42 protein-coding genes are annotated in these 47,490 nt (G+C 70.3%); 27 read left to right on the forward strand and 15 right to left on the reverse strand.

Annotated elements, in window-relative coordinates:
* The first annotated feature begins 186 nt into the window (after window positions 1–186).
* The 4 genes from LPC04_RS28430 to LPC04_RS28445 all read left to right on the forward strand — a co-directional run bounded on the left by LPC04_RS28430 (window position 187) and on the right by LPC04_RS28445 (window position 4,447).
* Complete coding sequence (locus LPC04_RS28430; protein ID WP_275685717.1) at window positions 187–1,437, forward strand: ABC transporter substrate-binding protein; 1,251 nt, start codon at window positions 187–189, stop codon at window positions 1,435–1,437.
* A 199-nt stretch (window positions 1,438–1,636) separates the two neighbouring features.
* Entirely contained in the window at window positions 1,637–2,515 is an 879-nt protein-coding gene (locus tag LPC04_RS28435; RefSeq protein ID WP_275685718.1) for a carbohydrate ABC transporter permease, read from the forward strand.
* Window positions 2,516–2,532: 17 nt separating this feature from the next.
* On the forward strand, window positions 2,533–3,378 hold the full coding sequence (locus tag LPC04_RS28440; RefSeq protein ID WP_275685756.1) for a carbohydrate ABC transporter permease: 846 nt from the start codon (window positions 2,533–2,535) through the stop codon (window positions 3,376–3,378).
* 4 nt (window positions 3,379–3,382) lie between these two features.
* Window positions 3,383–4,447 carry an ABC transporter ATP-binding protein gene (locus LPC04_RS28445; protein WP_275685719.1) on the forward strand — a complete coding sequence of 355 codons (1,065 nt, stop codon included), beginning with the start codon at window positions 3,383–3,385 and terminating at the stop codon, window positions 4,445–4,447.
* A 52-nt stretch (window positions 4,448–4,499) separates the two neighbouring features.
* Here LPC04_RS28445 and LPC04_RS28450 read toward each other — a convergent pair whose 3' ends face one another.
* Genes LPC04_RS28450 through LPC04_RS28460 form a run of 3 tightly spaced genes read right to left on the reverse strand, consistent with a single transcriptional unit; the run spans window position 4,500 to window position 6,324 of the window.
* Window positions 4,500–4,970 carry an OsmC family protein gene (locus LPC04_RS28450; RefSeq protein WP_275685720.1) on the reverse strand — a complete coding sequence of 157 codons (471 nt, stop codon included), beginning with the start codon at window positions 4,968–4,970 and terminating at the stop codon, window positions 4,500–4,502.
* A gap of 12 nt (window positions 4,971–4,982) precedes the next feature.
* Window positions 4,983–5,681: a CTP synthase C-terminal region-related (seleno)protein gene (locus LPC04_RS28455; protein ID WP_275685721.1), complete on the reverse strand. Its 699-nt coding sequence runs from the start codon at window positions 5,679–5,681 to the stop codon at window positions 4,983–4,985.
* Between the two features lie 10 nt (window positions 5,682–5,691).
* Window positions 5,692–6,324: a LysE family translocator gene (locus tag LPC04_RS28460; protein ID WP_275685722.1), complete on the reverse strand. Its 633-nt coding sequence runs from the start codon at window positions 6,322–6,324 to the stop codon at window positions 5,692–5,694.
* 106 nt (window positions 6,325–6,430) lie between these two features.
* On the opposite strand from LPC04_RS28460, the gene LPC04_RS28465 reads away from it, so the two are divergent.
* The gene (locus LPC04_RS28465; RefSeq protein ID WP_275685723.1) at window positions 6,431–7,318 is read left to right on the forward strand and encodes a LysR family transcriptional regulator; all 888 of its coding nucleotides are present in this window, start codon (window positions 6,431–6,433) and stop codon (window positions 7,316–7,318) included.
* On the opposite strand, the gene LPC04_RS28470 is transcribed toward LPC04_RS28465, so the two are convergent.
* On the reverse strand, window positions 7,315–8,616 hold the full coding sequence (locus LPC04_RS28470; RefSeq protein WP_275685724.1) for a glycoside hydrolase family 18 protein: 1,302 nt from the start codon (window positions 8,614–8,616) through the stop codon (window positions 7,315–7,317). The genes LPC04_RS28465 and LPC04_RS28470 overlap by 4 nt on opposite strands.
* 120 nt (window positions 8,617–8,736) lie before the next feature.
* Between LPC04_RS28470 and LPC04_RS28475 the strand changes: the two genes are divergently transcribed.
* The 5 genes from LPC04_RS28475 (at window position 8,737) to pdeM (ending at window position 16,932) form a co-directional block, all read left to right on the forward strand.
* Window positions 8,737–10,833 (forward strand): tetratricopeptide repeat protein, encoded by a 2,097-nt coding sequence (locus LPC04_RS28475; RefSeq protein ID WP_275685725.1) that lies wholly within the window; start codon window positions 8,737–8,739, stop codon window positions 10,831–10,833.
* Window positions 10,834–10,920: 87 nt separating this feature from the next.
* Complete coding sequence (locus tag LPC04_RS28480) at window positions 10,921–11,958, forward strand: ligase-associated DNA damage response exonuclease (RefSeq protein WP_275685726.1); 1,038 nt, start codon at window positions 10,921–10,923, stop codon at window positions 11,956–11,958.
* Entirely contained in the window at window positions 11,955–13,622 is a 1,668-nt protein-coding gene (locus LPC04_RS28485) for an ATP-dependent DNA ligase (RefSeq protein WP_275685727.1), read from the forward strand. Before LPC04_RS28480 ends, LPC04_RS28485 begins: the two co-directional genes overlap by 4 nt.
* Window positions 13,619–16,261 (forward strand): ligase-associated DNA damage response DEXH box helicase, encoded by a 2,643-nt coding sequence (locus LPC04_RS28490; protein WP_275685728.1) that lies wholly within the window; start codon window positions 13,619–13,621, stop codon window positions 16,259–16,261. The genes LPC04_RS28485 and LPC04_RS28490 overlap by 4 nt, the downstream gene beginning before the upstream one ends.
* Window positions 16,258–16,932: a ligase-associated DNA damage response endonuclease PdeM gene (gene pdeM / locus LPC04_RS28495; RefSeq protein ID WP_275685729.1), complete on the forward strand. Its 675-nt coding sequence runs from the start codon at window positions 16,258–16,260 to the stop codon at window positions 16,930–16,932. Before LPC04_RS28490 ends, pdeM begins: the two co-directional genes overlap by 4 nt.
* Window positions 16,933–16,935: 3 nt before the next feature.
* On the opposite strand, the gene LPC04_RS28500 is transcribed toward pdeM, so the two are convergent.
* Both LPC04_RS28500 and LPC04_RS28505 read right to left on the reverse strand, forming a co-directional pair.
* Window positions 16,936–19,587, reverse strand: a complete 2,652-nt coding sequence (locus LPC04_RS28500; RefSeq protein WP_275685757.1) for an excinuclease ABC subunit UvrA — start codon at window positions 19,585–19,587, stop codon at window positions 16,936–16,938.
* Window positions 19,587–20,462: an SDR family oxidoreductase gene (locus LPC04_RS28505; protein ID WP_275685730.1), complete on the reverse strand. Its 876-nt coding sequence runs from the start codon at window positions 20,460–20,462 to the stop codon at window positions 19,587–19,589. Before LPC04_RS28505 ends, LPC04_RS28500 begins: the two co-directional genes overlap by 1 nt.
* Before the next feature lie 117 nt (window positions 20,463–20,579).
* Between LPC04_RS28505 and LPC04_RS28510 the strand changes: the two genes are divergently transcribed.
* On the forward strand, window positions 20,580–22,367 hold the full coding sequence (locus LPC04_RS28510) for a thiamine pyrophosphate-requiring protein (protein ID WP_275685731.1): 1,788 nt from the start codon (window positions 20,580–20,582) through the stop codon (window positions 22,365–22,367).
* A 6-nt stretch (window positions 22,368–22,373) separates the two neighbouring features.
* Here the strand turns inward: LPC04_RS28510 and LPC04_RS28515 are convergent, their stop codons facing one another.
* A complete protein-coding gene (locus LPC04_RS28515; RefSeq protein ID WP_275685732.1) occupies window positions 22,374–25,130 on the reverse strand; it encodes a hypothetical protein in 2,757 nt (918 codons plus the stop codon).
* A 182-nt stretch (window positions 25,131–25,312) separates the two neighbouring features.
* On the opposite strand from LPC04_RS28515, the gene LPC04_RS28520 reads away from it, so the two are divergent.
* From LPC04_RS28520 to LPC04_RS28535, 4 genes are all read left to right on the forward strand, one after another.
* The gene (locus LPC04_RS28520) at window positions 25,313–25,960 is read left to right on the forward strand and encodes a YdeI/OmpD-associated family protein (RefSeq protein WP_275685733.1); all 648 of its coding nucleotides are present in this window, start codon (window positions 25,313–25,315) and stop codon (window positions 25,958–25,960) included.
* Between the two features lie 75 nt (window positions 25,961–26,035).
* Window positions 26,036–26,434, forward strand: coding sequence for a DUF6249 domain-containing protein (locus tag LPC04_RS28525; RefSeq protein ID WP_275685734.1), 399 nt, complete (start codon window positions 26,036–26,038; stop codon window positions 26,432–26,434).
* A 9-nt stretch (window positions 26,435–26,443) separates the two neighbouring features.
* Window positions 26,444–27,034, forward strand: a complete 591-nt coding sequence (locus LPC04_RS28530; RefSeq protein ID WP_275685735.1) for an RNA polymerase sigma factor — start codon at window positions 26,444–26,446, stop codon at window positions 27,032–27,034.
* A complete protein-coding gene (locus tag LPC04_RS28535; protein ID WP_275685736.1) occupies window positions 27,031–27,432 on the forward strand; it encodes a hypothetical protein in 402 nt (133 codons plus the stop codon). Before LPC04_RS28530 ends, LPC04_RS28535 begins: the two co-directional genes overlap by 4 nt.
* On the opposite strand, the gene LPC04_RS28540 is transcribed toward LPC04_RS28535, so the two are convergent.
* From LPC04_RS28540 to LPC04_RS28550, 3 genes are all read right to left on the reverse strand, one after another.
* On the reverse strand, window positions 27,429–28,388 hold the full coding sequence (locus LPC04_RS28540) for an alpha/beta hydrolase (RefSeq protein WP_275685737.1): 960 nt from the start codon (window positions 28,386–28,388) through the stop codon (window positions 27,429–27,431). The two genes, LPC04_RS28535 and LPC04_RS28540, sit on opposite strands and share 4 nt — an antisense overlap.
* Window positions 28,389–28,508: 120 nt before the next feature.
* Complete coding sequence (locus tag LPC04_RS28545; protein ID WP_275685738.1) at window positions 28,509–29,072, reverse strand: DUF3617 domain-containing protein; 564 nt, start codon at window positions 29,070–29,072, stop codon at window positions 28,509–28,511.
* 85 nt (window positions 29,073–29,157) lie between these two features.
* Window positions 29,158–30,192 (reverse strand): M14 family zinc carboxypeptidase, encoded by a 1,035-nt coding sequence (locus LPC04_RS28550; RefSeq protein WP_275685739.1) that lies wholly within the window; start codon window positions 30,190–30,192, stop codon window positions 29,158–29,160.
* Window positions 30,193–30,278: 86 nt separating this feature from the next.
* On the opposite strand from LPC04_RS28550, the gene LPC04_RS28555 reads away from it, so the two are divergent.
* Window positions 30,279–31,754: an AMP nucleosidase gene (locus LPC04_RS28555; protein ID WP_275685740.1), complete on the forward strand. Its 1,476-nt coding sequence runs from the start codon at window positions 30,279–30,281 to the stop codon at window positions 31,752–31,754.
* A gap of 125 nt (window positions 31,755–31,879) precedes the next feature.
* Complete coding sequence (fusA, locus tag LPC04_RS28560; RefSeq protein ID WP_275685741.1) at window positions 31,880–33,931, forward strand: elongation factor G; 2,052 nt, start codon at window positions 31,880–31,882, stop codon at window positions 33,929–33,931.
* 64 nt (window positions 33,932–33,995) lie between these two features.
* Here fusA and LPC04_RS28565 read toward each other — a convergent pair whose 3' ends face one another.
* The 4 genes from LPC04_RS28565 to LPC04_RS28580 all read right to left on the reverse strand — a co-directional run bounded on the left by LPC04_RS28565 (window position 33,996) and on the right by LPC04_RS28580 (window position 37,676).
* The gene (locus LPC04_RS28565; RefSeq protein WP_275685742.1) at window positions 33,996–34,538 is read right to left on the reverse strand and encodes a hypothetical protein; all 543 of its coding nucleotides are present in this window, start codon (window positions 34,536–34,538) and stop codon (window positions 33,996–33,998) included.
* A 111-nt stretch (window positions 34,539–34,649) separates the two neighbouring features.
* The gene (locus tag LPC04_RS28570; protein ID WP_275685743.1) at window positions 34,650–35,090 is read right to left on the reverse strand and encodes a hypothetical protein; all 441 of its coding nucleotides are present in this window, start codon (window positions 35,088–35,090) and stop codon (window positions 34,650–34,652) included.
* Window positions 35,091–35,277: 187 nt separating this feature from the next.
* Window positions 35,278–36,273, reverse strand: coding sequence for an FHA domain-containing protein (locus LPC04_RS28575; protein WP_275685744.1), 996 nt, complete (start codon window positions 36,271–36,273; stop codon window positions 35,278–35,280).
* Window positions 36,255–37,676 (reverse strand): S1 family peptidase, encoded by a 1,422-nt coding sequence (locus LPC04_RS28580; protein WP_275685745.1) that lies wholly within the window; start codon window positions 37,674–37,676, stop codon window positions 36,255–36,257. The genes LPC04_RS28575 and LPC04_RS28580 overlap by 19 nt, the downstream gene beginning before the upstream one ends.
* 108 nt (window positions 37,677–37,784) lie before the next feature.
* Here LPC04_RS28580 and LPC04_RS28585 point away from each other — a divergent pair, with 108 nt between their 5' ends.
* The 6 genes from LPC04_RS28585 (at window position 37,785) to LPC04_RS28610 (ending at window position 41,300) form a co-directional block, all read left to right on the forward strand.
* A complete protein-coding gene (locus LPC04_RS28585) occupies window positions 37,785–38,378 on the forward strand; it encodes a hypothetical protein (RefSeq protein ID WP_275685746.1) in 594 nt (197 codons plus the stop codon).
* 173 nt (window positions 38,379–38,551) lie between these two features.
* Window positions 38,552–39,550 (forward strand): LacI family DNA-binding transcriptional regulator, encoded by a 999-nt coding sequence (locus tag LPC04_RS28590; RefSeq protein WP_275685758.1) that lies wholly within the window; start codon window positions 38,552–38,554, stop codon window positions 39,548–39,550.
* A 94-nt stretch (window positions 39,551–39,644) separates the two neighbouring features.
* Window positions 39,645–39,770 carry a hypothetical protein gene (locus LPC04_RS28595; protein WP_275685747.1) on the forward strand — a complete coding sequence of 42 codons (126 nt, stop codon included), beginning with the start codon at window positions 39,645–39,647 and terminating at the stop codon, window positions 39,768–39,770.
* 92 nt (window positions 39,771–39,862) lie between these two features.
* The gene (locus LPC04_RS28600; protein ID WP_275685748.1) at window positions 39,863–40,042 is read left to right on the forward strand and encodes a hypothetical protein; all 180 of its coding nucleotides are present in this window, start codon (window positions 39,863–39,865) and stop codon (window positions 40,040–40,042) included.
* A 39-nt stretch (window positions 40,043–40,081) separates the two neighbouring features.
* Window positions 40,082–40,348 (forward strand): hypothetical protein, encoded by a 267-nt coding sequence (locus tag LPC04_RS28605; protein ID WP_275685749.1) that lies wholly within the window; start codon window positions 40,082–40,084, stop codon window positions 40,346–40,348.
* 106 nt (window positions 40,349–40,454) lie between these two features.
* Complete coding sequence (locus tag LPC04_RS28610; RefSeq protein ID WP_275685750.1) at window positions 40,455–41,300, forward strand: HDOD domain-containing protein; 846 nt, start codon at window positions 40,455–40,457, stop codon at window positions 41,298–41,300.
* Here LPC04_RS28610 and LPC04_RS28615 read toward each other — a convergent pair.
* On the reverse strand, window positions 41,297–42,211 hold the full coding sequence (locus LPC04_RS28615) for an esterase/lipase family protein (protein WP_275685751.1): 915 nt from the start codon (window positions 42,209–42,211) through the stop codon (window positions 41,297–41,299). The genes LPC04_RS28610 and LPC04_RS28615 overlap by 4 nt on opposite strands.
* 97 nt (window positions 42,212–42,308) lie before the next feature.
* On the opposite strand from LPC04_RS28615, the gene LPC04_RS28620 reads away from it, so the two are divergent.
* The 4 genes from LPC04_RS28620 to LPC04_RS28635 are packed head-to-tail and all read left to right on the forward strand — an operon-like array spanning window position 42,309 to window position 47,194.
* Complete coding sequence (locus LPC04_RS28620) at window positions 42,309–43,040, forward strand: DUF8198 family protein (RefSeq protein ID WP_275685752.1); 732 nt, start codon at window positions 42,309–42,311, stop codon at window positions 43,038–43,040.
* 59 nt (window positions 43,041–43,099) lie between these two features.
* Entirely contained in the window at window positions 43,100–44,827 is a 1,728-nt protein-coding gene (locus tag LPC04_RS28625) for a long-chain-fatty-acid--CoA ligase (RefSeq protein WP_275685753.1), read from the forward strand.
* Between the two features lie 56 nt (window positions 44,828–44,883).
* Window positions 44,884–45,858, forward strand: a complete 975-nt coding sequence (locus LPC04_RS28630) for an MBL fold metallo-hydrolase (protein ID WP_275685754.1) — start codon at window positions 44,884–44,886, stop codon at window positions 45,856–45,858.
* Between the two features lie 10 nt (window positions 45,859–45,868).
* Window positions 45,869–47,194, forward strand: a complete 1,326-nt coding sequence (locus tag LPC04_RS28635; protein WP_275685755.1) for a hypothetical protein — start codon at window positions 45,869–45,871, stop codon at window positions 47,192–47,194.
* Window positions 47,195–47,490: the final 296 nt, after the last annotated feature.

The following is a 47,490-nucleotide window of genomic DNA, read 5'->3' on the forward strand; positions in this document are numbered from 1 at the left end:
GCGGACTACAACAAGGCCGCGGCGCAGGACACCGCCAACAACTACAACTTCCCGGCCAACAAGACGAGTGCCGTGTCGTACGGCGCGCAGCTGGAAATCTGGTTCTGATCCTTGTGTGATTCCCGCCGCGACCGACCGGGTCGCGGCGCATCTTGCAACCACGAATATCTGTACGGAGACAAACACATGTCCAAGCAATTCAGCCTGTCCGTCGTCGCGCTCGCCGCGATCCTCGGCATGAGCGCCGCCCAGGCGGACGAACTCGAAGTCCTGCACTGGTGGACGTCCGGCGGCGAGGCCAAGGCCGCTGCCGAACTGAAGAAGCAGATGGAAGCCGAAGGCCACACGTGGAAGGACTTCGCGGTCGCCGGCGGCGGCGGCGATTCCGCCATGACGGTGCTGAAGTCGCGCGTGATCTCGGGCAATGCCCCGGCGGCCGCGCAGATCAAGGGCCCGGCGCTGCAGGAGTGGGCCGCCGAAGGCGTGCTGGCCAACATCGACGACGTGGCCAAGGCCGAGAAGTGGGACGCCGTCCTGCCGCCGGTGGTGGCCAACGTCATGAAGTACAAGGGCCACTACATCGCCGCGCCGGTCAACGTGCACCGCGTGAACTGGCTGTGGGCCAACCCGGAAGCCTTCAAGAAGGCCGGCGCCAAGGTTCCGACGACCTGGGACGAGTTCTTCGTCGCCGGTGACAAGCTGAAGGCCGCGGGCATCATCCCGCTGGCCCACGGCGGCCAGAACTGGCAGGACTTCACCGTGTTCGAAGACGTCGTGATGGGCGTCGGCGGCCCCGAGTTCTATCGCAGCGCGCTGGTCAAGCTCGACCCCGCCGCGATCAACAGCCCGACGATGATCAAGGTGCTCGACACCTTCAAGAAGATCCACGGCTACACCGACAAGAACGCGCCCGGCCGCGACTGGAACCTGGCGACCGCGATGGTCATCAAGGGCGAGGCCGGCATGCAGCTGATGGGCGACTGGGCCAAGGGCGAGTTCCTGAACGCGGGCAAGGTCCCGGGCAAGGACTTCGTCTGCTCGCCGGCGCCGGGCACGGCCAAGGACTACACCTTCAACATCGACTCGTTCGCCATGTTCCAGCTGAAGAACAAGGACAACGAGAAGGCGCAGAAGGACCTGGCCAAGGCCATCATGTCGCCGTCGTTCCAGGAGCTGTTCAACCTGAACAAGGGCTCGATCCCGGTTCGCCTCGACGTCAAGCTCGACAAGTTCGACGACTGCGCCAAGGAATCGAACCGCGACTTCGTCGCCTCGTCCAAGGCCAACACGCTGCTGCCGTCGATCGCACACGGCATGGCCGTCCCGCCGGCCGCCGAAGGCGCCATCAAGGACGCCGTCAGCAAGTTCTGGAACGACGACAAGGAAACGTCCAAGGACGCCCAGGCCGAAATCCTGAAGGCGTCCAAGACGAAGTAATCGTCGTCCGACGAGCACTTTTTTCTTCTCCAATGGGCATTCGCCACGCGCGTTTTCCGCGCGCGTGGCGCTTTTTGCTCTTAAGCTCCTCGGGTCGCGGCCCCTGGCGAGCTTGATGCCCCCTCGGGCCCGGCCCTTGCCTGCGACGGCGTCGTCGCACAAGCCCGCCCCGACCGCGTTACGAAAGCCTCGCCGCTTCATGTCCCGACCCAAAGTCCCCAGCGCCTCCTGGCTGCCGAAGCTGGTCGTCGCGCCCAGCTTCCTGCTGTCGTTCTTCTTCATCTACGGCCTGATCGCGTGGAACGGCTACCTGTCGCTGTCCGCGTCGCACATGCTGCCGAACTACGAGTTCGTCGGCTTCTCCAACTACGCCGACCTGTTCGACAACGACCGCTTCCACGTCGCGCTGAAGAACATGGGCATCTTCGGCGTGCTGTTCATCGGCGGCTCGATGGTGCTGGGCCTGCTGCTGGCCATCCTGCTGGATCAGAAGATCCGCGGCGAAGGCGTACTGCGCACCATCTACCTGTACCCGATGGCGATCTCGTTCATCGTCACCGGCACCGCCTGGAAGTGGATCCTGAACCCCGGCCTGGGCATCGAGCACCTGGTGCAGAGCTGGGGCTTCAAGAACTTCCAGTTCGACTGGCTCGTCGATGACCAGCACGCGATCTACTGCATCGTCATCGCGGGCATCTGGCAGGCCTCGGGCTTCGTGATGGCGCTGTTCCTCGCCGGCCTGCGCGGCATCGACGACTCCATCATCAAGGCGGCGCAGATCGACGGCGCGAGCCTGCCGCGCATCTACTGGCGCATCGTCGTGCCGTCGCTGCGGCCCGTGTTCTTCAGCACGCTGATGGTGGTGAGCCATCTCGCGATCAAGAGCTTCGACCTCGTGATCGCGCTGACCGCGGGCGGCCCCGGCTACTCCACCGACCTGCCGGCCACCTTCATGTACGCGATGTCGTTCTCGCGCGGCCAGGTCGCGCTCGGCGCGGCCAGCGCCGAGATCATGCTCGCCACGGTGGCCGCCATCGTCGTGCCCTACCTGTACTCCGAACTGAGGACCAAGAAGTGAACCGGCCGCCGAGCTCTCTGACCTGGCATCGCATCGTCCTGTGGACGGCGCTGGTGCTGTTCGCGGTCTGGTTCCTGACACCGCTGTACGTGATGATCGTCACGTCGCTGAAGGACATGGACCAGATCCGCGGCGGCAACCTGATGGAGCCGCCGACCCACCTGAACTTCGCCTCCTGGGGCAAGGCCTGGAACCAGGCCTGCACCGGCACCGACTGCGGCGGCCTGAAGCCGTTCTTCATGAACAGCGTGTCGATGGTGGTGCCCGCGGTGGCGATCTCCACGACGCTGGGCATCGTCAACGGCTACGTGCTGTCGAAATGGCGCTTCCGCGGCAGCGAGGTGATGTTCGCGATGCTGCTGTTCGGCGTGTTCATGCCGATGCAGGTGGTGCTGCTGCCGATGAGCCAGATCCTCGGCTACTTCGGCATCGCCAGCTCCATCATCGGCCTGATCGTGATGCACGTGCTGGCGGGCATCCCGTCGACGACGCTGTTCTTCCGCAACTACTACGTGGGCCTACCCGACGAGCTGATCAAGGCGGCGATGCTGGACGGCGCGGGCTTCTGGCGCATCCTGTGGCGCGTGGTACTGCCGCTGTCGACGCCGATCCTCGTGGTGACGCTGATCTGGCAGTTCACCAACATCTGGAACGACTTCCTGTACGGGGTGGTCTTCTCGGGCGCGGATTCCAAGCCGATCACCGTCGGCCTGAACAATCTGGCCAACACGACCAGTTCGGTCAAGGAATACAACGTGGACATGGCCGCGGCGTTGATCGCCGCGCTGCCGACGCTGTTCGTCTACGTGGTTGCTGGCAAGTATTTCGTGCGCGGCCTGACGGCCGGCGCGGTGAAGGGATGATGAGATGGGTGCGCTGACGATCGCCAACGTACGCAAGACTTTCGGACAGGTCGAGATCCTCAAGGGGATCGACATCGATATCGAGGCAGGCGAATTCCTGATCCTGGTGGGACCGTCGGGCTGCGGCAAGTCCACGCTGCTCAACATCATCGCGGGCCTGGAGCTGCCCACCGACGGCTCGGTGAGCATCGGCGACCGCGACGTCACCTACGAGGCGCCGAAGGACCGCGACATCGCGATGGTGTTCCAGAGCTACGCGCTCTACCCGAACATGAACGTGGCGCAGAACATCGCCTTCGGCCTCGAGATGCGCAAGGTGCCCAAGGACAAGCGCGACGAGGCCGTGCAGCGCGTGGCCAAGATGCTGCAGATCGTGCCGCTGCTCGATCGCAAGCCGGGCCAGCTCTCGGGCGGCCAGCGCCAGCGCGTGGCAATGGGCCGCGCGCTCGCGCGCGATCCGAAGCTGTTCCTGTTCGACGAGCCGCTGTCCAATCTCGACGCCAAGCTGCGCGTCGAGATGCGCGCCGAGATCAAGCTGCTGCACCAGCGCACCAAGACGACCACCGTCTACGTCACGCACGACCAGGTCGAGGCGATGACGCTGGGCGACCGAATCGCCGTCATGAGCGGCGGCCGCGTGGAGCAGTTCGGCACGCCGGAAGACATCTACGCGCGCCCGGCCACGAAGTTCGTCGCCGAGTTCATCGGCTCGCCGGCGATGAACATGATCCCGGCGGTGCGCACCGGCACGGGCGTCTCGGCCAACGGCGTCGACCTGCCGCTGACCGCGCCGCAACGCGACGCGCTGCAGAAGAGCGCGGCCGGCAAGCTCACCTACGGCCTGCGTCCGGAGTCGGTGCAGTTCTCCGCTGACGGCGTGGCGGGCACGCTGCGCTTCACCGAGCCCACCGGCCCGGAAACCTACGCCACCGTGGAGACCGCGGTGGGCAACCTGACGCTTCGCGTGCCAGGCTACATGGCCGCCAAGGTCGGCGATGCGGTGCACGTCAAGTGGGCCGCGGAGGCCACGCACCTGTTCGACGGCGAGAGCGGCAAGCGCATCGGCTGATCGTCGGCAGCGGCAATCATCGAAGGGGCGCGACGCGGGTCACGCCCCTTTCTCATTCCAGCACGGGCTCGCAGCGGACCTCGCAGCGCACCGAGTTCGCGAGGAAGCATTCCTCGTGCGCCTGGTGGTGCAGCGCGGCCAGCGTCGCGGCGTCGGGCACGCGCGCGCCCGTCACGCGCACGCGCGGGCGCAGCGTGACGAGGTCGACCACCAGCTTGCCGGCGGCGTTGCGGCCCATGCGGCCGTCGGCGGCGTCCTCGTAGCTGTCGATGCAAAAGCCGGCGCGCGACGCGATGTCGAGGAACCACAGCATGTGGCAGCTCGAGAGCGAGGCGACGAAGGCCTCCTCGGGATCGACGGCGCGGGCGTCCGACATCGGCATCGGCACCACGTGCGGCGACGACGACGCGGGCACGACGGCGCCGCCATCGAAGCTCCAGGTGTGCGCGCGGCTGTAGCGCTTGCCGAGGAAGTCCGAATCGCCGACGCTCCAGCGGATCAGGGCGGTGTGCAGAGGCGCCATGATCGTTTTCCTTCAGGCGCGTCGGGCCGCGGTGACGAGCGCCTCGGCGAGCGGGACACGCTGACCCTCCAGCGCCGCGCGTTCGGGCTGCCACAGCGTGGCGACGAAGAAGGGATGGCCGTCGAGCTCGATCGCGCGCAGGTCGCCGTTCTCGTCTTCGGCCGTGCCACGCAACGGGCCGGCGGTGAGTGCCGCGCGGAACTCGGGGTTGAGGCCGTAGCGGCAGCGGTAGATCGTCGGCGCCGTCGCGGCCGCGTAGGCCCGCGCGATGAGGCTGCCGGGCGCGAGCGCCACGCTGCCGCGCGCCTCGACGAGCGAGCATTCGAGCGCCGCGATCACCGGCCGGCCGACGCCAGGGTCGCTCTCGGCGTGCATCGCGTCGGGCCAGTCCAGCACGTGGCGCGCGTATTCGAGGATCGCGTGCTGGAAGCCGCCGCAGGTGCCCAGCAACGGCCGCCCCGACGTGCGCGCGTAGCCGATCGCGCGCAGCGCGCCGTCCAGGCTGCGGTACGGGCTGCCCGGGGCGACCCAGAAGGCGTCGAAGCCCGCCAGGCGCGCGACGTCGTCGATGCGGTCGCTGGCGAGCCAGTCGAAGACGAGGTCGACGTCGAGCGCCGAGGCGGCGTTGGCCAGCGCCAGCGGGATCGCGAGATGCGCGGCGATGGCATCGTCGCGGTCGCCGACGATGCCGATGTTCACGAGTGTCGTCATCGCCGCTCCTTCAACGCGACGCCAGCGCGAGCTTCGCGCCGAGCGCGACGAACACCGCGCCCATCGTGCGGTTCAACCAGCGGCCGACCGCGGCGTCCACGTTCAGCCGCCGGCTTGCGAACGCGGTGAACAGCGCCAGCGCGTGGCACCACAGCATGCCGTTGATGTCGAAGATCGCGCCGAGCACGATGAACGCGAGCGGCTTCGACGGCGCGTCCGGCGCGATGAACTGCGGCACGAACGCAAGGAAGAACAGCGCCACCTTCGGGTTGAGCACGTTGGTGAGGAAGCCCTGGCGGAAGATGTCGCGATAGCGCAGCACGCGCGGCGCGACGTCGACCGCCTGCGCGGCCTCGCCCCTGGCGCGCAGCATGCCGATGCCGATCCACACGAGGTAGGCGGCGCCGATCACCTTGACGACCGCGAACGCCGTGGCCGACGTCGCCAGCAGCGCCGACAGCCCGAGCGCCGCCGCGAAGACGTGCACGAACACGCCGCTGCCCACGCCCCAGCACGCGACGAAGCCGGCGCGCCAGCCCTGCGTCGCGCTGCGGGCCATGATGAACAGCGAGTCGGGCCCGGGCGTGATGTTGAGCAGCAGCCCGGAGACGATGAACAGCCACAGGTGTTGGGTTCCGGCCATGCGGCCCTCCGCGTCGAAAGAGAACCGCATCATCGCGCCGTCGCCGGATGCAGTAAACGCCACCCGGAGAACTTCTTTGTTGCGTCCAGCGGATTAATATCCGGCGATGGACAAGCTCCGCGCCATGAAGACCTTCGTGCAGATCGCCGACGACGGCAGCCTGACCGCCGCGGCCGGCGCGCTGGGCATGTCGCTGCCGGCGGTCGTGCGCAGCCTCGCCGCGCTGGAAGCGGAGCTCGGGGCGCGCCTGTTTCAGCGCACCACGCGCCGGCTCGCGTTGACGCACGAGGGCCTGCAATACCTGGCGCGCAGCCGCGACATCCTCGCCGCCGTCGCCGAGGCCGACGCGAGCCTTGCAGACGAGACGCAGGCCCCGCGCGGCCGGCTCACGGTCACCGCGCCGGTGCTGCTCGGGCAGCGCGTCGTGGCCGACTTCGTCACGCGCTTCGTCGGCGCCAACCCGCGCATCCGCTGCAGCGTCCAGCTGCTCGATCGCTACGTCGACCTGGTGGACGAAGGGGTCGACGTGGGCATCCGCATCGGCGCGCTGGAGGATTCGTCGCTGGTCGCGCTGCGGCTCGGCGAGGTGCGGCAGGTGGTCGTCGCGAGCCCGCAGTTCCTGCGCCGCACGGGCACGCCGAAGCATCCGGCCGAGCTGCGCACGCGTCCGTGCGTTCGGCTCGCCGGCCCGGCGCGCCCGGGCTGGCCGTTCCACGACAGCGGACGCAGGTTGCATGTCGCGGTGGACGGCCCGCTCGACTTCAACCACGCCGGCGCGGCGCTGCTCGCCTGCGAACAGGGCGCCGGCTTCGGCCAGTTCTTCTCCTACCAGGTGCAGGACGCGCTGCGCGACAAGCGGCTGCGCATCGTGCTGGCCGACTTCGAATCGCCGCCGCAGCCCGTCAGCATCGTCTACCCGCACGCGCGGCTGCTGCCGGCGCGCACGCGGGCATTCATCGAGGCCGCGAAACGCGAACTGGCGCCGCTCTTCTAACGGAGCAGCGGCAAGTTGCCGACGCCGAAGTTCATCGCGTTGAGGATGTCGCCGTTGTCCTGCGACAGCTCCCACGCGAACACGCCGGCCAGCCCGGCCTCGCGCGCGAAGCGGCCCTTGGCGATGACGGCGCGCGGGTCGTCGTAGCCCATGAACAGCGCGTTGCGGGCGTTGTAGAGGTTCCAGGCCTGCGTCGTCGGGTCATACACCACCTGGTATCCGTGCAGTCCGTTGCCCGCGCGGTCGATGTAGCGTGACGCGAGCTCGCGCCAGTCGCTCGCACCTTCCGGCGCCGGGTACGTTCCGGTGTGCGGCTCGCCGCTGAAGCCGTGCCCCGGCGCGGGCTTGCCCACGCCCGTGAAGCCGCGGCCGTACATCGCGACGCCCGCCACGAGCTTGCCCGCGGGCACGCCGGCGCCGGTCATCGTCCTCACCGCGGCGTCGAGGCCGTCCTCCGCGCCGTCGGCGCTGGCGCGCGGCGAGGTGTGGTTGCCGGTCGCCTTCGTCCAGCTGCCGTAGTTGTCGTAGGTCATCATGAAGATGTAGTCCATCGACTTCGCGGCGTCGCGGTAGTTCACCTTGTCGACGATCACGTGCTGGGTGTTGATCGCGGCGGTCAGGATGTACTTGTGGCCGTTCTGCGCGGTGAGGGTGTCGAGCGCGCCGCGCAGCGCCGCCATCAGGTCGGCGTACCCCTGGCCGTCGGCCGGCGAGCCGAGCTGCACGCCGTTGGCGGCGCCGTTGTTGGTGGGATGCTCCCAGTCGATGTCGATGCCGTCGAACGCCGGATGCGTGCGCAGGAAGTCCGCCGCCGACGTCGCGAACGCGGCACGCGGCGCGGCGTCGTCTGCGATGAGGAACAGCGGATCGGAACCGCCCCAGCCGCCCACCGACGCCACCACCTTCACGTGCGGCGCGCGCGCCTTCAGGCGCGCGAACGCCGCATTGAAACTGTCGTCGATCGCCGACGTGGCGAGCTGATAGTCGCCCTTGCCCTCGCACTTCGGCGCATCCTCGGGCAACTGCCCCGGCCCGCAGACGTGCAGGAAGGCGTAGATGACGTGCGTGACGCTGTCGCCGTGCAGCGCGTCGACGAGCGCCGTCGGCTGCCAGTTGGGCGTGTAGACACCGACGATCTTGCCGCCGCTGCGTTCCCATTCGAGCGGCTTGCCGCCGAACAGCGGGTACGGCGCCGTGGTCGACCCCGCTGCGCCTGCCGGCCACGCCAGCATCGGTGCCAGGGCGATCGCGATGGCGAGCAGGCGGCGGCCGAATCCGGGAGCGATGGCAGGCGTCATGGGAGAGCGATGTCGTTCGGGCGCAGCTCGACCCACTCGAACCACTTTAGTACCACTATATATCCAATTCGAGCGGATCGGGAAGGTCGCATCGCGAGACCCGTGCACTACATTGCCACCATGACCGATCCCCAGAACGATCTGCAGCGCGCGTTCCAGCTGCATCAGGGCGGGCAACTGGCTGCCGCCATCGCCCTGTATCGACAGGTGCTGCCCGGGCAACCGTCGAATGCGCACCTGTCGTATCTGCTGGGCACCGCGCTGCTGCAGACGGGCGAGGCGGCCGAAGGCTCGGACTTTCTTCGACGCTCGCTGGAACTCGATCCCGGCAACGTCGGTGCGATCAACAATCTCGGCATCGCGTTCAAGGAGCAGTGCCGGCTGGACGAGGCCCTCGCCTGCTTCGACAAGGCCATCGCGATGCAGCCCGACGGCGTCGATGCCCACAACAACCGCGGCGTCGTCCTGAAGGACCTGCGGCGGCTCGGCGAAGCCGTCGCGAGCTACGACAAGGTGATCGCGCTGCGTCCGGGCCATGCCGAGGCGCACAACAACCGCGGCAACGCGTTGCACGAACTCCGGCGATTCGACGAGGCGCTCGCCAGCTGCGACCGCGCCATCGCGCTGAAGCCGGACTATGCGGACGCGCACACGAACCGGGCGCGCGCCCTCGAAGCGCTTGGCCGCGCACAAGAGGCCATCGCGAGCCTGGACCAGGCGATCCTTGCGCAGCCGAAGCGCGCCGACCGGCATGCGGAGCGCGCCCTCGCGCTGCGGCGCCTCGGCCGGCTGGACGAGGCGATCGCGAGCTTCGACCGCGCGCTCGCGCTCGATGCCAACGATGTCGAGACCTGCGTCAACAAGGGCGCCACGCTGGGCGAACTGAACCGCTTCGACGAGGCGCTGGCGAGCCTCGACCGGGCGCTCACGCTCCAGCCCCGGCATCCGGCGGCGCACAGCAACCGCGGCCTGGTCTTGAAGGACATGGGGCGGCTGGACGAGGCATTGGCCAGCTTCGACCAGGCCATCGGCCTCTTCCCCGACTACGTCGATGCCCACAACAACAAGGGCACCGCCTTGTTCGACGCCGGCCGGCTGGACGAGGCCCAGGCGTGCTTCGACAAGAGCATCGAGCTCAATCCCGGCGTCGCGCTGTCGCATTCGAACCGGGCCGCCGTGCTGCTGCGTCGCAATCGGCTCGATGACGCGCTGGCCACCTACGACCAGGCCATCGCGCTCGATCCGGCCCAGACGCGGACGGCGTTCTACAAGGCCGGCACGCTGATCCTGCGCGGCGACTACCTCGAGGGCTGGGAGCTCTACGAGCGGCGCGTGGAACAGGCCCACCTGAAATCCCACTTCCCGACGTTTCCCCGATCGTCCTGGCGCGGGCAGCACAGCATCGCGGGCCAGCGCATCTTCATCCACTCCGAGCAGGGATTCGGCGACGTCGTCCAGTTCTGCCGCTACCTGCCGCTGGTCAGCCTGCTGGGCGCCGAAATCGTCTTCGAGGTTCCCGGACCGCTGGTCTCGCTGCTCTCGACGCTGCGCTGCGACATGACCCTGGTCGCGCAAGGCGCGCCGCGGCCGGACTTCGATGCCTATTGCCCGGTGATGAGCCTGCCCTTCGTGTTCAAGACGACGACGGAGACCGTTCCCGCGCGGACGCCCTACCTGTCCTGCGACCCGGCCCGAGTGGCCCTCTGGCAGCAACGGCTCGGTCCCCGGTCGCGCTTGCGGGTCGGCCTCGCGTGGTCCGGCTCGTCGACCCACAAGAACGACCGCAATCGAAGCATGCGGCTGGACACGCTGGGGCCGCTGATGGACCTGCCAATCGACTGGCATTCGCTGCAAAAGGAATATCGGCCACGCGACGTGGCGTCGCTGGCCCGGCTGCCGCAGCTCCGGCAGCATCAGGACGAGATCGAAGACTTCGCCGACACGGCCGCGCTCGCGCACTGCATGGACGTCGTCATCTCGGTCGACACCAGCGTCGCGCACGTCGCCGGCGCGCTCGGCAAGCCCGTCTGGATCCTGCTGGCGCATGCGCCCGACTATCGCTGGCTGCTGGGTCGAGCCGATTCGCCCTGGTATCCGACGGCCCGCCTGTTCCGCCAACCCGGGGCGGACGACTGGGCCGCGGTGGTCGAGCAGGTTCGCGGACGATTGCTCGAGATGATGGATCCGGCTGCATCGTCAATCCGCGCAGGCCGGTGAACGCCGCAACGTCGGCGTGAGTCGAATCGCCTCTCGCGGGAACATCGATTGCTCGACCGTCGCCCTGCCACCTGCCTCGGACATCGCTTGGACCCGCATCCGAAAGACCTCGTCGTCGCGCGCCCCGAAGGCCTCTATTGCCCGCCGGGCGACTTCTTCATCGACCCGTGGCAGCCGGTCGCGCAGGCGCTGATCACGCACGCGCACGGCGACCACCTGCGCATGGGCCATGGCCGCTACCTGACGGCCGAGGCGGGCCGGCACGTGGTGACGCACCGCGTCGGACCGGTCGACCTGCAGACGCTCGCGTACGGCGAGGCGATCACGCATCGCGGCGTGAAGATCTCGTTCCATCCCGCGGGGCACGTGCTCGGCTCGGCGCAGATCCGCCTGGAGCACGAGGGCCGGGTCTGGGTCGTCTCGGGCGACTACAAGACCGGCCCGGACGCGACCTGCGCGCCCTTCGAGCCGGTGCGCTGCGACGTCTTCATCACCGAGTCGACGTTCGGCCTGCCGGTGTTCCGCTGGGCGCCGCAGCAGGACGTGTTCGACTCGATCAACGCCTGGTGGCGCGACAACGCCGAGGCCGGCCGCGCGTCCGTCGTATACGCGTATTCGTTCGGCAAGGCGCAGCGCGTGCTGACGGGGCTCGATCCGTCCATCGGAACGATCGTCGTGCACGGCGCCGTCGCGGCGATGGACGAGGCCTACCGGCAGTCGGGCGTGGCGCTGCCGCCGACCAGGAGCGTGCTGGAGGCGACGCCTGCCGAACTGCGGCGCTGCCTCGTCGTGGCGCCGCCGTCGGCGCAGGCCAGCGCCTGGCTGAAGCGCTTCGGCGACTACAGCGACGCCTTCGCCTCCGGCTGGATGCTGCTGCGCGGCGCGCGCCGGCGGCGCAACGTCGACCGCGGCTTCATCCTGTCCGACCACGCCGACTGGCCAGGCCTGCTGGAGGCGATCGCGGCGAGCGGCGCGCCGCGCGTGATCGTCACGCACGGCTACGTCGAGCCGCTGGTGCGCTTTCTCGCCGAACAAGGCCTGGAGTCCGGTGCGTTCAAGACGCAATACGGCGACGACGAGGACGTCAAGGAGGCCGAGGAACCCGTGCCGGCCGAGGCGCCATGAAGGAGTTCGCGGCCCTGTTCTCGGCGCTCGATTCGACGACGTCGACGAAGAAGAAGACCGACGCGCTGCTGTTGTACTTCCAGCGCGCGCAGCCGGCGGATGCCGCATGGGCGCTCTACTTCCTCGCCGGCGGCAAGCCGCGCCAGACCGTGCCCACCGGCCTGCTGCGCAGCGCCGCGCGCGAGGCGGCCGGCATTCCGGAATGGCTGTTCGACGAGAGCTACGACGTCGTCGGCGACCTGGCCGAGACCATTGCCCACGTGCTGCCGCCGGCGCCGCGGACGATCGAGCTGCCGCTGCACGTGTGGATCGAGGAGCGGCTGCTCGCGCTGCGCGGCCAGGCGCCCGAGGCGATCTCCGCGGCGCTCAAGAACTACTGGAACGAGCTCGATACCCCGGGCCGTTTCCTGCTGACCAAGCTGATCGGCGGCAGCTTCCGCGTCGGCGTCGCCAGGAGCCTCGTGCTGCGCGCGCTGGCGGAGGCCACGGGCATCGACGCGAAGCTGCTCGCGCAACGGCTCATGGGCTACACCGACAAGAGCCACGCGCCCGATGCCGCGCGCTATGCGTTGCTGGTCGATCCGTCGCAGGCGTCGTCGCCGGCCGAGTCGGGCCAGCCGTATCCGTTCTTCCTCGCGCATCCGTTCCAGGCCGCGATCGAGACACTGGGCGACCTGGCCGACTGGCAGGTCGAATGGAAGTGGGACGGCATCCGCGCGCAGTTCATCCGCCGCGGCGCGGCTTCGTGGCTGTGGTCGCGCGGCGAGGACCTGCTCAACGGCCGCTTCCCCGAGATCGACGCGATGCATGCGCAGCTGCCCGACCACACGGTGCTGGACGGCGAGATCGTCGTCTGGCGCGACGGCCGCGTGCAGCCCTTCGCCGACCTGCAGAAGCGCATCGGCCGCAAGACCGTGACGAAGAAGATCCTCGCGGACCTGCCGGTCGCGTTCCTGGCCTACGACCTGCTCGAGGCCGACGGCGTCGACATCCGCGACTGGCCGCAGTGGCAGCGCCGCGAGCGACTCGAGCAGATCGTCGCCGGTGCCTCGCTCGGCGCGAACGATCCGCTGCAGATCTCGCCGCTCGTCGACGCGCCGGACTGGCCGACGCTCGCGGCGCTGCGCGGCGAATCGCGCGCCCGCGGCGTCGAGGGCTTCATGCTCAAGCAACGCGAGGGCCGCTACGGCGCGGGCCGCACCAAGGACGTGGGCACGTGGTGGAAATGGAAGATCGATCCGTACAGCGTCGACGCGGTGCTGATCTACGCGCAGAGCGGCCACGGGCGGCGCGCCAATCTCTACACGGATCTCACGTTCGGTGTCTGGGACGGCGTGGCCGGCGACGAGGCCAATCCGCGGCGGCTCGTGCCGTTCGCGAAGGCGTATTCGGGCCTGACCGACGACGAGATGCGCCAGGTCGACCAGCGCATCCGCCAGACGACCACCGAGAAGTTCGGCCCGGTGCGCAGCGTGACGCCGACGCTGGTCGTCGAGCTCGGCTTCGAGGGCATCCAGGCCTCGCCGCGCCACAAGTCCGGGATCGCGGTGCGCTTTCCGCGCATGCTGCGGCTGCGTTGGGACAAGCCCGTCGACGAGGCCGACACGCTGCGGACGCTGCGCGACTTCATCGCCGAGTCCGCCGCGCTGAAGAATCCGGCATGACCCGCCCGGTGTCGCGCGCCGCCGTCGAACGCTGGCTCGCGACGCGCGGGTGGAAGCCATTCGCGTTCCAGCGCGAGGTCTGGCACGCGATGGCCGAGGGCCGCAGCGGGCTGCTGCATGCGAACACCGGCACCGGCAAGACGCTCGCGGCGTGGCTGGGAGCGCTGCAGGCCTTGAGAGTCGAGGCGCCGCCGGCGCGAGTGCGCGCGAAGCCGGTCGCGCCGCCGCTGTCGGTGCTGTGGATCACGCCGATGCGCGCGCTCGCCGCCGACACCACGCGCGCGCTGCGCGATCCGATGACGGACCTCGCGCCGACGTGGACGATCGGTCTGCGCAGCGGCGATACCACCTCGGCCGAACGCAGCGCACAGGACCGGCGCCTGCCGACCGTGCTCGTCACGACGCCCGAGAGCCTGACGCTGCAGCTCGCGCGCGCCGATGCGCTGGACACGCTCGCGCACGTGCAGCTGGTCGTCGTCGACGAGTGGCACGAGCTGCTGGGCAACAAGCGCGGCGTGCAGGTGCAGCTCGCGTTGGCGCGGCTGCGGCAGCGGCGTCCGGATCTGATCTGCTGGGCCTTGTCGGCGACGCTGGGCAACCTCGAAGAAGCGCTGGCCACGCTCGTGGGCGTGCGCGCGCCCGCGCGTGACGCGAGCGCGCCCGAGCCCGCGCTGGTGCGCGGCGAGGTCGCCAAGACCATCGTCATCGACACGCTGCTGCCCGAGCGCGCCGAGCGTTTCTCGTGGGGCGGCCACATGGGCCTGCGCATGCTGCCGCAGGTCGTGCAGGCGATCGAGGAAGGCGGCACGACGCTGGTGTTCACCAACACGCGATCGCAGGCCGAGCGCTGGTACCAGGCGCTGCTGGAGGCGCGCCCCGACTGGGCCGGCGTGATCGCGCTGCATCACGGCTCGCTCGCGAAGGAGGTGCGCGACTGGGTCGAGCAAGGCCTGAAGGCGGGCACGCTGCGCGCGGTGGTCTGCACGTCCAGCCTGGATCTGGGCGTCGACTTCCTGCCGGTCGACCGCGTGCTGCAGATCGGCTCGGCCAAGGGCATCGCGCGGCTTCTGCAGCGCGCCGGCCGTTCGGGCCATGCGCCGGGACGGCCGTCGCGCGTCACGCTGGTGCCGACGCACAGCCTCGAGCTGGTGGAGGCCGCGGCGGCGCGCCACGCGGCGCAGGCCGGCCAGGTGGAACGGCGCCACTCGCCGCACGAGCCGCTGGACGTGCTGGTGCAGCACCTCGTGACCATCGCGCTCGGCGGCGGCTTCGTGCCGGACGCGCTGTACGAGGAGGTGCGCACCACGACCGCGTACCGCGACCTCGACGCGTCGAACTGGCAGTGGTGCCTGGACTTCGTGCGCCAGGGCGGACCGACGCTGGCGTCCTACCCGGACTTCCAGCGCGTCGCGCCCGACGAGCTGGGCGTCTGGCGCGTGCCCGACGCGCGGCTCGCGCGCCGGCATCGCGTCAACATCGGCACCATCGTCAGCGACGCCAGCATCAACGTGCAGTACCAGACCGGCGGCCCGCTGGGCAGCGTGGAGGAGAGCTTCGTCGCGCGCATGAAGCCGGGCGACTGCTTCCTGTTCGGCGGCCGGATGCTGGAGCTGATCCGCATCCACCAGATGACCGCCTACGTGAAGAAGGCGCCGCCCGGGCGCGGCGCCGTGCCGCGCTGGAACGGCGGGCGCATGCCCTTGTCCAACACGCTGGCCGACGCGGTGCTGCGCGAGCTCGACGCGGCCGACCACGACGTCTTCGACAGCCCCGAGATGCAGTGCGTGCGCCCGTTGCTGGACATCCAGCGCCGCTGGTCCGCGCTGCCCACGCCCACCGCGCTGGTCGCCGAGACCTGGAAGGATCGCGAGGGCTGGCACCTGTTCCTCTATCCGTTCGCGGGCCGCCAGGTCCACCTTGGCCTCGCGAGCCTGCTGGCCTGGCGCGCGGCGCAGCCGGAGCAGGCGACGTTCTCGATCGCGATCAACGACTACGGCCTCGAGCTGCTCAGCGCGCGCGAGATCGCGTGGGCCGAGCGCCTGCCCGCGTTGCTGGTCGTGCCCGACGAGCCGAATGCGCTGCTGTCGGAAGTGCTGGCGAGCCTCAACGCGACCGAACTCTCGCGGCGGCGCTTCCGCGAGATCGCGCGCATCGCCGGGCTGATCTTCCAGTCGCATCCGGGCGAGCGCCAGTCCAACCGGCAGCTGCAGGCGTCGGCCGGGCTCTACTTCGACGTGTTCCAGAAATACGACCCCGGCAACCGCTTGCTCGCGCAGGCCGAGAGCGAGTTGCTGAGCCAGGAGCTGGACGTCGCGCAACTCGCCGCCGCGCTGCGGCGCATGAGCGGGCAGCGGCTGGTCGCGATCACGCTTGCGCGGCCGTCGCCGCTCGCGTTCCCGCTGATGGTCGAGCGCTTCCGCGAGAAGCTGAGCAACGAGTCGCTGTCCGATCGCATCGCGCGCATGGTCGCCGACCTCGAGGGCCGCGCCGGTGGCGACGCGGTCGGCACGGCGCACGAGGACGCCAAGACGGTGTTCGCGCGGCCCGCGATGGCGGAGACGGCGACCGAGGCGATCCAGCTCGATCGCGTCGATCCGCCAAGGCGCGCGCCGCGATCGCGCCGCAGGCCGCGTGCATGAACGGCGCACAACTGCTCCGGCTCGACGGCGACGAACTCTGGCTGCTGCCGGAGCGGGCCGCGTGGCATGCGGACTCGCGCACGCTGTTCATCGCGGACCTGCACCTCGGCAAGTCCGCGACGTTCCGTGCCCGCGGGCTGCCGGTGCCTTCGGGCACGACGCTGGAGAACCTGCAGCGGCTGGCGACGCTGGTGCGGGAGCACGCCGCGCAACGCGTCGTCTTCCTCGGCGACCTGCTGCATTCGAAGCACGCGCAACGCGCCGCCGCCATCGCGCCGCTGCATGCCTGGCGCGCGGCGCACGCGGGGCTGCGCTGCGTGCTCGTGCGCGGCAACCACGAATCGCATGCCGGCGATCCGCCGCCGTCGCTCGGCTTCGAGATCGTCGACGAGCCCTGGCCCGTGGATGGAACTGCTGCCCTCGTCGGCTGCCATCACCCGCAGCGCGTCGACGTTGGCACCGTGCTCGCGGGCCACTGGCATCCCGCGATCACGTTGTTCGGACCGGCCCGCGATCGCCAGCGCCTCGCGTGCTTCTGCCTGATCGACGGCCTGCTCGTGCTGCCCGCCTTCGGCGCATTCACGGGCAGCAGTCCGCACGCGCCGCCGGCCGGATCGACCTGCTATCCCGTCGGCGGCGATCGCGTCTGGCCGGGCCTTCGCGTCGACTAGCGACTACGTGCCGCGGCCCAAGGTCGCGCGCAGGTAGCCGGCCGTGCGGCTCGTGCGATCGCGCGCCACCTGCTCCGGCGTGCCGCAGGCGACGATGCGGCCGCCCTCCTCGCCGGCGCCCGGCCCCATGTCGATCACCCAGTCGCTGGCCGCGACGAGGCGCATCTCGTGCTCGACGACCACCACGGTGTTGCCCGCGTCGACCAGGCCCTGCAACTGCGCCATCAGGCGGTCGACGTCCGACGGATGCAGGCCGGTGCTGGGCTCGTCGAGCACGTAGAGCGTGTCGCCGCGCTGCGGCCGCTGCAGCTCGGTGGCCAGCTTGATGCGCTGCGCCTCGCCGCCCGACAACTCCGTGGCCGGCTGGCCCAGGCGCAGGTAGCCCAGGCCGATGTCACGCAAGATGCCGAGCGGCTTGCGCACCGCGGGCTCGTCGGCGAAGAAGGCCCAGGCGTCGTCGACCGTCATCGCGAGCACGTCGGCAATGTGCCTGCCGTGCCACGCGATCTTGAGCGTGTCCTCGTTGTAGCGCGCGCCGTGGCAGGTCGGGCACGGCGCGTAGACGCTGGGCATGAACAGCAGCTCGACGCTGACGAAGCCCTCGCCCTCGCAGGTCTCGCAGCGGCCCTTGGCGACGTTGAACGAGAAGCGGCCCGCGTCGTAGCGTCGCTTGCGCGCGGCGGGCGTCGCGGCGTAGAGCTTGCGCACCGCGTCGAACAGGCCCGTGTAGGTCGCGAGGTTGGAGCGCGGCGTGCGGCCGATCGGTTTCTGGTCGACGCGCACCAGCCGGCGGATCGCCTCGGCGCCCGCATGCAGGCGCCCGCGCGTCGGCAGCACGACTTCGGGTGCAGTCTCGTCGGCGTCGTCTTCCGGATGATCCGGCTCGTGGCCCAGGTGCGCGCACACGAGTTCGACCAGCGCCTGGCTGACGAGGCTGGACTTGCCCGAGCCCGAGACGCCGGTCACCGCCGTGAACAGGCCCAGCGGAAAGCGCGCGTCCAGGTCGTGCAGGTTGTTGCGCGTGAGTCCGCGCAGTTCGAGCCAGCGCGAAGGCTCGCGCGGGGGCCGCGCGCGCGGCGCGGGCTCGGCGAAGAGGTATTGCGCCGTGCGCGAGGCCTGCACATCGCGCAGTCCTTCCGGCGGCCCGCTGTACAAGACCTCGCCGCCCTTCTCGCCGGCGTCGGGGCCGACGTCGACCAGCCAGTCCGCGCGCCGCATCACCTCGAGATCGTGCTCGACGATGAACAGCGAGTTGCCCTGCGCCTTCAGCTGCGCGAGCGCGTCGAGCAGGGCCTCGCCGTCGGCCGGATGCAGGCCGGCGGTGGGCTCGTCCAGCACGTAGACGACGCCGAACAGGTTGGAGCGGATCTGCGTGGCCAGGCGCAGGCGCTGCAGCTCGCCGGGCGACAGCGTCGGCGTGCTGCGCTCCATCGCCAGGTAGCCCAGGCCGAGGTCCTGCAGCGTCGCGATGCGCGCGCACAGGTCCTGCGCGATGCGTTGGGCGGCGATGCGCTTCTCCTCCGACAGGTTGGGTGTTCGGCGCACGTCCGGCGCCCCCGCGTGCGAGGAGCCGCCGGCGGCGATACGCCGTGCCGTATCCGCCCTGGCCTCCGCGCGCGTGGGCGCGGGCGCGTCCCGCGCGACGCCGCCGAAGCGACCCGCGGCCGCCGGCGCCAGCAGCGCTGCGACGCGGTCCAGCGACATCTGGCCCAGCGTGCCGATGTCGACGCCCGCGAAGGTCACCGACAGCGCCTCGCGCTTGAGCCGCTTGCCGTCGCACATCGGGCACAGGCCGCCGATCATGTAGCGCGACACGCGCTTCTTCATCAGCGCGCTCTGCGTCGTCGCGAACGTGTGCAGCACGTACTTGCGCGCGCCCATGAACGTGCCCTGGTAGCTCGGCTCCATCTTCGATTTCAGCGCCGCCTTCGTCTCCGCGGGCGTGAAGCCGGCGTAGACGGGCACGGTCGGCTGCTCCTCGGTGAACAGGATCCAGTCCCTGTCCTTCTTCGGCAGGTCGCGCCACGGACGGTCGACGTCGACGCCCAGCGTGACGAGGATGTCGCGCAGGTTCTGCCCGTGCCAGGCCGGCGGCCAGGACGCGATCGCGCGTTCGCGGATCGACAACGACGGATCGGGCACCATCGTCTGCTCGGTGACCTCGAAGACGCGGCCCAGGCCGTGGCAGTTCGGGCAGGCGCCCTGGGCGGTGTTGGGCGAGAAGTCCTCCGCGTACAGCATCGGCTGCTTCGCCGGATACGTGCCGGCGCGCGAGTACAGCATGCGCACGAGGCTGGACAACTGCGACACGCTGCCCACCGACGAGCGCGCGCCCGGCGTGCCGCGCGCCTGCTGCAACGCGACGGCCGGCGGCAGGCCGGTGATCTCGTCGACGTCGGGCACGCCCACCTGGTCGATCAGCCGCCGAGCGTACGGCGCCACCGATTCGAAGTAGCGCCGCTGCGCTTCCGCGTAGATCGTGCCGAACGCCAGCGAGGACTTGCCCGAGCCCGAGACGCCGGTGAACACGACCAGCGCGTCGCGCGGGATGTCGACGTCGACGTCCTTTAGGTTGTGCTCGCGCGCGCCGCGCACGCGCACGAAGCCGTCGCGCGCGGCGACGGTCGTGGCCTCGGGGCGATCGCGCGGCGCCATCAAGGCCCCGTCTCCCCGCCGGTGCTGCCCCAGACGTTGCCGGTGGTGAAGCTCGCCTCGTGCGAGGCCAGCAGCACGTATTGCGCGGCGATCTCCGCCGGCTGGCCGGGGCGGCCCAGCGGCGTGTCCTTGCCGAAGGTCGCGAGCTTGTCAGGCGGCTGGCCGCCGCTGGGCTGCAGCGGCGTCCAGTACGGCCCGGGCGCGACCGCGTTGACGCGGATGCCCTGGGCGCCGAGCTGCTTGGCGAGCGAGCGCGTCATCGACAGGATGGCCGCCTTGGTCGCCGCGTAGTCGAGCAGGCATTCCGACGGGTCGAAGGCCTGCACCGACGACGTGTTGATGATGGCCGCGCCGCGCTTCAGGTGCGGCAGCGCCGCCTTGGTCACGTGGAACAGCGCGTAGACGTTGGTCCTGAAGACGTCGTCGAAGTGCTCGTCGGGAATGTCGGCGATCGACGGGAACGACGCCTGGCGCGCCGCGTTGTTGACGAGGAGGTCGAGTCCGCCGAGGCCCTTCGCCGCGTCGTCGACGAGCCGGCGGCAGAACGCCGCGTCGCGCAGGTCGCCCGGCAGCGCGACGGCCTGGCGCCCGGCCTTCTCGATCAGCGCGACGACGGCCCGGGCGTCCTCCTCCTCCTGCGGCAGGTAGTTGATCGCGACGTCGGCGCCCTCGCGCGCGAACGCGATCGCCACCGCGCGGCCGATGCCCGAATCGCCGCCGGTGATCAGCGCCTTGCGGCCCGCGAGCCGGCCCGCGCCGACGTAGCTCGTCTCGCCGTGGTCGGGCGGCGGCTGCATGCGGCAGGCGAGGCCGGGCCAGGGTTGCTGCTGCTTCGCGAAGGGCGGCTTGGGGTAGGTCGGTTCCTGTTGCGGCATGGCGTCCTCGCGCGGCGGTGCGGACGCTCCAACGGCAAGGCGCGTACCGGCACGACACTGTCGGCGCGTCGATTGCCGTTTCGCCAACCTGTCCAATCCAACCGCGTGGAGCGCCGCATGGCCAAGACCGTCAGCGACCAACTGATCGCCCGTCTCGTCGAATGGGGCGTGCAGCGCGTCTACGGCTACCCCGGCGACGGCATCAACGGCGTGATGGGCGCGCTGCGGCGCGCGCAGGACCAGGTGGCGTTCGTGCAGACGCAGCACGAGGAGCTCGCCGCGTTCATGGCGGCCGCGCACCCGAAGTTCACCGGCGAGGTCGGCGTGTGCATCGCGACGTCCGGCCCCGGCGCGATCCACCTGCTCAATGGCCTCTACGACGCGAAGGCCGACCACCAGCCAGTGCTGGCGATCGTCGGCCAGCAGGCGCGCAGCGCGCTGGGCGGCGACTTCCAGCAGGAGGTCGACCTGGTCAGCCTGTTCAAGGACGTGGCGCACGAGTACGTGCAGATGGCCACGGTGCCCGAGCAGATCCTGCACCTGGTCGACCGCGCGATGCGCATCGCGCGCGACCGCCGCGCCGTCACCTGCCTGATCCTGCCGAACGACTTGCAGGAGCTCGCGGCCGTCGAGCCGCCGCGCGAGCACGCGATGATGCACACGGGCATCGGCTACACCAGCCCCGAGCACGCGCCGCGCGACCTCGACCTGGTCGCCGCCGCCGCGGTGCTCAACGAAGGCAGGAAGATCGCGATCCTCGCCGGCGCGGGCGCGCTGCACGCCACCGATGAACTGATCGCGATCGCCGATCGCCTCGGCGCCGGCATCGCCAAGGCGCTGCTGGGCAAGATGGCCGTGCCCGACGACCTGCCCAACGTGACAGGCTCGATCGGCCTCCTGGGCACCGCGCCGAGCTGGAAGATGATGGAGGACTGCGACACGCTGCTGATGGTCGGCTCGTCCTTCCCGTACTCCGAGTTCCTGCCCAAGCCGGGCCAGGCGCGCGGCGTGCAGGTCGACATCGAGCCGCGCCAGCTCGGGCTGCGCTATCCGATGGAGATCAACCTCGTCGGCGACGCGAAGCTGACGCTGCAGGCGCTGCTGCCGCTGCTCAAGACCAACCCCGACCGGTCATGGCGCGACACGATCGAGTCGAACGTGCGCGACTGGTGGCGCGTGCTCGAGTCGCGCGCGATGACCGACGCGAAGCCGATCAACCCGCAGCGCGTGTTCTGGGAGCTGTCGCCGCGGCTGCCCGACGACGCGATCCTGACGGCCGACTCCGGCACCGTGGCCTCCTGGTATGCGCGCGACATCAAGGCGCGGCGCGGCATGATGGGCACGCTGTCGGGCGGCCTCGCGACCATGGGGCCCGCGGTTCCGTACGCGTTGACGGCCAAGATGGCGTATCCCGACCGACCGGTGATCGCGCTGGTGGGCGACGGCGCGATGCAGATGCTGGGCATCAACGGCCTGATCACGATCGCGCGCGAATGGCGCAAGTGGAAGGATCCGCGGCTGGTCGTGATGGTGCTCAACAACGGCGACCTCAACATGGTGACGTGGGAACAGCGCAGCACCGAGGGCGATCCGAAGTTCGAGGGCTCGCAGGACGTGCCGTCGTTCCCGTATGCGCAATACGGCCGCATGCTGGGGCTCGGCGGCGTACGCGTCGAGCAGCCCGCCGACATCGCCGGCGCGTGGGACGAGGCGCTGGCGTCGGACCGGCCGATGGTGCTGGAGATGGTCACCGACCCGACCGTGCCGCCCGCGCCGCCGCACATCACGGCCAAGCAGGTGCGCCACTACGCGGCGGCGCTGCTGCAGGGCGACGCGCAGGCGCTGCAGGTGGTCAGGTCCAGCGCGCGCGAGTGGTGGGATGGGCTGGTCAGGACGAAGACGTGATCCCGCCTACTGGATGCTCGAGCTCGAGCCGTTCGTCCAGTGGATCTTGCCGTGCAGTGCCGCGGTGCCACCCTCGCAACGCTGCTCGAAGCGCAGGTCCAGCGAGGCGATCGCACCGGCGCTGTAGGTGATGGCGTCGACCGCGAACCAGCCGATCGACGTGTTGCAGGCGCGGCCCTCGCCCGTCCAGCTGAGCCCGCCGGTGACCGGGTTGTTGAACGGAAAGCGTTCCACGTTCGGGTAGTAGCCCGGCTGCAGCTGCGTGATGCTGTTCATGCCGACGAAGTTGCCCGACCAGTCGCCGACGTTGCCGACGCCGACGTTGACCTGCGCCCCGCTGCCGAAGACCGAGAAGGCCCAGCTCGGCGGCGTATACAGCGTGGTCTGGCCCTCGCCGATGTAGTCCGTCGCATCGCTCTGCAGGTACACGTAGTTGCCCGACGCCGGGGTGCTGCCGTCCGGCGGCGTCCACAGGCCGCCGGGCACCGGGTTCTGCGGCCCGGGCGGGCGGGTGGTGTCGCCGGCGACCCAGTGGATCTGGCCGTGCAGTGCCGCGCCGCCGCCCTCGCAGTGCTGTTCGAAGCGCAGGTCGACCGACGCCAGCGTGCCGCCCGAAAAGCTGATGCTGTCGATCGCGAACCAGCCGGTGAGCGTATTGCAGCCGCGCCCGTCGCCGGAGAAGGACAGTCCGCCGGTGACCGGGTTGTTGAACGGATAGCGCTCCAGGTTCGGGTAGTAGCCGGGCTGCAGCTGCGCGATGCTGTTCATGCCCAGGAAATCGCCCGTCCAGTTGTCGTTGCCCGTGACGGAGAAGCCCAGGTGGGTGCCGGACAGCGTCGGCGCGAGCACCGCGTTGGCCTGCGTGTAGGCATAGGTGGCGCCGGCCCCGATGTAGTCGCCCGCGTCGCTCTGCAGGTACACGTAGTTGCCGGTTGCCGGCGTCGCGCCCGCGGGCGCGCGCCACAGCGAAGCGGGCGGCGGATTCTGCGGCCCCGCGGGCGCGGTGGTGTCGCCCGCGACCCAGTGGATCTGGCCATGCAGCGCCGCGGTTCCGCCTTCGCAGTGCTGCTCGAAACGCAGGTCGACGGCCGTCACGGCGCCGGCCGTCACGGTGATGTCGTCGATCGCGAACCAGCCCGCCAGCGTGTTGCAGCCGCGGCCGTCGCCGTCCCAGGACAGTCCGCCGGTGACCGGGTTGTTGAACGGGTAGCGCTGGAGGCCGGCGTAGTAACCGGGCTGCAGTTGCGAGATGCTGTTCATGCCCTGGAAGTCGCCCGTCCAGTTGTCGTTGCCCGTGACGCCGACGCTCAGGTGCGTGCCGTTCAGCGTCATCGTCAGCACCGCGTTGGCCTGCGTGTACGTGCCGGTGGCGCCGGCGCCGATGTAGTCGCCGGCATCGCTTTGCAGGTAGACGTAGTTGCCTGTCGCGGGCGTCGCGCCGGCGGGGGCGCGCCACAGCGACGCCGGCGCCGGATCGACCGGGCCCGCCGCCTTCGAGCTGTCGCTGGCCAGCCAATGGATCTGTCCGCGCAGCGCCGGCGCGCCGCCCTCGCAATGCTGCTCGAAGCGCAGGTCGATCGCCGTGAGCGTCGAGCCCGAGTAGGTGGCCTTGTCGATGGTGATGCTGCCGGTGTCGACGTTGCAGCCGCGGCCGTCGCCCGACCAGTCGATGCCGCCGATCGCGGCGTTGCGGAACGCGAAGCGCGTCAGGTTCGCGTAGGTGCCGGGCTGCAGCACCGCGAGCGCGCTCGGCTCGGCGAAGTCGCCGGTCCAGTTGTCGTTGCCGTTGACGCCCACGTGCAGGGTGCCGCCGGACGCCGTCACCGTGAGCTGCGCGTTGGCGCTGCTGTACGTGTTGGACTGGCCGGCGCCGATGTAGTCGCCGCTGTCGCTTTGCAGGGTGACGAACGAGGCGCTGCCCGTGCTGTTCAGCGCGGTCGTGGCCGTCGCCGTGGCCACGTTGTTGCTCGCGAGCGGATCGCCGTTGGGCGTGGCGTAGAGCGTGTTGGCGATCGCGCCGAGGGCGTTGGCGTTGATGGTCGTGGACACGTTGAACTGCAGCGTGCCGCCCACCGGTAGCGTCGGCACCGTCATGACGGCGCCCGGCGTCGACGGGCACGTCGCGCCGCCCTGGGCCGCGCAGGTGACGGCACCGAGGGTCTGGTGGGGGTCGGCCGTGTTCTGCAGCTGGACGTTGCTGGCGGCGTCGGGGCCGGCGTTGGTCACGGTCATCGTGTACGTCGCCGAGCCGCCGCTGGTCAGCGTGGTCGTGGGCCCCTGTCCGGTCACCTGGACGTCGGCGGAGAACGCCTGCACGCTCATGGTCACCTGGTCGGCGGACGACAGGGGCATGCCATCCGCGGTGACCGACGCCGAGGCGGTGAGCGTCCCGCGCGTGCCGGCGCCGATCGTCGCGGTCACGACGTAATGCAGGCTGCCGGAGCCCGGCAGGCTCGCGACGCTCATGCTGGCGGGGTTCGCCGGGCAGGTGGCGCCGTTCGACGCCGAACAGGTGACGTTGGTCTGCGTGAGTCCGCTGCCGAGCGTGAGCGCGGCGATCACGTTCGACACCGCCGTGGCGGTCTCGTTGTGCACCACCACGTCGAACTGCACCGAGCTGCCGGTGGCCACCGGCGTGGTCGGCGCCGTGGCGGTGATCGACACCTTGCCCGAGGGGTCGGACGAACTCCCGCCGCCCCCGCCGCCGCCGCAGGCCACCATCGCCGACAGCATCAGCACTGCCAGCACGTTCGTGAACTTCATGTCCTCGCTCCCTTGTTGCCGCACGTGCCCGGGCCGCCTCACGGAGACGGGCGGCCCTGTAGCCTGCGGCGAGGGGCATTATCACGTCGTTCGTGTCGGCTCCGACACAGGCTTGCCCGGACCGGCGTGCCCCGGAGAAACCGGGGTTGCCACGCCGCCGTTCCGCTCGATAGAGTGCGCGCATGGCATCCAAGTCACTCCCCGCGAATCCGCCCGGGCGCGACCCGCGCGTCGACGACTACATCGCCAAGGCCGCGCCGTTCGCGCAAGCGCCGCTGGCGCACATCCGCGAGGCGATGCACGCCGCCTTGCCGGACGTGACGGAGGCGATCAAGTGGAGCCACCCGTTCTTCCTGCTCGAGGGCCGGCCGTTCGCCAACATGGCGGCGTTCAAGGCGCATTGCTCGCTCGGCTTCTGGCGCGGAGGCCGCCCGATCGCGGAGGAGGCGGCCGGCGAGCGGGGCAAGGCGATGGGCCAGTTCGGGCGCATCGAGTCGCTGGCCGACCTGCCCAAGGCGGCGGCGTTGCGCAAGCTGATCGTCGAGGCGCGCGCCGCGTGGGCCGCCGCCATCGAGGACAAGGCGAGCGCGCCGCCCGCGCCCAGGGCCAGGCGCGAGGCGCCGGCGCTGCCGGACGATCTCGCCGCGGCCCTGGGCCCGAAGTCGGCCGCACGCAGGACCTTCGACGCCTTCACGCCCAGCCAGCAGCACGAGTATGTGGACTGGATCGTCGAGGCCAAGCGCGAGGCGACGCGGGCGTCGCGCGTCGCGCAGGCGGCCGAATGGATCGCCGAGGGCAAGACGCGGAACTGGAAGTACCAGAACTGCTGAAGAATATTTTCGCGCCGGTGCATCCGATCGGCGGTCGCCGCGCATCCAAGGGATATCGCTCAACGGAAGAACGCCATGGATCCCTGGAACCGCCTGCTCAGCCCCGAATTGCTGATTCCCGTCTGCGGCATGTTGATGCCGCTGGCCATCGTCGTGATCGCGCTGAACTTCGCCTACAAGTATCAGGAGCGCAAGCACCGGACGATCGTCGACCTGCTCGAGAAAGGCCTGCCGGTGCCGCGCGAGCTGCTGCGCTCGTCTCGGCGCACCGGCTCGGCGCTGATGCGCGCGCTGACGCTGGTGGGCGTGGGCGTCGGCACGAGCGCGTTCCTCGGCGCGATGTTCCAGTTCGACCACGGCCTGTGGGCCGCGGGGCTGATCCCGCTGGCGATCGGCGTCGCCCAGCTGATCGCGCTGAAGATCGAACCGCAACCGCCCGAGCCGCCCGAGCTGTCGTCCATCGACCTCCAATGACGCATTGACGTGGCGCCACGCCCCATGGTGTTCGACGAGTCCACGCACGTCGAGGCGGAGATCGCCGGCTGGCTCGCACTCGCGCGCCGGGGCGACCGCCACGCGTTCGCGCGTCTCGTGCGCGCGCACCAGTCGCGCGTGCGCCTGCAGCTGCGCCGGCTGACGCACGGCGACGCCGCGCTGGCCGACGATCTCGCTCAGGAGACCTTCGTCCAGGCCTGGCTGCACATCAACGAGTTCCGCGGCGACGCCCGCCTGGCCACCTGGCTGCACCGCATCGCGCTGACGCGCTTCCTGCAGCACGCGCGCCGGCCGCAGCCGCCCGTCGAATGGAACGACGCCGAGGCGAGCGGCGCGCACGAACCGCGCCACGATCCGCGCACGGTCGAAGGCCTGGGGCGCGACGTCGAGTGCGCGCTGCAATCGCTCAGCGAGATCCAGCGGCTGGCCGTCGTGCACTGCTTTCATCTCGACCTGTCGCACGCCGAGGCCGCGCAGGTGCTCGGCCTGCCGCTGGGCACGCTGAAGTCCCACCTCGATCGCGCCAAGGCCCGGCTGCGCGAGTTGCTGGCCGCCTGGAATCCGGAGTCCGCCACATGAACGAATCCGAACGCCCCGACGCTGCGCTGGACGCCCTGCTGCGCGCCAGTGCGCCCGAGTCCCTGCCCGACGACGGCTTCGTGGCCCGCACCATGGCCGCGGTCGACCAGGCCGCGCGCGCGCTGCCCGCGCAGCGCCGCGCGGCACCCGTCGCGCCCATCGCCGTCGCGCGTGCGCTGGCCACCGAACACCGCCGCCACGAGGCGCAGGCGCGGCTGTGGCGCTGGGCGGTGGCCGGCGTGATCGCGGGCTTCGTGCTGCTGGTGATCGCGGTGCTGCTGTCGCCGGGCGACGGCGTCACGATCTCGGCGCCGCCGCCGCAGCAGTGGTATCCGCTGTCCCTGCTGCTGGCGATCGGCGCGGTGTGGGTCGCCTTGCGCGAGCTGCGATCGAGCTAGCGCGCGGCGGTCGTCGCCGGCCGGGGGGCAACGGCGCGCATGAAGGCGGTGGTGTCGTCCAGCACCGGCGCGAACGCGGTCAACGGCCACGCGAGCGAGCCCACCAGCAGCGCGTGGTTCACGTGCTCGTAGCTGCGGAAGGTGACGGCGGTGCCGCGCGCCTGCATCCGGTCCGTCAGCGCGATGCTGTTCTGCTCGGGATGGACCAGCGTGTCATGCACGGCCGCGCCGATGAAGGCCGGCAGCGGCCGGGCGAGGTCGCCGACGTGCTGGATGGGCTGGGTGTCGGGTGACGTCGCGGGCCAGTCGAACACCCCCTTCACGTCCGGATCGCCGATCGGCAGGAAGTTGTACGGGCCGGCCAGGCCGACCCAGCCGGCGAGTTCGTCGGGCGAGTGGCCCGCGGCGCGCAGCCAGCGCGGATCGAGCGCGAGCATCGCGACGTTGTAGGCGCCGGCGCTGTGGCCGTAGAGGAAGACGCGACGGGGGTCGGCGCCGAGCTCGCGAGCGTGCTCCAGCCCGTAGCCGACCGCCTTCGCGCAGTCCTTGAGGAAGTCGGGGTACTTCACTTCGGGATAGAGCCGGTAGTCGACCACCATCACCGTGAAGCCGCGCGCGGCGAGCGCCTCGCCGGCGAAACGGTAGTCGCGCCGGGTGCCCGAGTTCCACGAGCCGCCGTAGATGAAGATCACCAGCGGCGAGCCGGTGGCCTTGTCGGCGTCATCGATCGAGCTGCCGGGCACGTAGACGTCGAAGCGCTGGCGCGGCAGCGGGCCGTAGGCAACGTCGGACTCGCCCTGGTGGCCGCGCAGCGTCGCCACCGCGTTGAGCACGCCCGCCCCGGCGCCGGCCGTCGCGGAGACGATCCAGCCCAGCAGGGCGGCGCCGGTGGCCCAGCGCCGCAGGCGGCGCGCGCGGCGCGGTTCGGGGGCGATGGGGCGGAAGGTCTCGGTCATGGCGGCGGCAGGGTCGCCGCGCGGATCACGGCTCGTGGAGAAGGTACGCGCCGCCACGTCGGTTGGATGCAGGCGGCGCGCGGCCCGGCCTCACGGCAGGCGACGCGCCCGAGCCGCCCCTCACTTGTTGGGAACCTCCATCGGCTTGACGTCGCCGCAATCGCTGGAGACGAACTTGCCGGCGATGTCCGTCTGGATGTGCATCGCGTTCTTCTGGCTCGTGGTGTCGGCGACGGTGGTGACGGCGAAGCCGGTGTCGCCCATGGTCGTGAGCGTGCCGTGGCCGGTCATGTTGCTGTGCTCGGACGCGCAGGTGAAGTCGAACTTCGTGACGTTGCCGGAGGTGCTCAGGTTGACGCGCGAGCAACGGCCGTCGCGATCGGGCGTGAAGCCGCGCGCGATCTGCTCCTTGGTGATGCACACGCGCACCGTGTTCGGCGCGCCGCCGGGCTGCATGCCCATGCCGCGGGAGGCCATCATCTTCTCGATGGCGGCGCGCTGGTCCGGCGGCATGTTGGCGAGCTTTTCCTTCATCTGCTCCATCGCCGCGTTGGCCTGCGCGTTGTCCGTGTTCATCTTGATGTTCTCCTCCCACAGCCCGGGGCGGATCTTGGGCTGCGCCATGATGGCGCCGCACGACAGCGCGGCAAGGCTCGCGACGAGAAGACGGGAACGGGTTTTCATGGTCGGCCCTCCTGGGCGGCGATGGACAGTGGCGCGGATTCTGCGCCCCGCCACGCCGCGTCACCACCCCTGAAACGGGGATGCCTCAATCGACGCGCCGCGACGAGCCGATCACCTTCGTGCCCGGCACCGGGCTGCGCTGCGCGCTCGCCTGCACGCCGGGGTTGGTCATCTGCTCGTTGAGCCAGCGCTGCAGGTCGTTCCACATCGCGGCCAGTTCGGCGGGCGGCACGGCGCGCGCGTTCTTCAGCTCCAGTGTCATCACCGGCACGTTCTTCACCAGGCCGCCGTAGTTGCCGAGCGAGCCCGGATAGACACCCACCGGGTCGAGCTGCAGGCTGCCGAGACGGCGCGGCGCCGGCGGCGGGCCGTCGAAGTCGAGCAGGCCGTAGGGCGCGTGCACCGACACGATGAGGTCGGGACGGAACTGGTCGATCTGCTGCAGCAGCCAGCGCGATTCGGGCTCGGACAGCGCCTGCGGGCCCGGGAAGCGGCGCGGATCCTTCTTCGTGTGCTTGATCCAGTAGGGCTGCGCGTCGCGCGCCCAGTCGGTGGTGGGGAAGTTGCGGTTGAGGTCGACGCCGTGCGCGTTGACGCGCGTCGACGGCGAATGCAGCAGGCCGTCGGGATTGAGCAGCGGCACGAAGCGCCAGGCGACGTCGGCGATCGTCGGCTTGGCGGCCTTGGACGGATGCGGCATCGCCTGCGCCTTCACGCCCTGCGAGCGCGCGATCCAGTCGAAGGCCAGCGTGACCGAGGCCAGCTCGTCGCCATGGATGCCGCCCAGCAGCAGCACCTTGAACTTGGGCGCGCCGCCGGCCGGCAGCACGTCGTTGGCCCACAGCGGCACGCCGCGCACCGAGCGGCCCGCGCCGGGCACGAGACCCGAGGCGCGGCAGCCGGACGCGTCGACGCCGGGGACGGCCGGCACGAGGCGCGCGCACCACTGCGCGAGGTCGGTGGTCGTGGCGGCCGGCGCCGAGGCCGCCGAGGCCGCGGGCGCGACCGCCGGCACCGGCTTCGCGGACGCGACGGGCTTGTGGCGCACATTGGCCAGCGCGGGCAGCAGGCCCAGCGCCAGCAGGACGACGGCCGCGAGGCCGCGGAATGCATGGATCACGTTGTTGTTCACCTTTCGACCCGCCAGTGTAGGCAACGCCGACCGCAGGACGCGCCGCCGTCACGCGTTTCATCCACAATGAACCCATGATCGAACCGCTGCTCGTCCCCCGCGAATCCTTCGACGATCCCGATGCCGCCGTCGAGCGCGTGCGCCAGATCTACCACGCCGGCGTCGACCACCTGCGCCAGCACCTGCACGACTTCGTCGCCGGACACACGCCCGCGTCGCACGTGCGCGCGTGCTACCCGAGCGTGCGCGTGCACACCGACACGGTGGCGCGCGCGGACTCCGTCTCGAGCTACGGCTTCGTCGCCGGCCCGGGCACCTTCGAGACCACGCTGACGCGCCCCGAGCTGTTCGCCGACTACTACCGCGAACAGTTCCGCCTGCTGATGCAACACCACGGCGTCAAGATCGAGGTGGGCGTCAGCCGCGAGCCGATGCCGCTGCACTTCAGCTTCGCCGAGCACGACCACGTCGAGGGCACGCTGACCTCGGAACAACGCCTGCAGCTGCGCGACCTGTTCGACCTGCCCAACCTCGCCGCGATGGACGACGGCATCGCCAACGGCACCCACGAGCCCGGGCCGGCGGATCCGCTGCCGCTGGCGCTATTCACCGCGCCGCGCGTCGACTACTCGCTGCACCGCCTGCGCCACTACACCGGCACCGCGCCCGACCACTTCCAGAACTTCGTGCTGTTCACGAACTACCAGTTCTACATCGACGAGTTCATTGCGCTCGGGCACCGCGAGATGGCCCGGGACGATTCGGTCTACGACGCCTTCGTCGAGCCGGGCAACGTCGTGACGATGCGCGCGGGGGCGACGCACTCGGTCGGCCCGATCGGCAGCGCGCCGCCGCGCCTGCCGCAGATGCCCGCGTACCACCTGCGACGGCCCGACAACAGCGGCATCACGATGGTCAACATCGGCGTTGGCCCGTCCAACGCGAAGAACATCAGCGACCACATCGCCGTGCTGCGCCCGCACGCGTGGATCATGCTGGGCCACTGCGCCGGGCTGCGCACCACGCAGCAGCTGGGCGACTATGTGCTCGCGCACGGCTACGTCCGCGAGGATCACGTGCTCGACGAGGAGCTGCCGCTGTGGGTGCCGATCCCGCCGCTGGCCGAGGTGCAGGTCGCCATCGAGCAGGCCGTGGCCGACATCACGCAGCTGTCCGGCATCGACCTGAAGCGCGTGATGCGCACCGGCACCGTGGCGTCGACCGACAATCGCAACTGGGAGCTGCTGCCGCATCCGGGCCCGGAGCGCCGCTTCAGCCAGAGCCGCGCGATCGCGCTCGACATGGAGTCGGCCACGATCGCCGCCAACGGCTTCCGCTTCCGCGTGCCCTACGGCACCTTGCTGTGCGTTTCCGACAAGCCGCTGCACGGCGAGATCAAGCTGCCCGGCATGGCCAACCACTTCTATCGCGAACGCGTGGAGCAGCACCTGCGCATCGGCATCCGCGCGCTGGAGCTGCTGCGCGGCTCGGGCGTGGACAAGCTGCACAGCCGCAAGCTTCGGGGCTTCGCGGAAGTCGCTTTCCAATAGGCAAATTTCATCCGCTTGCGCGCTGTCCGGTTGGGGCGTAGGCTGGGGGTTCCTGCCATCCGGCCGTGTCGCGGTTCGGGTCGCCGCGGTGCCGCTTGGCGTCTCGGCCCGTGGAGACACGCGCCATGACGATCTTCGAATCCCCCGATATTGCGGCGATCCGCAACGTGGCACTGGTGGGCGCCTCGGCCACCGGGAAGACCACCCTCACCGAGGCCTTGCTGCTGCGCGCCGGCGCCATCAAGACGGCCGGCTGCGTCGAACGCGGCTCGACCGTCAGCGACCACGACCCGCTCGAGAAGCGCGTCCAGCATTCGCTCAACACCGCCGTCGTCAACTGCGTGCACGACGGCATCCGCATCCAGTGGCTCGACACGCCCGGGGCGCTCGAGTTCGTCGGGCAGTCGCTGCCCGCGCTCGAGGCCGTCGAGACCGCCGCCGTCGTCATCAGCGCCACCTCGGGCGTCGACTCCACCGCCCAGCGCATGATGGCCCACGCGGCCGACCGCAAGCTCGACCGCATGATCATCGTCAACCGCATCGACGTGCCCGGCGCCGACTGCGCCGCCGTGCTGGCGCAGATCCGCGACGTGTTCGGCCGCGAGTGCCTGCCGCTGAACCTGCCCGCCGAGCGCGGCGCGCGCGTCGTCGACTGCTTCTTCAACCGCGAGGGCAGCACCGACTTCTCGTCGCCCGAGGCCGCGCACCAGGCGCTGGTCGAACAGGTCGTCGAGGTCGACGCCGAGTTCGTCGACCGCTACCTGAACCAGGGCGACGTCGAGGCCACCGAGCTGCACGGGCCGCTCGAGCAGGCGCTGCGCGAGGGCCACCTGATCCCGGTGTGCTTCGTCTCGGCCAAGACCGGCGCGGGCGTCGCGGAGCTGCTCGACGTCGTCGCCAAGCTGCTGCCCAACCCGACCGAGGGCAACGCCCCCGACTTCCTCGATGGCGAGGGCGCCGACGCGAAGCTCGTTCACGCCACGCCCGATCCCGACAAGCACGTGCTGGCCCATGTGTTCAAGGTCACCGTCGACCCGTACGTCGGCAAGATGGGCGTGCTGCGCGTGCACCAGGGCACGATCACGCGCGACACGCCGCTGTTCGTCGGCGACGCGCGCAAGTGCTTCAAGGTCGGCCACCTGTTCCGGCTGCAGGGCGGCGAGCACGTGGAGATCTCGCGCGCGGTGCCGGGCGACATCTGCGCCATCGCCAAGGTCGACGCGCTGCACTTCGACGCCGTGCTGCATGACGCCGCCGAGGACAGCCACATCCACCTGAAGCCGCTCGCGTTCCCGGTGCCGGTGCACGGCGTGGCGATCCAGCCCAAGCGCCATGGCGACGAGCAGCGGCTGTGGGACCTGGTGCAGCGCTCGGTCGACGAGGATCCGTGCCTGCGCATCGAGCAGGTCGCGGCCACGCACGAGACCGTGGTCTACGGCCTGGGCGAGTTGCACCTGCGCATGCTGCTCGATCGGCTGCGCGACGTGCACAAGTTCGAGGTCGAGACGCGGCCGCCGCGCACGGCCTATCGCGAGACCGTCACCGCCAAGGCCGAGGGCCACCATCGCCACAAGAAGCAGACCGGCGGCGCCGGCCAGTTCGGCGAGGTGTTCCTGCGCGTCGAGCCGCTGCCGCGCGGCGCGGGCTTCGAGTTCGTCGACATCGTCAAGGGCGGCGCGATCCCCGGCCAGTTCATGCAGGCCGTCGAGAAGGGCGTGCGCGAGGCGCTGGCCGCCGGCGTGATCGCCGGCTACGCGGTGGAGGACATCCGCGTCACCGTGCACGACGGCAAGAGCCACAGCGTCGACAGCAAGGACATCGCGTTCGCCACCGCGGCGCGCAAGGCGACGTGGGTGGCGATCATGGAGGCGCGGCCCATCGTGCTGGAGCCCATCGTCGACGTCGAGATCCTCGCGCCGGCCAGCGCGATGGGTGACATCACCGGTGACCTCGCGTCACGCCGCGGCCAGGTCAACGGCACCGAGGCGCAGCTGGGCGGCGCGATGATCGTGCGCGGCCAGGCGCCGGCGGCGGAGCTGATCGCCTACGCGACGCGCCTGAACGCGATGACCAGCGGCGAGGGCCACTACACGATCGCGTTCTCGCACTACGAGCCGGCGCCCACGAGCGTGCAGAACGCGCTGCGCAAGGAGCACAAGCCGGTCGAGGTCGACTGACCGGCGCGGCCATGAAAAAGGGCGCGCCCCTCGCGGTGGCGCGCCCTTCTCGCAAGCGCGAGGATCAGAAGTTCAGCTTGCCGATCTTTTCCAGGGCTGCGGCGATGTTGGCGCGCGCCGCGGCCTCGTTGGCAATGCGCAGGCGCTCGACGCCGGCGAACGCATCGCCCATGCCGGCGGTGCCTTCGGACTTGATGGACTCCTGCAGCATGACCGTGCCGTCGGCCTTCTTCAGCGACCAGGCGGCTTCCATCTTCACGGTGAAGCTCAGGCCGAAGGACGGCTGGTCCATGGCGATCACGTTGACGGCCAGCGCGTAGTCGCCGCCCGGCGCCTTGACGACGCTCGTGAAGGTCTTGTTCTTCTCGATCGCTTGCACGATGGCCTGCTGGAAGGCCTCGTTGGAGATCTGCGACTTGCCCATGGCGCTGGTGTCCGAGCCGCCGGCGACGACGACGCTGGTCGTCGCGTGGTGCTGCGTGCCGGCGATGGCCGTCGTCGGCACCATGGCCTCGGGCTTGGAAGCCGTGGCGCAGCCGGCGATGACGGCGGCGGACGCGCACAGCGCGATGATGGACAGGGAACGGGTCACGGATTGGAAGTTCATGGTGTCTGGCCTTTTTGGGTCGAACGAAGGGCGACGCCCGCGAGCGCGAGCATCACCGGGAATGGCGAGTGGAACGCGCCGCGCGAAACGCGCGACGCACGCACCGACGAATCAATGCTTGGCGGCGACGATGTTGCCCGCGACCTCGTCGGCCATCTCGGCCGGCGACTTGCGCGTGAGCGACGTGTGCAGCGAATGGCCGGTGGCCATGGGGAAGTCGCTGGTCGGATTGCGCACGGTGACCGTGAGTTCGAGCATGTACATCGTCAGGTCCCACATCCACTTGTCGACGTAGGTGACGACGGCGTCGGCCGGGTACGGCGGCGTCCTGGCCGGGCCCGTGGTGACGGCGAAGCCGCGCTTCTCGAAGGCGGCCTTCAGGTCCTTGTCGACGTCGTGGTTGTCCTTCTCGGCGTGGACGACGTAGAGCGTCTTGACCTTGGTCAGGTCGGCGTCGGCCATCAGGTTGGCCTCGGCGCGGTTGACGGCGCAGCCGGTCATGGCGGACAGGCCGGCGGCCAGGCACGTGGCGGCGATGAGTCGCTTGAGCATGAAGATTCCTCCCGTGAATCTTGTAGTGGTGTCTCGAACGCACGCTCAAAACGCGCGTCGGTCGTCGCGCCCCTCTGCGCGACCGCGCGACTGTAGCATCGCGGCAAGACGCAACTCATCCGCGTCGACCCTAGGCTGGCCGGCGCAACGCCGGATCGATCACACGCAGCCTGAGGCCGCGTGACGATCAGTCGTCGTCGCCGCCGCCTTCCTCGTCATCGTCGTCGTCGCCCGGCTTGGCCCACTTGGCCAGCGTCTTCTCGAGCGGCGCCGCGGACTTCACGAAGGCGTCGCTGGAGACCGGCTTGGCGAGGCGCACGCCCGGCAGCGAGATCGTGCCGAGGTAGAGGTCGCCGATCAGCGGCTGCTGCTGCATCGAGCGGTCGATCAGCAGCAGCCCGCTGCTCACCGCGACCGCGCTGCCGATCGCGATGCCGACGGCGCGCCGGCGCGTGGGCAGCAGCAGGCCCATGTGGCGCCACATCATCATCGCGATCGCGCCGACGAAGACGATGCGGCCCAGCTTCTCGATCCAGGGCATCGACAACGCGAACGCGACCTGCGCCGTCGCCGCCTCGGTGACGATGGCGATCAGCAGCCACTTCAGCGCGATGTACAGGTGCGCCCAGAACGCGAAGCGGCGCTGGAACAGCATCGAGCCGATGGCCCACAGCGCGCACCAGATGATCAGGCCCAGCGGTGCCGACAGGTAGTTCCAGGTGAGCGCCGTGCCCTGCGCGCCCGGCACCGTCGACAGCCACAGCGAGAAGCCCTGCCACACCGCGGCGAACAGGATCAGGCCCATCAGCGTCACGGCGTGGCGGCGCTCGTACTGCAGCAGGTCCAGCAGGCGCTGCTCGGGCGCCAGCACCTCGCCGGCGAGCCGCACGCGCAGCGTCGTGGCGCCCAGCGTCATCACGCTGGAGGCCGGCAGCAGCGGCGTCGATCCGGGCGCGATGGCCGCGCGACCCAGGCGCACGCCGTTGACGCTGGCGGCCGGCTCCACGTGCACGCCGTCCTCGCGCAGCGCGAGCGTCGCGTGGTGTGCCGCCACGTGCGGGTCGTCGAGCACGAGGTCGCAGTCGATCGCGCGGCCGATGCGCACCGGCCACTGCGAGACGCGCAGCACCTGGCGCGGCTGGCCGTCCCGGTCGAGCGTCTCGATCAGGGCGAGCGTTTCCATGCGAATCCTTGCAGGTAGTGGCTGGCGAGCAGCATGGCGTTCTGGAAGCTGACGCCGCGCGCGTCGAAGCGGCCCTGCACGCCTTCGGTCCTGGCGTCGACGGACTGCGACAGCACCGCGACGTCGTAAAGCCCCGGCAGGTGGCGATACGCGCGCAGGCACATCACGGTGCGCATCGGCAGGCCGGCGCTCTCGACGAAGTCCTCCTGGCACTTGGGCGCGCTGAGGTCGTGGGTGCGCCGGCCCATGCCCTCGTTGCGGAAGCTCTGGCCCGCCTCCTGCGCGAAGCGCAGCGCGCCGAGCTTGCTGCCGTCGTAGACCTCGTGGCGCACCGCGAGGTCGCCGGTGCGCAGCGATTCGTTGATGAAGATGGCCGTGTCCATCTGGCAGTCGGAGCGCTCGAACGACAAGCCCTTGGACTCCGACGGATTCGACGAGCCCCAGCAGCGCATGAAGTCCTCCTGCGGCACCGGCACGCTGTAGTGCGCGTGCTTGGTCTCGCGCCACGGCAGCGCGACGAAGCGCGACGTGAGCTGCTGTTGATGCGCGAGCAGCTGGCGCGCCATCTCGGCCTCGACCGGGCCGGTGATCGGCTTGGCCTGCGCGCCGCGCGCGATCAGCGCCTGCGCGAACTCGGCCGGCACGAGGAAGCTGATCTGCTGGCCGTCGCGCCGCGTGGCCACGTTGACGCCGACGATGTGGCCCTTGTCGTCCAGCACCGGCCCGCCGCTCATGCCCGGGTTGAGCGAGCCTGAGAACAGGATCTGCGGCAGGAAGCTGCGCTCGACGAGGCCGTTGTAGGTGCCCTCGACGACGACGAAGCCGACGTCCAGCGGATTGCCCAGCGAGAAGATTCGCTCGCCCTGCGCGAGCGGCGTCGCGGCGGGGCGGAACTCGAACAGCCCGCGCGCGGCGACGGCCGCCGGCGGCTTGGCCATGCGCACCAGCGCGAGGTCGTGCACGACGTCGAACGCGACCAGCTGCAGCGCGCCGGTGACGCCGTCGACCGTCTGGAAGTTGAGGCGGTAGCGCTGCGGCTCGAGGGCCACCTGGCTGACGACGTGGTAGTTGGTCAGGATCAGGCCGTCGGGGCCCACCAGCGAGCCCGAGCCGACGCTGGCCTGGCTGTCCTGGTCGCGCAGCAGCGTGCGCACCTGCAGCAGCCGCGGGCGGCCGATGTCGTAGATGCGGCGCGCCGAGGCCGACAGGTTGGCGTTGTCCTCGGCGGCGCGGTCGTCCTCGGCGGCCGATGCCGCCGACTGCGGCTTGGCGAGCGGCGAGGCCGGCGCGGAGGGGAGGTGGACGCCCGGCGGCGAGGCGCCGGCCCACGCGTTCAGCGCGGCCGTCAGCAGCAGGGCGAGAAGGCGTCCGGAGCGGCGCCGCAACAGGCGAGTCAAGAGCATCGAGCCATGGTACCCCGAGCACTTGCACGCATTCTTGCCGGCGTGGTCGGGCAAGGGCTTGCGCCGCGAGGCCGCGTCCAGCGACACGAGCCTTTATCATTGCGCTCCATGCACGCCCCCCGAGACGTGGCCTCTATCCGCCTGGACAACGCGCTCGCGCTGTTCGACGAATTCGTCCGCAACACCATCAAGCACCCCGACGCCGCGACGCTGCGGGGCCTGGAACGCCGTTTTGCCGAGCGGCTGCAGATCCAGCCGAGCTACTGGAGCCAGATCAAGAGCCGCTCGCGCCTGATCGGCGAGCGCCTCGCGCGCCAGTTCGAGCAGTGCTGCCAGAAGCCGGCGGGCTGGATGGACGCCGAGCATGTGGCCGGCAAGGCCAGCGCGGTCGCGGCGCCGCCGCCGGCATCCGACAGCCCGCTGCCGCAGGACGACGACGAGCGCTTCATCACGGGCCTGGTGCTCACGTACTACCGCCGGCATCCGCAGCGCGCCCGCACGCGGCTGCTCGACCTGCTGGGCGAGGTGCTGATGCCGGAGCCCGAGGCCGCGTCGGCACCGCAGCCGCCCGCGCCCGCGCCGCGCAAGCTGGCCCCCGGCGTGACGGCCCGCCCGCCCGCGCCGCCACCGCCGCCGGACGACCCGTTGGCCTTGTGGCATTCCGTGCAGACGGGCATCGCGCCGTTGAAGAAGAAGCGCTGACTTTCGGCCAGGGCGCGGTGGCGGCGTCGCCGTGAAAACGCTGTCACCATGGCGCTGGTCAAATCCGCCCGACCGCGCCGGAACCCGCCGGCGTGGTTCGTTGTCCAGAAGACGACCTTCCAGAGGAGGCCATCACCATGCGCCGTGCCGAGACATCTCACGTGACCTTGCGGATGGTTGCCGACGCCGCGGGCGTATCGGTCTCGACGGCGTCGCGCGTCATGAATGACGCCACCAACGTCAGCGACGACAAGCGGGCGGCAGTGAAGGCCGCGGCCGCGCGCCTGGGCTTCGTCCTCAACGGCATCGCCAAGGCGCTGGTCGACGGGCGGACGCGCACGGTCGGACTGATCGCGCAGCACTTCGAGAGCCCGTTCGACGCGCTGCTGCTGCGCGGCATCGAGGAGAACCTGTCGCGCGCCGGCTACGCGTTGGTAGTGTCCAGCGGCCACTGGAATCCGGGCGAGGAGGAGCACTGCGTGCAGGTCCTGCGCACTCGACAGGTCGACGGCATCATCGTGCTGGGCGGCAGCCTCGACGACCGCTTCCTGGTCGATCTCGCGGCCGAACTGCCCATCGTCCTGACCGGGCGCGACCTGAAGGCGCCGGGCCTGCATTCGCTGCGCTCGAACGACTATCGCGGCGCGCTGGCCGCGACGCGCTACCTGCTGCAACTCGGCCACCGCCGCATCGCGCACGTCGCCGGGGACAGCAGCCACCCCGACTCGCATGATCGCGAGCGCGGTTACCGCGCCGCGCTCGAGGAGGCGCGGGTCGCCTTCGACCCCGAGCTCGTCTGGCAGGGCAACTATCACGAGAGCAGCGGCACCGAGGCCGTCGAAAGCCTGCTGGAGCGCGGCGTCGAGTTCACCGCCATCTTCGCGGCCAACGACCAGATGGCCGGCGGCGCGACCCTGGCCGTTCAACGCCACGGCCTGCGCGTGCCCGAGGACATCTCCATCGTCGGTTTCGACGACCTGCTGGCGACGAGGCACGCGTCGCCGCCGAGGACGACGGTCAACCTGTCGGTGATCGAGCTCGGGCGCCGCGCGGCGTCCGCGATGCTCGATCTGCTGTCGCATCGGCGGCCGAACGCGGTGGCCCCCGAGCCGGAGTTGATCGTCCGGAGTTCGACGATGCAGCCCCGCCACGCGTTGCGATCAATTGATTGATAAAGTACTTGCGCAAGATCAAGATTTGTTTATCATTGCGCCAAGCGTCGGACATCGGCGCGACACCCCGCCTCGCAACCCTTCACGAGCCTCCATGCGCCAAGCCCTGAATCGAACCCGCACCGCCAACGCAGCCGTCCAGACGGCCGTGCGCAGCGCGCGTGCCGCTCGTTTCGTGGCCGTCCGCAATGCGGCCAAGCCGTTCCCGATTCCGCTCTGAGTCCGCGAGAAGCATCTCTTCGCGAAGGCCCGGGCGGTTGTCAGACCCCCGGGCCTTCGCGCATTTCGGCCCCAGTTTCGTCGGAGAAGACCATGCCCAAGTTCAGCCTCCCCGCCTCCAAGCCACGCAATCCGCTCGTCGCGCCGGCGCAATTTCGCCAGGCCGGCAAGCACGGCAGCGATCGCGACGCCACGCGCCACGACGCCAACCAGGCCTTGAAACGCGAGTTCGCCAACCTCGACCTGTCGCGCAACAAGCCGCCCAGCTTCTGAATCCACCCCAGCGGTCCCAGTGCCGCCCCGGAGAACGACATGACCCCCGTCCTGACCGGCCATCGCCCCGCGCAACGGCCCTCCTTCAGCGATACCTGGCGCCGCTTCGTGGCGCATCTCCTGCGCGGCGCCAGCACCGCGCTCGCGCGCCAGGCGCGCGACGTCGCCCGCCCGCTGCACGCCCGCCAGCGCCGGCGCAGCCAGCACGACGCCAGCGTCGAGTTCCACGCCGAGGCCGGTGCGCCGGAGGGCGCGCTGTTCGTCGACGGCGAGCTCGTCGGCTACGTCCAGGTGCGCCGCCTGTGATCCCCGGCCGGCGGAACTCAAGTCGGCGCGCGGGAGTCCGATAACACGAGCAAGTGGCCGTCCCTGCATCCCGCGGGGCGGCCTTGCTCGAGTCCCGGATCCCGCCATGAGTGCCCTGCCCGCCGCCGCCACGTTCCGCACGCCCCGCGACGTGGACGGCTGGGTGCGCTACTTCCGGCAGTGCGAGATCCCCGTGCTCGCGAGCACCGCGGCGTCGATCGAGGAGATGCGGCTGATCGAGGACGACGTCGACGCGCGCATCATCTCCGAGGTGATCGGCCGCGATCCGCTGATGACGCTCAAGCTGCTGGTCCACGCCTCGACGCAAGGATCGAATCGCCGCCTGACCGATGCGGAGACGGTGGTCGAGGCGCTGGTGCTGATGGGCATCACGCCGTTCTTCCGCCAATTCGGACCGCAACCGACGGTCGAGGATCATCTCGCCGACCACCTCGAGGCGCTGGCCGGCCTGCAGCACGTGCTGCTGCGCGCCGACCGCGCCGCGCGCTTCGCCGCCAGCTTCGCGATCCACCGTGCCGACCACGACGCCGTCGTGCTGCACGAGGCCGCGCAGCTGCACGACTTCACCGAGATGCTGCTTTGGCTGCACGCGCCCGCGCTGGCGCTCGAGCTGCAGCGCCGCCAGCACGCCGATCCCACGCTGCGCTCCTGCGCGGCGCAGCGCGACGTGTTGAACGCGGAGCTCAACGACATCCAGCACGTGCTGATGCAGCTGTGGCGGCTGCCCGAGATCCTCGTGCGCATCACCGACGACAGCCATGCCGAGAACTCGCAGGTGCGCAACGTGCTCTTGGCGATCCGCCTCGCGCGGCACACGATGGACGGCTGGGACAACGCGGCGCTGCCCGACGACATCCGCGACATCGCGGGGCTGCTGCACCTGGGCCTCGAACCGACGCGCCAGTTGCTGTTGGACATCGACACGGACTAGTAGTCGATCCGCCGCCGGATCTCGTTCCAGACCTCCTCGCGCGCCGTCATCGCGATGTGCCCGACGCCGCGCAGCTGCTTGGCCTCGCTGCCCGGATAGACCGCGGTGGGCGGCGGGTAGACGACCTGGTCGCACTCGCTCCACCAGCTGGTGATCAGGCCGGGCAACGTCGGCGGCTCCTTGCCGGCGAGCGTCGTCATCCACGGGCTGTCCACGCCCATCTGGCGGCCGTTGACGGTGCGCGCCAGGCGCGCCAGCCAGGTGCCGCGGTGCGGCGTGCCGATGGTGATCAGGCGCGCGGCCTCGTCGGTGCCGTCGCTGCGCCTGTGCGTGGCGCGCGAGCGCAGCCAGGCGCGCGCGACCAGGCCGCCCATGCTGTGCGCGACGATCACCGGCGCCAGGCCGGTGGCGGCCTCGATGCGGCGCACGGCGCGCTCGACCTGCGGCACGTAGTCGTCCAGGCTCGCGAACAGCGGCTCGAGATTGACCGCGACGAACGCGCGATCGAGCTTGAGCAGGCGTCTCATCCACGGGTTCCACAGGCCGCGATTGCAGATGTAGCCGTGGATGAAGACGACGCCGCGCAGGCCGCGCGAAGTCTTGGGCAGGTGATCCTCGATGGCGTTCGAGCGCCAGGGCATGCGCCAGACGAAGATCGCCGTCGACTCGCGCCACTCGCCCAGCACCGAGCGCACCATGTCGATCCAGCGCGCCCGCGGGGCCGCGCTGCGGCGGGCGACGATACGGGCCATCAGCAGCTCGATGGCCAGCATCGTCGGGTGACCAAGCACCAGCGCGTAGAGCGCGATCCAGCACGCGGGCGTCCAGCCAGTCACGCGGGCCGCCACCAGCAGGCCGGCGAGCAGGGCGAACCAGGCGACGAACAGCAGTCGGGCGACGCGGGCGAGCATCCAGCGAGTATCACCCCGCGTCTTCAGCCCTGCCATGGCATGGCATGCAAACGCGCATCGCCGGGTCGCGGGATAGCCGGCTGATACGCTTGCACCGATGAGCGACATCGCCTCTCGCATCCTGCAGTCCCTCGCCGCCGTCGACGTCGAGCGCCTCCGCCGCGCCGCGACGCCCGGCCTTGCAGCCGCTGTCGAGACCTTGAAGGCCTACCAGCAGCAGCGCTTCGCGCGCACGCACGCCAGCCTGCTCGCGCATCCGCGCTACGGACGCGCGGCGAATTTCTTCCTCAACGAGCTTTACGGCCCGCAGGACTTCACGCAGCGGGACGCGCAGTTCAGCCGCATCGTGCCGGCCCTGGTGCGGCTGTTCCCGGCCGACACCGTCGCCACGGTCGAGTCGCTGGCGGCGGTGCATGCGCTGTCGGAGCGCCTCGACACGGCGATGGCCATCCACCTCGACGGACGGGCGCCGATGCGCGCGAGCTACGTCCGCGCCTGGCAGGCCACCGGCGAGCGCGCCTCCCGCGCGCGCCAGATCGACCTCGTGATGAGCGTGGGCGAGGCGCTCGATCGCCACACGCGCAGCTTCGTGCTGCGCGCCAGCCTGAAGGCGATGCGCGGGCCCGCGCGCGCGGCGGGCATGGGCGCGCTGCAAGCCTTCCTCGAGACCGGCTTCGATGCCTTCGGCGCAATGGGCGGCGCCAGGGAGTTCCTCGCGACGATCCAGGCGCGCGAGACGGCGCTGGCCGCGCGCCTGTTCGAGCCTGAGGCTGTCGCGGCCGCGACAGGTCTGCTGTCGGCGGACGACGTTCTGGTCCACTTACCCTAGCCGCCATAGCCGATTTCCCCGGGGTGGGGTGAAGGGCGGGTGGCTCACAATGGTCGACCATGACCGATGCCCTCGCCACCTCCGCTCCCGCCGCCTCCACGCAACGTCCCTGGCTGACGCACTATCCGCCCGGCGTGGCCGGCACGGTGCCGGTGGACACCTATTCGTCGCTCGTGCCGCTGCTCGAGGAATCGTGGACGACGCACGCGCAACGCGACGCCGCCGCCTGCATGGGCGTGCGCTTCAAATACGCCGAGGTCGACGAGCGCTCGAAGTCGCTCGGGGCCTGGCTGCAATCCAGGGGCGTGCAGCGCGGCGACCGCGTCGCGATCATGATGCCCAACGTGCCACAGTACCTGGTCGCGATCGGCGCGGTGCTGCGCGTGGGCGGCGTCGTCGTCAACGTCAACCCGCTGTATACGGCGCGCGAGCTGCAGCACCAGCTCGCCGACTCCGGCGCGACGATCATCATCGTGCTCGAGAACTTCGCGCACACGCTCGAGGCGGTCGTCGCGCAGACCGAGGTGCGCCACGTGGTGCTCGCGTCCATGGGCGACATGCTGGGCTTCGTGAAGGGCCAGCTCGTCAACTTCGTGCTGCGCCACGTCAAGAAGATGGTGCCCGAGTTCCGCCTGCCGCAGGACGGCGGCCGCAGCGTGACGCGCTTCAACATGGCCATCGCGCAGGGCACGCGCAGCGTGCTCAAGCCGGTGGCGCTCACGGGCGACGACATCGCGTTCCTGCAGTACACGGGCGGCACGACGGGGGTGTCCAAGGGCGCGACGCTGCTGCATCGCAACGTCGTCGCCAACATCCTGCAGAGCGAGGCCTGGTTCAAGCCGATGTTCGAGCAGCTGGGCGACAAGCCGCTGAGCATCGTCTGCGCGCTGCCGCTGTATCACATCTACGCGCTGACCATCTGCTACATGTTCGGCGCGCGCCTGGGCGCGATGAACATCCTCGTGCCCAATCCGCGCGACATCGCCGGCTTCGTCAAGACGCTCAAGGCCTACCGCGTCAACATGTTCCCGGCGGTCAACACGCTGTTCAACGCACTCGCCAACGACCCGGAGTTCGCCAAGCTCGACTTCTCCGACCTCGTCATCTCCAACGGCGGCGGCATGGCCGTGCAACAGGCGACGGCCGAGCGCTGGCTCAAGATCACCGGTTGCCCGGTGGTCGAGGGCTATGGGCTGTCGGAGACTTCGCCGGTGGCCACGAGCAACCGCCTCGACAAGCGCGAGTTCACGGGCACGATCGGCATGCCGATCCCGTCGACCGACATCGCGATCCGCGACGACGACGGCGTCGACGTGCCCTTCGGCACCGCCGGCGAGATCTGCATCCGCGGCCCGCAGGTGATGGCGGGCTACTGGAAGCGGCCGGACGAGACGGCCAAGGTGATGACCGACGACGGCTTCTTCCGCTCCGGCGACATCGGCATCATGGACGAACAGGGGTATTTGCGCATCGTCGACCGCAAGAAGGACATGATCCTGGTGTCCGGTTTCAACGTGTATCCGAACGAGATCGAACAGGTCGTGAACCTGCATCCGGGCGTGCTGGAATGCGCGGCGATCGGCGTGCCGGACGAACGATCGGGCGAAGCCGTGAAGTTGTTCGTCATTCGCCGCGATCCGGCGCTTGCCGAAGAGGATATCGCCGCCTATTGCCGCGAGAATTTCACGGCCTACAAGCGTCCGAAGACGATCGAATTCCGCGACGAACTGCCGAAGTCGAACGTCGGCAAGATCCTGCGACGCGAGTTGCGCTCACCGGCTTCCTGAAGGGTTTCGTCCGCACCGTGCCAGACATCGCGCCTCCAGCTTCCGCCTCTTCCGCGATGCCTGGGCGCGAGTCCGGTGGGTCGGGCGAGGTCGCGTCCGCCCTGCTGCGCACGCTGGGCCTGACGGTGCTGGAGCGCGGCTGGCTGTCGGCCAACCAGGCGGTCTTTCGCGCCGCCGGTGCCGTGCCGGCGAGCGTGGTCGACACCGGCTTCAGCGGGCATGTCGAGCAGACGCTCGCGCTGATCGATCGCGCGCTGGGCGGCGAGCGGCTCGGGCGCATCGTCAACACGCATCTCCATTCCGACCACTGCGGCGGCAATGCCGCCCTGCAAAGGCGCGGCGGTGTCGAGACCTGGATCCCGTCGCCCAGCATGGCCGCGGTCGAGCGCTGGGACGAGGCCGCGTTGAGCTATCGCCTGACCGACCAGCCGTGCCCCCGCTTCGTCGCCGACCGCGCATTGGTGCCGGGCAACAGCATCGCGCTCGGCGAGGCCAGTTGGCAGATCCACGCGGCGCCCGGCCACGACATGGACGCCATCCTGCTGTTCGAGCCGCAGACGCGCACGCTGATCGCCGGCGACGCGCTGTGGGAGGAGCGTCTCGCGATCATCTTCCCGGAGCTTGTCGGCGAGGACGGCTTCGGGCCGACACGCGCGACGCTGTCGCTGATCGAGCGCCTGGATCCCCGTGCGGTGCTGCCGGGGCACGGGCGGCCGTTCGCCGACGTCGCGCAGGCGCTGGCCGCGAGCCGCGAGCGGGTGTCGGCCTTCGAACGCCATCCCGAGCGCCATGCGCAACACGCCGCGCGGGCGCTGCTGATGTTTCATCTGCTCGAGGTGCGCCAGGCACCGTTCGACGAGCTGGTGGCGTGGATGCGGCAGACGCCGATCTACCGCACCGTCACCCGACGCGCCGGCCTGGATGAGTCGGGCGCCGCCGACTGGGCTGCCAGCCATGTGCGGCGACTGGTCGACGACGGCGTGCTGCTGCAGCACGACGACCAGGTGGCCGTGCGGCCGCAGGCGCAATAGCGTGCGCGTGATGGCCAGCCCTGACGACACGACGGTCCCTGGCGAGGACTTCATCGACACGCTCGCGCCGGCGCCGCCGACGGCCCCGCGGGTCGACCTGCGCAGCCAGTCGGACGCCCCCGACCGGCTCGTGTTCTTCTTCAGCGGCTTCGATCCGAAAAGCGCGACCTTCTATCACCGGCTGTTCCGCACCGGCATCGCGCAGCGCAACGCCGCGCACGACGAGACCCTCGCGCTGGGCAAGCGGCATCGGATCGGCCGTTGGGCGTCGGTGTGGACGGCCCTGTGGCGCGGCGCGTCCTCCGCGCTCGGTGGCCGCCCGGTGGCGATGCGCACGCGCGTGCACTTCATGCGCTGGGACGACATCGTGCAGCGCCACTGGCGGCGCGCGCCGCTGACCTTGGCGCGCGACTACTGGAACATCTACGCCGGCGGCCTCGGGTCGGGCGTGCTTCGACGCATCTGGCGCACGGCACCGGCCGCGTTCTGGCTGGCGATGTTGCCGCTGATCGTGTGCGTTCTGTCGTTCGCGACAGGCCTGCTGGTCATCGGCGGCCTGCTGGCGCTCAGCGGGCTGATGTCCGCGTTGCCGACGGCGGCGCTGGGCCTGGTCGTGGGCGCGCTGCTGTGGCGCCTGATGGCACGCCGTGTCGACTGCGAATGGTTGTTGCGCCTGTATGCCTTCATGCGACAGCAGGCGCTGGGCCAGGTGCCGGCACTCGATGCACGCCTGGACGAGATGGCCGCCCACATGACCGAGGCCGTCGAGGCACGGATGCGACAGCCGGGGGCGGCGCCGCTGCGGGAAGTCCTGTTGGTCGGCTACAGCTCGGGCAGCATCATGTCCGCCGCCGTGCTCGCGCGCGCGTTGCCGAAACTGAGCGAGATCATCGGCAACCGGCGGGCGAACAAGGCCACGACGTTGGCCATGGTGACGCTCGGCCACTGCATTCCGATCGCCGCGGAATGGCCTGGCGCGCGTCGCGTCCGCAACGACCTCGAGGCGCTGGCCGAGAGTCCGTTGCTGACTTGGCACGACTATTCGGCGGCTTCCGATCATGCAGCGTTCTGGAAGGCGGCGCCCTGGCCGCAACCGGCCCTGCTGAAGGGCTACCAGGCGTCCCCGCTGTTTCCCACGACGTCCAGCGCCTGGCAGCTCGCCGGGACGCGGCGCGACCGACGGGAGACGCACTTGCAGTACTTGCGGCCTCCGCGAGCTCGCGGCGACGCCGGCGCGTACGACTTCTTCACCTTGGCCTGCGGGCCGCAGACGCTGGCCGAGCAGCACGCGCGGGTTGGATCGACGAGCGATCTGCGAGAGAAGACGCCGAGCTGATTGGCTTGCCGTGCTCCGGCAGCCGCTGCGGGAATGCGGCAAGGCGTTGAAGTCTCGCCTGCGCGCGCCAGAGCCGCACTCGGTCGCCGCCCCAACGACAGACGCCCGGCAAGCCGGGCGTTTTCGCTAGTGCATGGAGTGACAACGCAATGGGCCGCGACGAATATTGCGGCCCCAAAAGCAAAACGCCCGAGCTAAGAATTTAGCTCGGGCGGTTGCAGGGATATTAGCCTGACAATGTCCTACTTTCACACGGGAACCCGCACTATCATCGGCGCAGAGGCGTTTCACTGTCC

The organism is Scleromatobacter humisilvae (assembly GCF_023231945.1).
Lineage (GTDB): Bacteria > Pseudomonadota > Gammaproteobacteria > Burkholderiales > Burkholderiaceae_C > Scleromatobacter > Scleromatobacter humisilvae.

What these genes read in the sequence shown, in the direction of transcription:
- LPC04_RS28430 (WP_275685717.1), top strand. Translation starts at nt 187, where the DNA reads ATGTCCAAGCAATTCAGCCTGTCCGTCGTCGCGCTCGCCGCGATCCTC.
- LPC04_RS28435 (WP_275685718.1), top strand. Translation starts at nt 1,637, where the DNA reads ATGTCCCGACCCAAAGTCCCCAGCGCCTCCTGGCTGCCGAAGCTGGTC.
- LPC04_RS28445 (WP_275685719.1), top strand. Translation starts at nt 3,383, where the DNA reads ATGGGTGCGCTGACGATCGCCAACGTACGCAAGACTTTCGGACAGGTC.
- LPC04_RS28450 (WP_275685720.1), bottom strand. Translation starts at nt 4,970, where the DNA reads ATGGCGCCTCTGCACACCGCCCTGATCCGCTGGAGCGTCGGCGATTCG.
- LPC04_RS28455 (WP_275685721.1), bottom strand. Translation starts at nt 5,681, where the DNA reads ATGACGACACTCGTGAACATCGGCATCGTCGGCGACCGCGACGATGCC.
- LPC04_RS28460 (WP_275685722.1), bottom strand. Translation starts at nt 6,324, where the DNA reads ATGGCCGGAACCCAACACCTGTGGCTGTTCATCGTCTCCGGGCTGCTG.
- LPC04_RS28465 (WP_275685723.1), top strand. Translation starts at nt 6,431, where the DNA reads ATGGACAAGCTCCGCGCCATGAAGACCTTCGTGCAGATCGCCGACGAC.
- LPC04_RS28470 (WP_275685724.1), bottom strand. Translation starts at nt 8,616, where the DNA reads ATGACGCCTGCCATCGCTCCCGGATTCGGCCGCCGCCTGCTCGCCATC.
- LPC04_RS28475 (WP_275685725.1), top strand. Translation starts at nt 8,737, where the DNA reads ATGACCGATCCCCAGAACGATCTGCAGCGCGCGTTCCAGCTGCATCAG.
- LPC04_RS28485 (WP_275685727.1), top strand. Translation starts at nt 11,955, where the DNA reads ATGAAGGAGTTCGCGGCCCTGTTCTCGGCGCTCGATTCGACGACGTCG.
- LPC04_RS28490 (WP_275685728.1), top strand. Translation starts at nt 13,619, where the DNA reads ATGACCCGCCCGGTGTCGCGCGCCGCCGTCGAACGCTGGCTCGCGACG.
- pdeM (WP_275685729.1), top strand. Translation starts at nt 16,258, where the DNA reads ATGAACGGCGCACAACTGCTCCGGCTCGACGGCGACGAACTCTGGCTG.
- LPC04_RS28500 (WP_275685757.1), bottom strand. Translation starts at nt 19,587, where the DNA reads ATGGCGCCGCGCGATCGCCCCGAGGCCACGACCGTCGCCGCGCGCGAC.
- LPC04_RS28505 (WP_275685730.1), bottom strand. Translation starts at nt 20,462, where the DNA reads ATGCCGCAACAGGAACCGACCTACCCCAAGCCGCCCTTCGCGAAGCAG.
- LPC04_RS28510 (WP_275685731.1), top strand. Translation starts at nt 20,580, where the DNA reads ATGGCCAAGACCGTCAGCGACCAACTGATCGCCCGTCTCGTCGAATGG.
- LPC04_RS28515 (WP_275685732.1), bottom strand. Translation starts at nt 25,130, where the DNA reads ATGAAGTTCACGAACGTGCTGGCAGTGCTGATGCTGTCGGCGATGGTG.
- LPC04_RS28520 (WP_275685733.1), top strand. Translation starts at nt 25,313, where the DNA reads ATGGCATCCAAGTCACTCCCCGCGAATCCGCCCGGGCGCGACCCGCGC.
- LPC04_RS28525 (WP_275685734.1), top strand. Translation starts at nt 26,036, where the DNA reads ATGGATCCCTGGAACCGCCTGCTCAGCCCCGAATTGCTGATTCCCGTC.
- LPC04_RS28535 (WP_275685736.1), top strand. Translation starts at nt 27,031, where the DNA reads ATGAACGAATCCGAACGCCCCGACGCTGCGCTGGACGCCCTGCTGCGC.
- LPC04_RS28540 (WP_275685737.1), bottom strand. Translation starts at nt 28,388, where the DNA reads ATGACCGAGACCTTCCGCCCCATCGCCCCCGAACCGCGCCGCGCGCGC.
- LPC04_RS28545 (WP_275685738.1), bottom strand. Translation starts at nt 29,072, where the DNA reads ATGAAAACCCGTTCCCGTCTTCTCGTCGCGAGCCTTGCCGCGCTGTCG.
- LPC04_RS28555 (WP_275685740.1), top strand. Translation starts at nt 30,279, where the DNA reads ATGATCGAACCGCTGCTCGTCCCCCGCGAATCCTTCGACGATCCCGAT.
- fusA (WP_275685741.1), top strand. Translation starts at nt 31,880, where the DNA reads ATGACGATCTTCGAATCCCCCGATATTGCGGCGATCCGCAACGTGGCA.
- LPC04_RS28565 (WP_275685742.1), bottom strand. Translation starts at nt 34,538, where the DNA reads ATGAACTTCCAATCCGTGACCCGTTCCCTGTCCATCATCGCGCTGTGC.
- LPC04_RS28570 (WP_275685743.1), bottom strand. Translation starts at nt 35,090, where the DNA reads ATGCTCAAGCGACTCATCGCCGCCACGTGCCTGGCCGCCGGCCTGTCC.
- LPC04_RS28575 (WP_275685744.1), bottom strand. Translation starts at nt 36,273, where the DNA reads ATGGAAACGCTCGCCCTGATCGAGACGCTCGACCGGGACGGCCAGCCG.
- LPC04_RS28580 (WP_275685745.1), bottom strand. Translation starts at nt 37,676, where the DNA reads ATGCTCTTGACTCGCCTGTTGCGGCGCCGCTCCGGACGCCTTCTCGCC.
- LPC04_RS28585 (WP_275685746.1), top strand. Translation starts at nt 37,785, where the DNA reads ATGCACGCCCCCCGAGACGTGGCCTCTATCCGCCTGGACAACGCGCTC.
- LPC04_RS28590 (WP_275685758.1), top strand. Translation starts at nt 38,552, where the DNA reads ATGGTTGCCGACGCCGCGGGCGTATCGGTCTCGACGGCGTCGCGCGTC.
- LPC04_RS28595 (WP_275685747.1), top strand. Translation starts at nt 39,645, where the DNA reads ATGCGCCAAGCCCTGAATCGAACCCGCACCGCCAACGCAGCCGTCCAG.
- LPC04_RS28600 (WP_275685748.1), top strand. Translation starts at nt 39,863, where the DNA reads ATGCCCAAGTTCAGCCTCCCCGCCTCCAAGCCACGCAATCCGCTCGTC.
- LPC04_RS28605 (WP_275685749.1), top strand. Translation starts at nt 40,082, where the DNA reads ATGACCCCCGTCCTGACCGGCCATCGCCCCGCGCAACGGCCCTCCTTC.
- LPC04_RS28610 (WP_275685750.1), top strand. Translation starts at nt 40,455, where the DNA reads ATGAGTGCCCTGCCCGCCGCCGCCACGTTCCGCACGCCCCGCGACGTG.
- LPC04_RS28615 (WP_275685751.1), bottom strand. Translation starts at nt 42,211, where the DNA reads ATGCTCGCCCGCGTCGCCCGACTGCTGTTCGTCGCCTGGTTCGCCCTG.
- LPC04_RS28620 (WP_275685752.1), top strand. Translation starts at nt 42,309, where the DNA reads ATGAGCGACATCGCCTCTCGCATCCTGCAGTCCCTCGCCGCCGTCGAC.
- LPC04_RS28625 (WP_275685753.1), top strand. Translation starts at nt 43,100, where the DNA reads ATGACCGATGCCCTCGCCACCTCCGCTCCCGCCGCCTCCACGCAACGT.
- LPC04_RS28630 (WP_275685754.1), top strand. Translation starts at nt 44,884, where the DNA reads ATGCCTGGGCGCGAGTCCGGTGGGTCGGGCGAGGTCGCGTCCGCCCTG.
- LPC04_RS28635 (WP_275685755.1), top strand. Translation starts at nt 45,869, where the DNA reads ATGGCCAGCCCTGACGACACGACGGTCCCTGGCGAGGACTTCATCGAC.